The 57,671-nt window shown below is 74.0% G+C and carries 44 protein-coding genes, 2 pseudogenes and 1 riboswitch (1 of these 47 running past the window's edge); of the genes and pseudogenes, 20 read left to right on the top strand and 26 right to left on the bottom strand.

The features are described from left to right. From DVA86_RS32665 to DVA86_RS32645, 5 genes are all read right to left on the bottom strand, one after another. Nucleotides 1-511, bottom strand: the 5' portion of a protein-coding gene (locus tag DVA86_RS32665) for a hypothetical protein (protein ID WP_208883720.1). Its footprint begins 14 nt before the window's first position; the window shows 511 of its 525 coding nt (coding positions 1-511); it begins with the start codon at nt 509-511; its stop codon lies beyond the left edge, outside the window. Nucleotides 512-870: 359 nt separating this feature from the next. After that, on the bottom strand, nt 871-1,746 hold the full coding sequence (locus DVA86_RS32660; protein ID WP_245997812.1) for a LuxR C-terminal-related transcriptional regulator: 876 nt from the start codon (nt 1,744-1,746) through the stop codon (nt 871-873). 152 nt (nt 1,747-1,898) lie between these two features. Next, the gene (locus DVA86_RS32655) at nt 1,899-2,555 is read right to left on the bottom strand and encodes a DNA-binding response regulator (RefSeq protein WP_208883717.1); all 657 of its coding nucleotides are present in this window, start codon (nt 2,553-2,555) and stop codon (nt 1,899-1,901) included. Further along, on the bottom strand, nt 2,522-3,658 hold the full coding sequence (locus DVA86_RS32650) for a hypothetical protein (protein ID WP_208883715.1): 1,137 nt from the start codon (nt 3,656-3,658) through the stop codon (nt 2,522-2,524). Before DVA86_RS32650 ends, DVA86_RS32655 begins: the two co-directional genes overlap by 34 nt. After that, on the bottom strand, nt 3,645-4,817 hold the full coding sequence (locus tag DVA86_RS32645; protein ID WP_208883713.1) for a sensor histidine kinase: 1,173 nt from the start codon (nt 4,815-4,817) through the stop codon (nt 3,645-3,647). The genes DVA86_RS32650 and DVA86_RS32645 overlap by 14 nt, the downstream gene beginning before the upstream one ends. Before the next feature lie 294 nt (nt 4,818-5,111). Between DVA86_RS32645 and DVA86_RS32640 the strand changes: the two genes are divergently transcribed. Both DVA86_RS32640 and DVA86_RS32635 read left to right on the top strand, forming a co-directional pair. Next, complete coding sequence (locus DVA86_RS32640) at nt 5,112-7,073, top strand: AfsR/SARP family transcriptional regulator (protein ID WP_208883711.1); 1,962 nt, start codon at nt 5,112-5,114, stop codon at nt 7,071-7,073. A 163-nt stretch (nt 7,074-7,236) separates the two neighbouring features. Next, nucleotides 7,237-11,874: pseudogene (locus DVA86_RS32635) on the top strand (amino acid adenylation domain-containing protein); the annotation flags it as partial. Between the two features lie 215 nt (nt 11,875-12,089). Here DVA86_RS32635 and DVA86_RS35735 read toward each other — a convergent pair. After that, nucleotides 12,090-13,262: a hypothetical protein gene (locus tag DVA86_RS35735; RefSeq protein WP_245997436.1), complete on the bottom strand. Its 1,173-nt coding sequence runs from the start codon at nt 13,260-13,262 to the stop codon at nt 12,090-12,092. 271 nt (nt 13,263-13,533) lie between these two features. Then, a complete protein-coding gene (locus DVA86_RS32630; protein ID WP_245997811.1) occupies nt 13,534-15,669 on the bottom strand; it encodes a HelD family protein in 2,136 nt (711 codons plus the stop codon). Between the two features lie 187 nt (nt 15,670-15,856). Between DVA86_RS32630 and DVA86_RS32625 the strand changes: the two genes are divergently transcribed. Both DVA86_RS32625 and DVA86_RS32620 read left to right on the top strand, forming a co-directional pair. After that, a complete protein-coding gene (locus DVA86_RS32625) occupies nt 15,857-16,486 on the top strand; it encodes a TetR/AcrR family transcriptional regulator (RefSeq protein WP_208883705.1) in 630 nt (209 codons plus the stop codon). A gap of 211 nt (nt 16,487-16,697) precedes the next feature. Beyond that, nucleotides 16,698-17,012, top strand: coding sequence for a 4a-hydroxytetrahydrobiopterin dehydratase (locus DVA86_RS32620; RefSeq protein ID WP_245997434.1), 315 nt, complete (start codon nt 16,698-16,700; stop codon nt 17,010-17,012). Between the two features lie 257 nt (nt 17,013-17,269). Here the strand turns inward: DVA86_RS32620 and DVA86_RS32615 are convergent, their stop codons facing one another. From DVA86_RS32615 to DVA86_RS32595, 5 genes are all read right to left on the bottom strand, one after another. After that, complete coding sequence (locus tag DVA86_RS32615; protein ID WP_208883701.1) at nt 17,270-18,229, bottom strand: hypothetical protein; 960 nt, start codon at nt 18,227-18,229, stop codon at nt 17,270-17,272. Further along, nucleotides 18,226-19,488: a protein phosphatase 2C domain-containing protein gene (locus tag DVA86_RS32610; RefSeq protein ID WP_208883699.1), complete on the bottom strand. Its 1,263-nt coding sequence runs from the start codon at nt 19,486-19,488 to the stop codon at nt 18,226-18,228. The genes DVA86_RS32615 and DVA86_RS32610 overlap by 4 nt, the downstream gene beginning before the upstream one ends. A gap of 27 nt (nt 19,489-19,515) precedes the next feature. After that, the gene (locus DVA86_RS32605; protein ID WP_208883697.1) at nt 19,516-20,181 is read right to left on the bottom strand and encodes a vWA domain-containing protein; all 666 of its coding nucleotides are present in this window, start codon (nt 20,179-20,181) and stop codon (nt 19,516-19,518) included. Between the two features lie 139 nt (nt 20,182-20,320). Next, complete coding sequence (locus DVA86_RS32600) at nt 20,321-20,794, bottom strand: hypothetical protein (protein WP_425470952.1); 474 nt, start codon at nt 20,792-20,794, stop codon at nt 20,321-20,323. Further along, complete coding sequence (locus DVA86_RS32595) at nt 20,791-22,260, bottom strand: methyl-accepting chemotaxis protein (protein WP_208883695.1); 1,470 nt, start codon at nt 22,258-22,260, stop codon at nt 20,791-20,793. The genes DVA86_RS32600 and DVA86_RS32595 overlap by 4 nt, the downstream gene beginning before the upstream one ends. Before the next feature lie 240 nt (nt 22,261-22,500). On the opposite strand from DVA86_RS32595, the gene DVA86_RS32590 reads away from it, so the two are divergent. Genes DVA86_RS32590 through DVA86_RS32580 form a run of 3 tightly spaced genes read left to right on the top strand, consistent with a single transcriptional unit; the run spans nt 22,501 to nt 24,489 of the window. Then, a complete protein-coding gene (locus DVA86_RS32590; protein ID WP_208883693.1) occupies nt 22,501-23,160 on the top strand; it encodes a tellurium resistance protein in 660 nt (219 codons plus the stop codon). Nucleotides 23,161-23,181: 21 nt separating this feature from the next. Then, on the top strand, nt 23,182-23,607 hold the full coding sequence (locus DVA86_RS36050; RefSeq protein WP_281279368.1) for a hypothetical protein: 426 nt from the start codon (nt 23,182-23,184) through the stop codon (nt 23,605-23,607). An 18-nt stretch (nt 23,608-23,625) separates the two neighbouring features. After that, complete coding sequence (locus tag DVA86_RS32580; protein ID WP_208883691.1) at nt 23,626-24,489, top strand: VC0807 family protein; 864 nt, start codon at nt 23,626-23,628, stop codon at nt 24,487-24,489. An 83-nt stretch (nt 24,490-24,572) separates the two neighbouring features. Here DVA86_RS32580 and DVA86_RS32575 read toward each other — a convergent pair whose 3' ends face one another. Beyond that, nucleotides 24,573-25,508, bottom strand: coding sequence for an alpha/beta fold hydrolase (locus DVA86_RS32575; protein ID WP_208883689.1), 936 nt, complete (start codon nt 25,506-25,508; stop codon nt 24,573-24,575). Nucleotides 25,509-25,650: 142 nt separating this feature from the next. Here DVA86_RS32575 and DVA86_RS32570 point away from each other — a divergent pair, with 142 nt between their 5' ends. Further along, the gene (locus DVA86_RS32570) at nt 25,651-27,660 is read left to right on the top strand and encodes an AfsR/SARP family transcriptional regulator (RefSeq protein WP_208885474.1); all 2,010 of its coding nucleotides are present in this window, start codon (nt 25,651-25,653) and stop codon (nt 27,658-27,660) included. A 21-nt stretch (nt 27,661-27,681) separates the two neighbouring features. On the opposite strand, the gene DVA86_RS32565 is transcribed toward DVA86_RS32570, so the two are convergent. From DVA86_RS32565 to DVA86_RS32555, 3 genes are read right to left on the bottom strand one after another with little or no spacing between them, the layout of a single operon-like run. Next, nucleotides 27,682-28,464: an NAD-dependent epimerase/dehydratase family protein gene (locus DVA86_RS32565; RefSeq protein WP_208883688.1), complete on the bottom strand. Its 783-nt coding sequence runs from the start codon at nt 28,462-28,464 to the stop codon at nt 27,682-27,684. A 2-nt stretch (nt 28,465-28,466) separates the two neighbouring features. Beyond that, a complete protein-coding gene (locus tag DVA86_RS32560; RefSeq protein WP_245997433.1) occupies nt 28,467-29,531 on the bottom strand; it encodes a Gfo/Idh/MocA family protein in 1,065 nt (354 codons plus the stop codon). Further along, the gene (locus DVA86_RS32555; RefSeq protein WP_208883686.1) at nt 29,528-30,988 is read right to left on the bottom strand and encodes an NDP-hexose 2,3-dehydratase family protein; all 1,461 of its coding nucleotides are present in this window, start codon (nt 30,986-30,988) and stop codon (nt 29,528-29,530) included. Before DVA86_RS32555 ends, DVA86_RS32560 begins: the two co-directional genes overlap by 4 nt. 479 nt (nt 30,989-31,467) lie before the next feature. Here DVA86_RS32555 and DVA86_RS32550 point away from each other — a divergent pair, with 479 nt between their 5' ends. The 4 genes from DVA86_RS32550 (at nt 31,468) to cobN (ending at nt 39,263) form a co-directional block, all read left to right on the top strand. Then, nucleotides 31,468-32,688: a macrolide family glycosyltransferase gene (locus DVA86_RS32550; RefSeq protein WP_208883685.1), complete on the top strand. Its 1,221-nt coding sequence runs from the start codon at nt 31,468-31,470 to the stop codon at nt 32,686-32,688. A 14-nt stretch (nt 32,689-32,702) separates the two neighbouring features. After that, nucleotides 32,703-33,182, top strand: a complete 480-nt coding sequence (locus DVA86_RS32545) for a nucleotide disphospho-sugar-binding domain-containing protein (protein WP_208883684.1) — start codon at nt 32,703-32,705, stop codon at nt 33,180-33,182. Nucleotides 33,183-33,361: 179 nt separating this feature from the next. Beyond that, nucleotides 33,362-34,873 carry a beta-ketoacyl synthase N-terminal-like domain-containing protein gene (locus DVA86_RS32540; protein ID WP_208883682.1) on the top strand — a complete coding sequence of 504 codons (1,512 nt, stop codon included), beginning with the start codon at nt 33,362-33,364 and terminating at the stop codon, nt 34,871-34,873. A 524-nt stretch (nt 34,874-35,397) separates the two neighbouring features. Continuing rightward, nucleotides 35,398-35,473, top strand: a riboswitch (cobalamin riboswitch). Between the two features lie 91 nt (nt 35,474-35,564). Continuing rightward, nucleotides 35,565-39,263, top strand: coding sequence for a cobaltochelatase subunit CobN (cobN, locus tag DVA86_RS32535; RefSeq protein ID WP_208883680.1), 3,699 nt, complete (start codon nt 35,565-35,567; stop codon nt 39,261-39,263). Between the two features lie 111 nt (nt 39,264-39,374). Here the strand turns inward: cobN and DVA86_RS32530 are convergent, their stop codons facing one another. Beyond that, nucleotides 39,375-40,049, bottom strand: coding sequence for a TetR/AcrR family transcriptional regulator (locus DVA86_RS32530; protein ID WP_208883679.1), 675 nt, complete (start codon nt 40,047-40,049; stop codon nt 39,375-39,377). A 101-nt stretch (nt 40,050-40,150) separates the two neighbouring features. Here DVA86_RS32530 and DVA86_RS32525 point away from each other — a divergent pair, with 101 nt between their 5' ends. Both DVA86_RS32525 and DVA86_RS32520 read left to right on the top strand, forming a co-directional pair. Further along, nucleotides 40,151-41,218 carry an aldo/keto reductase gene (locus DVA86_RS32525; RefSeq protein ID WP_208885472.1) on the top strand — a complete coding sequence of 356 codons (1,068 nt, stop codon included), beginning with the start codon at nt 40,151-40,153 and terminating at the stop codon, nt 41,216-41,218. Between the two features lie 221 nt (nt 41,219-41,439). After that, nucleotides 41,440-42,696 carry a saccharopine dehydrogenase family protein gene (locus tag DVA86_RS32520; RefSeq protein ID WP_208885471.1) on the top strand — a complete coding sequence of 419 codons (1,257 nt, stop codon included), beginning with the start codon at nt 41,440-41,442 and terminating at the stop codon, nt 42,694-42,696. A gap of 106 nt (nt 42,697-42,802) precedes the next feature. Here DVA86_RS32520 and DVA86_RS32515 read toward each other — a convergent pair whose 3' ends face one another. From DVA86_RS32515 to DVA86_RS32495, 5 genes are all read right to left on the bottom strand, one after another. Then, entirely contained in the window at nt 42,803-43,243 is a 441-nt protein-coding gene (locus DVA86_RS32515) for a hypothetical protein (RefSeq protein WP_208883677.1), read from the bottom strand. Nucleotides 43,244-43,390: 147 nt separating this feature from the next. Beyond that, complete coding sequence (locus DVA86_RS32510) at nt 43,391-44,128, bottom strand: GAF and ANTAR domain-containing protein (RefSeq protein WP_208883675.1); 738 nt, start codon at nt 44,126-44,128, stop codon at nt 43,391-43,393. Between the two features lie 22 nt (nt 44,129-44,150). Beyond that, entirely contained in the window at nt 44,151-44,993 is an 843-nt protein-coding gene (locus tag DVA86_RS32505; RefSeq protein ID WP_208883674.1) for an ANTAR domain-containing protein, read from the bottom strand. Further along, a complete protein-coding gene (locus tag DVA86_RS32500; protein ID WP_245997432.1) occupies nt 44,990-46,054 on the bottom strand; it encodes a fatty acid desaturase family protein in 1,065 nt (354 codons plus the stop codon). Before DVA86_RS32500 ends, DVA86_RS32505 begins: the two co-directional genes overlap by 4 nt. A gap of 92 nt (nt 46,055-46,146) precedes the next feature. Next, nucleotides 46,147-46,467 (bottom strand): hypothetical protein, encoded by a 321-nt coding sequence (locus tag DVA86_RS32495; RefSeq protein WP_208885642.1) that lies wholly within the window; start codon nt 46,465-46,467, stop codon nt 46,147-46,149. Here DVA86_RS32495 and DVA86_RS32490 point away from each other — a divergent pair. Beyond that, nucleotides 46,437-47,231 (top strand): annotated as a pseudogene (locus DVA86_RS32490) (TerD family protein); the annotation flags it as partial. The gene DVA86_RS32495 and the pseudogene DVA86_RS32490 overlap by 31 nt on opposite strands. A gap of 39 nt (nt 47,232-47,270) precedes the next feature. Here DVA86_RS32490 and DVA86_RS32485 read toward each other — a convergent pair. After that, on the bottom strand, nt 47,271-48,455 hold the full coding sequence (locus tag DVA86_RS32485; protein ID WP_208885470.1) for a glycosyltransferase: 1,185 nt from the start codon (nt 48,453-48,455) through the stop codon (nt 47,271-47,273). A 161-nt stretch (nt 48,456-48,616) separates the two neighbouring features. On the opposite strand from DVA86_RS32485, the gene DVA86_RS32480 reads away from it, so the two are divergent. Both DVA86_RS32480 and DVA86_RS32475 read left to right on the top strand, forming a co-directional pair. Next, entirely contained in the window at nt 48,617-49,402 is a 786-nt protein-coding gene (locus DVA86_RS32480) for a glutamate racemase (protein WP_245997431.1), read from the top strand. Between the two features lie 92 nt (nt 49,403-49,494). After that, nucleotides 49,495-50,094 carry a DUF3093 family protein gene (locus DVA86_RS32475; RefSeq protein WP_208883670.1) on the top strand — a complete coding sequence of 200 codons (600 nt, stop codon included), beginning with the start codon at nt 49,495-49,497 and terminating at the stop codon, nt 50,092-50,094. Between the two features lie 42 nt (nt 50,095-50,136). Here the strand turns inward: DVA86_RS32475 and DVA86_RS32470 are convergent, their stop codons facing one another. Continuing rightward, the gene (locus tag DVA86_RS32470; protein WP_208883669.1) at nt 50,137-51,165 is read right to left on the bottom strand and encodes an O-antigen ligase family protein; all 1,029 of its coding nucleotides are present in this window, start codon (nt 51,163-51,165) and stop codon (nt 50,137-50,139) included. Nucleotides 51,166-51,346: 181 nt separating this feature from the next. On the opposite strand from DVA86_RS32470, the gene DVA86_RS32465 reads away from it, so the two are divergent. Further along, on the top strand, nt 51,347-51,832 hold the full coding sequence (locus DVA86_RS32465) for an NUDIX hydrolase (RefSeq protein ID WP_208883668.1): 486 nt from the start codon (nt 51,347-51,349) through the stop codon (nt 51,830-51,832). Between the two features lie 271 nt (nt 51,833-52,103). Here the strand turns inward: DVA86_RS32465 and DVA86_RS32460 are convergent, their stop codons facing one another. Then, nucleotides 52,104-52,535 carry a PTS-dependent dihydroxyacetone kinase phosphotransferase subunit DhaM gene (locus DVA86_RS32460; protein WP_208883667.1) on the bottom strand — a complete coding sequence of 144 codons (432 nt, stop codon included), beginning with the start codon at nt 52,533-52,535 and terminating at the stop codon, nt 52,104-52,106. A gap of 3 nt (nt 52,536-52,538) precedes the next feature. Further along, nucleotides 52,539-53,531, bottom strand: a complete 993-nt coding sequence (gene dhaK / locus DVA86_RS32455; protein WP_208883666.1) for a dihydroxyacetone kinase subunit DhaK — start codon at nt 53,529-53,531, stop codon at nt 52,539-52,541. A gap of 207 nt (nt 53,532-53,738) precedes the next feature. Here dhaK and DVA86_RS32450 point away from each other — a divergent pair, with 207 nt between their 5' ends. Both DVA86_RS32450 and DVA86_RS32445 read left to right on the top strand, forming a co-directional pair. After that, the gene (locus DVA86_RS32450; RefSeq protein ID WP_208883665.1) at nt 53,739-56,027 is read left to right on the top strand and encodes a serine/threonine-protein kinase; all 2,289 of its coding nucleotides are present in this window, start codon (nt 53,739-53,741) and stop codon (nt 56,025-56,027) included. 96 nt (nt 56,028-56,123) lie between these two features. Beyond that, nucleotides 56,124-57,671: phytoene desaturase family protein (locus tag DVA86_RS32445; RefSeq protein ID WP_208883663.1), on the top strand; the 1,548-nt coding region annotated here is incomplete at its 3' end.

Here is a 57,671-nt window from a genome sequence, read left to right as displayed (position 1 = left end):
GGGCGGGAGGCCCGCGGTCCGTGCACGGCCCGGCGTACGGGGCCGGTACGGGCGCGCCGCACGGGTACGCCTGCGTCCACGCGCCGTGCCCCGGGCGGGGCACGTGGTGGGCGGGGAGGGCGGCGCCGGGGCCGTTGGCCTGGCCGTGCCCGTGCGGGAAGTGCTGGCGTTCGGCGGCGGTGTCCCGTGCGGCGCCGTCGGGGGCGTGGCTGTCGGGCGCGGTGAGGGAGGCGGGCGTGCGGTCGCCGGCGGGTCCGCCGTCCCGGTGCGGGACCGTGGTGACGGTCGCGCCGGAGTGGTGCGGCGCGTGGGCGGCGGTGCTGGCGTGGCCGTGGCCGGCGAGTCCGCCGGGCCACTGGCCCTGGCCGAGTACGGTCGCGGCGCCGCCTGCCGCGCCGGGCTGGAGCAGCCCGCACAGGAGCACGGCCAGGATGGCGAGGAGCTGCCCCACCGCCGCGCCGGGCCCGCCGCGTACGGACGGGGCGGAGCCGCGGACGGTCCGCCGGACCATACGTCTCCCTCCCCGGCCGCCGAGTCCCGGCCGCCTGTCGGTCCCTGCGCCGAAGTGCCCGCTGCGCGCGTGCCGTTGCCGTGCCGCGCCGGGGGCGGTGCCTTCCGCCCGAGGGTACGCGGTCGCGCGCGCGGAGCCGTGCCGGTCCGGCGGGCGCGTCACGGGGCCCGGCCCCCGGGCCCGGGGGGTCGGGGGGCAGGGAGGGGCCCGCGGGGGGCCCGCCGCTGGCATTCGCTCGCCCGCCGCTGGCATTCGCTCCGGACGGGCTGCTGACCAGCCTGGCGTCCCTGCGGGCGGTCAACGTCTTCGCCGGGCACGCCAACGAGGCGCCCGCCCCCGGGCGGAGGGCGTGTGGCGGCTCAGACGGGGTAGCCCATGCCGCGGGCGGTGTTGACGGCCTCCATGCGGTTGCGGGTGCCGAGCTTGCGCATGACGCTGCTCAGATAGCACTTCACGGTGCCGGGCGAGAGGCCCATCAGCTCGGCGATCTCCGCGTTGGCCAGGCCCAGCGCCGCGCACCGCAGGGCCTCGCGCTCGCGCCGGGACAGGGCGACGGGCGGCTCCGGCGGCTCCGGCGCCTCGGCCTGTGGCCGGGCGTCGTCCGCGGTGCCCGTCATCCGGTGGCGGATGCGTTCCAGCTCGGCCCGTACACCCGGGTCGTGCACGCGTTCCAGCAGCGACCCCAGGTCGTCGTACGCGTCCCGCAGCCGCGGGTCCGCCGGCGCGGCGGGCGCTTGCCGCTCCCGTACGTCCTGCCGCTCCCGTACGTCCTGCGCTGCCCTCGCGTCGGCGGCCAGGCGCTCCTCGGCCCGCCGCGCGACGTTCGCGGCGACGCGCTGCAGCCGCTCGCCGATGTCGAGCCGCTGCCGCAGCGCGGCGTAGCACACGCCGCTGACCCGGCCCCCGGTCAGCAGCGGCACGGCCACGATCGAGTGGATGCCCTCGCGCATCACGGGCAGGTCGTACTCGTGGCTGATCCCGTCGGCCCCCACGTAGTCGCTGACGGTCACCGGCCGGCTCAGCGCCATCGCCTTGCCGCCCAGGCCCGTGCCCTTCAGTACGACGAGGTCCCGCAGCAGCGGCGTACGCGCCCCGCGCAGCCGGCTGATCACCAGCCGCCGCCCGTCCGGCTGCACGCGCGCCGCGAACGCGAGGTCCAGCCCCGCGCGGTCGACCAGCTGCGCGAGCGCGCCGTCGATGACGCCCGCCCACCCGTCCTGCCCGGCCGCGGCCATCGTCACCACCTCCTCCCGGGCCGCCCGGCCCGGGGTCGACTGCCGGACACCACCGTAAGCCTGGCCGGGCCCGTACGGGCCGGGTCGGGAAGGCCGGACAAGGGAGGCCGGACAGGGCAGGCCGGTCCGGGACGGGGCAGGTCGTACGGCCCCTAGAGGTCCTCCAGGCCGATGAGGCCGTCCTCGACGGCGCGTGCCACCAGGTTCGTCTTCGTGCGGGCCGCGCGGCCCGCGTTGGCGTACTTGATGCGTACGCGGTCCAGATACGTGCTGACCGTGCTGGTGCGTATCCCGAGGCGCTTCGCGACCAGTTCCTTCGACTCGGACTGGAACCACTCGATGAGCACGTCCAGTTCGCGCCGGGAGAGCTGCGGGCGGTCCGATCTGGTGTTGGTGCCGAAGGCGCCGGCGAGGCCGGGCGGGGTGTACGCGCGGTTCTCCGCCGCGGCGATGGTGGCAGGCACGAGGTGCTCGCCGCCCTTGGACTTGGTGAGGAACGTGAACGCGCCGATGTCGATGCAGGTGAGCGCGGTCTGCTGGTCCTCGCGCATGGTGTAGACGATGACCTGCCGGCCGGCGTCCACGAGGCGTCGCAGATCGGAGTACGCCGGTTCGCCGCCGGACAGCTGGAGGTCCAGCACCACGACGTCCGCGCTGTCGCCGGGCGGCACCCACGCGGCCTTGACGTCGGGCCCGGAGGCCACGACGTCGATCGGGGTGCCCGCGGTCGCGTACCAGTGCTCGACCGCGGCGACGATGGCCGGGTGGTCGTCGATCACTGTGACGGTGATGCGTCGTGCCGATTCCATACAGTCTGTACCCACCATTCCTTTTCCAGGGTGATCTCCTCGACCCGTACGTGCTCCGCACACGAGTCGATTGGTGGCGCGCCGGCCGCGTCGCTGACGATGCTGACCCGGACCTGCTCCGGTGTCCGCAGGAGCGTCACGCGCGCGGAGTCGCGGGTCGCCGACAGCACGGCCAGTACGGGGTCCACCAGTTCGCGCCGTACCACCTTGGGGACCTCCACCGGGTCGCCGGTGATCTCCAGCTGCGCGGTGACGCCGCGGCGGTCCGCCACTCCGAGGCCGGCCTCGAGTTCGTGTGCCAGCGGGTCCGGCACGTCGTCGTTCTCCGCCTGCAGGCGTCTGAGGCGGGCGGACTCCACGGCGCAGCGGCGCTGCGCGTCGGGGTCGGACGGGTCCAACTCGCCGTCGGCGATGGCGCGGAGCAGCGGAATCGTCGTGTCCAGCAGCCCCAGGAAGCGCTCCTCGCGGTAGCGGTGCGCACTCTCCGCGACCGCCTTCTGCGTACGGGACCGCTCCTCCTCGGCTGCTGCCTGCGCCGCCTTGTTGGCGATCTTCCGGACGGTGTACGCGAACATGCCGACGGTCAGCTGGAATCCGTACACGGAGACCGCGGAGATCGCCTTCGGCGCGACCATCTGGATGTCCGGCAAGCCGCTCAGCACCAGCGGCGCGGCGGCCAGCACGAAGTGCACGCCGAACACGGCGACCAGGATTCTCAGCGGCTCCCCGAACAGCAGGACCAGGCAGTACCAGCCGACGACTCCGAACGTCCAGTGCTCGGTGTTCATCACATCGGCGGGCGTCAGCGACGTGGTGGTCAGCAGGGACGCCGCGAAGGTGGCGCCGACTCCCAGGACCCGGCTCGTCCGCGAGGGCCGGCGGCCGACCAGCACGTGGTACGCGCCCACGCCCGCGACGGCCAGCAGCAGGCAGAAGACCACGGCGTGCGACCACAGCGGCTGGTACAGCTCGAGTTCGGTGAGGATCCGGGGGAGCGCGAACACGCACTGGACGTTGAGCGCGACACCGAGGAGAGCCGCCCGTACGCGGCGGACGAGACCCTCCTCGATCTGTGCGGCTGCCTCGGCGTCACGCGGGTTCATCGGGCCACACCCACCGTACGGTCGTGCCTTCGCCGATGCCGGACGTGACCGAGGCGGAGCCGCCGACGGCCGCCATCCGGCCCATGATGGAGGAGCTGAGGCCGCGGCGCTGCGCCGGTATCCGGCCGGTGTCGAAACCCCGTCCCGCGTCCCGCAGTTCGACGACGTACCGGCCCGGCTCGTCGCGGCGGGCGCTCAGCACGGCCTCGTACACGCCGGCGTGGCGCTCGATGTTGATCAGGCCCTCGCGTACGCCGCGGAAGATGGCCAGCCCCGCCTTGGCGGGCAGGACGAGCGGGCCGCCCAGGTCGAGGCCGAGGCGTACGGTGTGCTGGTCGGTCAGCGTGGCCAGCAGCGCGGCGAGGTCCACGTCGCGGCTGCCGCCCTCGCGGGCGTCGGTCAGCGCGGCCAGGTCGCGGCGCGCGCGCCGGGCGAGCTGGTCCCGGTCGTACCCGGGCGCGCCCATGGACACCGTGAGGAGCGTCGCGCTCGCGGTGTCGTGGAGCGTCGCGAAGTATTCCCGCTCCGCCTGTCTGCGGGATTCGCCGACGAGCGCCGCGCGGCGGGATTCGGCGGCTTTCCGCATCATTTCGTCGGCACTTCTCGCCTGCCGTCGTGTCAGCATGTAGATGGCGCGCCACATCAGGCACTCGCCGAAGATACGGCCGCTGAGCGTGAATGCCGTGGAAATCTCCTCGGACGGGGCCACGAGGGCCAGGCCGCCGATATACGAACTCAGGCTGACAATCGCCAGCAGCAGTGCCAGAAAGGGCCGTGTCGTCCATTCGACCTGATATGTCAGTGCGGTGATGGAGGCGATGGCGAGCACCCAGCTGTCCACCGTCTCGGTGCCCGTCCAGCCCTGGCTGAGGCCGAGCACGGGCAGCACGCCGAGTTCCAGCGCCAGGATATACCGTACGGGCGGGCGCAGATGCAGCCAGAACAGCCGAACGGCACACCACATAAACACCATCGCCATTGTGATGGACATTTGCAGAATGCGGTCCGGAGGTACGGTGAAGATCGCGAAGAGGCCCGTCGCGCCCACGACGCAGGTGCGTACGAGGACGGAATAGCGCTCGAAGGCGCTGTTCAGCGCCAGTTCGCTCTGGCCCGGCGCGTGCGGCGTACGGGTGGCCGCGGGGGTCCCGGCGGCCACGGAGGCCCGTCCTTGAGATCTCCTCAGTACCCTCACGTGCCCAGCCGTCCCGCCCCGGAGGTCGTTCTCGCCGGAAAGGCCCGCGACGGGCCTCGCCGCTGCATGGATATCACAGTACGGTGCCTGCCCGCAGACTCGGCGTATGCGCCTGAATACGTTACTACGCAACACTCCAGTAGATTTCGGACAGGTCCGGACGGCCGCGTCCGTCGACCGGAGGACACAGCTCCGCGCGGATCCCCTCTACGGTCTGGGCTGCACCCGGTCAAGACCAGCCGGGAGTGGGGGTATCCGGTGGACAGCCGATTTCACATACGCATGCTGGGGCCGTTCGAAGTGGAAAGGGACGGGGCTCCTGTCCGAATTCCGACGGGCAAGCAGCGTGCCCTGCTGGCCAGTCTGGCCGTACGGGCCGAAAGGGGCGCTTCGGCGGACGAATTGGTGGAGCGCCTGTGGGGAGAGGAGGCCCCGCACGGTGCCCGCACCACCATTCGCGGCTACGTGATGCGGCTGCGGCGGCTCCTGGACGAGGGGAGCGCCGGGGCGGGCTCGGCCATCGAATCGGGCGAGCTGGGATACCGCCTCACCATCGACCCGGAGAACGTCGACCTGTCCCGGTTCCACGCGCTCGTGGGCCGGGCCGGCACGGAGACCGACGAGACGCGCGAGGCCGGACTGCTCGGGGAAGCGCTGGCGCTGTGGCGCGGCCCGGCCCTGTGCGACGTGGCCTGCGACTCCCTCCAGCGCGAGGTCCTGCCCGTACTGAACGAGAAGCGGCTGCACGCCCTGCACAGACGCAACGAACTGGCCCTGTCGCGCGGCGAGTCCACCGCGCTCCTCCCCGAACTGGGCGAGCTGGTCGCCGAATACCCGATGGAGGAGCGGTTCTGGGCCCAGCTGCTGCTCGCGCTGCACAAGGCGGGCCGGCAGGCCGCCGTGCTGACGCGGTTCGCGGAGTGCCGCCAGGTGATGAACGAGCACCTGGGCGTCGAGCCCGGTACGCAGGTGCAGGAGATCTTCGAACGCATCCTGGCCGAGGACCGCGACGCCGGTGCCGGGGCCCGTACGGGTGCCGCTTCCCGTACGGGCGACGGCGCGGCCCGGCCCGGCGGTGAAGAGGCGCCGCACGCCGCCGCACCGGACCCCGCCGCGCCGCGCCCCGCCGCACCTGATCCCGCACCGCGGGACGCGGCGGGCGCGCCCGCGCCGCACCTGGCCGTGCCGCGGCAACTGCCGCCCGACGTCGTGCCGTTCACCGGCCGCGTCGACGAACTCGCCGAACTGGACCGGCTCGTCGGCGGGCGCCGGGACCGGGCCGGCTCCCGCTGCGTACTCGTCGACGGCCCGGCCGGCGTCGGCAAGACCGCGCTCGCCGTGCACTGGGCACACCGGGCCGCCCGGTGCTTCCCGGACGGCCAGCTCCACATCGACCTCAACGGATTCGGCCCCGGCGAGCCCGTCGAAGCGTCCCAGGCACTGCGCGTACTGCTGCTCGGCGCCGGGGTGCCCAGGGAGCAGGTGCCCGCCGAGACGAGCGCGCGGAGTGCCCTGCTCCGCACGCTGCTCGCGGGCCGGCGCGTGCTCGTCATCCTGGACAACGCGGTGAGCGCCGAGCAGGTGCGCGCGCTGCTGCCGGGCAGCACGGCGACCGTGCTGGTGACGAGCCGCAGCGGGCTGCGCGGGCTGGTGGCGCGGGACGGCGCCGCACGCGTGCGGCTCGGGCGGTTCACGAAGGACGAGGCGGCCCGGCTGCTGGCGGAACTGCTCGGCAAGGACCGCTGCGCCGGGCAACGCCTCACGCTGGCGGAGCTGGCCGTCCTGTGCGAACGGCTGCCGCTGACGCTGCGCATCGTCGCCGAACGCGCGAGCCGGCACCCGGACTGGCCGCTCGGCCACTTCGTGAACGAGGTACGCAACTCGCCGCCCGTCTCGGCCTTCGACACCGGCGAGGACCGTACGGGGCTGCACGCGATGCTCTCCCGCTCCTACCGCGTGCTCGAACCCGCTCCCGCCCGGCTGTTCCGGCTGCTCGGCAGCCACCGGCCGCGTGCCATCGAGCCGGACTCCGTCGCGCGCCTCCTCGGCATACAGGCCGGCGCCGCGGGCCGCCTGCTGGACGAGCTGGCGGACGTCAACCTGATCGAGCACACCGCGCCGGGGCACTTCGAGGTGGACTCGGTCTGCCGCAGCTTCGCCGCGTCACTGGCCGGCGAGACCCGCCGGTCCGCGGGCCGCGCCCGCATGGCCCGCCGCTGAGCCGGACTGCCGCTGAGCCGGACTGCCGCTGAGCCGGACCGCCGCCGGGCTCGTTGTCCCGGCACAACGCGGCGACCAACGCCCGTTCAACGGGCGGTCCGCAGGGTGGTCCACGTCGCAACAGCACGCACGCCACACACGCCACAGCAGGAAGGGCTGGACCGTGTCCGAGAGTCAGACGGTGCGCCGTACGGTCTCCGCCGCACAGCTCGGCGTATGGGTCGCGCAGCAACTCGACCCCGCCAGCCCGCTGTACAACGTGGCCGCCTACGTGGAACTGCGCGGCGACGTCGACGCCGCCGCCCTCCGGGAGGCCGTCGCCCGGGTCGTCGCGGAGACCGAGCCGCTCAGGACCGCGTACGCCGAGGACGACGACGGCGTCTGGGAGACCGTCCACGCCGAGGCGGGCGCCGGCCTCGAACACACCGACCTCACCGGCCACGCCGCCCCGGAGACGGCGGCGCGCGAGGCCATGGACGCGGACCTGCGCACCGCCGTGGACCTCACCGCGCCGGGGCACTTCCGCTTCGTGCTGTTCCGGCTGGCCGCCGGCCGGCACTTCCTGTACTTCCGCTTCCACCACATCGCGATGGACGGCCACAGCCAGGACCTGTGCCTGCGCCGCCTGGCCGAGGTCTACTCACGGCTCGCACGCGGCGAGGACGGCGGCCGGGTCAGCAACGAGGACGGCGGTCAGGCCGACGACCGGGCCCGCGACGTGACGCCCTTCCCGTCCGCTCGGCTGCTCGCCGAGGAGGACGCCGAGTACGCCCGTTCCCCCGAGCGCGAGGCCGACCGCGACTACTGGCTCGGCGAGTTCCCCGCCGTCCCGGAGACCACCGGCGTCACCGGCCGGACCGCTCCGCTCGCCCAGGGCGCGCTGCGCGGGAAGGTGCGGCTGTCCCCGGAGCGTACGGACGCGCTCGGCGCGGTGGCCGAGGCGGCCGGCACCCGCCCCTCGGCGGTCCTGCTCGCCGCGGCCGCGCTGTACGTGCACCGCCTCAGCGGACTCCGCGACGTCGTCCTCAACGTCCCCGTGCCCGGCCGTACGAGCGCCACCGCCCGCCGTACGCCCGGCATGCGCGTGAACGAGCTGCCCCTGCGCGTGACCGTCACCCCCGCGATGAGCTTCGCGGATCTGGCCGCGCAGGTGTCGGCGCGGCTGGGCGCGGCCCTGCGCCACCAGCGACGCCGGCTGGAGGACGTGCACCGCGATCTCGGACTGGCCCGGCACGGCGGCGCGTTGAGCGGCGTCATGGTCAACATCCGCTCCCACATGGGCAGCGGCCTCGACTTCGCGGGCTGCACGCCGGTCCTCCACGCGCTGTCGAACGGCCCGGTCAGGGAACTCCTCCTCGACGTGCACGGCACGCCCGGCGCGCCAAGCGGCCTCCGGCTCGAACTGACCGGGAACCCGGGGCTGTTCAGCCGCGCCGAACTCGTCGCCCACCAGGACCGCTTCCTGCACCTACTCGACCAGGTGACGGCCGCCGCCGACCGCCCCGCCGGGCGGGCCGACGTACTGGCGGAGGACGAACGCCACCACGTCCTGGAGGAGTGCAACGCCACGCGGCGGGACTTCCCCGGCGGCTCGGTGACGGAGCTGTTCGAGCAGCGTGCGGCGGACGAGCCGGATGCCGTCGCGGTCGTGTGCGACGGCCGCGGCGTGTCGTACGGCGAGCTGAACGCCCGCGCGAACCGGCTGGCGCACTGGCTGACCGGCCGCGGCATCGGCCCCGAGTCGCTGGTGGCGGTGGCGCTCCCGAGGACGGAGACGCTGCTCGCGGCGCTGCTCGGCGTGTGGAAGGCGGGCGCGGGCTACCTGCCCGTCGACCCGGGCTATCCGCCAGAGCGCGTGCGCTACCTCCTCGACGACGCCCGCCCCGCGCTCGTGCTGACCACGGTCGCCGTCGCGGAAGGGCTTCCGGCCGTGGACGTCGAACGGCTGCTGCTGGACGACGCGGACGTGGCGCGCGCTCTCGCCGCCTGCCCCGCGGGCGACCCGGCGGACGGCGAGCGCCGGCAGCCGCCGGCGGCGGAGCACCCGGCGTACGTCATCTACACCTCGGGTACGACGGGCCGCCCGAAGGGCGTCGTCGTACCGCACCGCGGCGTACGCAACCTGGCTCACTGGGCGGTGTCCGAGCTGGGGCGGGAACGGCTCGCCCGTACGGTCGCCTCGACCTCCCTCAACTTCGACGTGTCGGTGTTCGAGCTGTTCGCGCCCCTCGTCGCGGGCGGCACGCTGCGGCTGGTGGGCGACGTGCTGGAGCTGGCCGACGAACCGGACGCGTGCGCCGGCCACCTGGTCAGCGCGGTGCCGTCGGCGTTCGGCCACCTGCTGGCCTCGGCCGGGAACCGGCTGGACCTCGCCGCGGTCGTCCTGGCGGGCGAGGCGCTGCCCGCGCACCTCGTCAACGACGTGCTGGCCCGCGTCCCCGGCTGCACCGTCGCGAACTTCTACGGCCCGACCGAGGCCACCGTCTACGCCACCCACTGGACAGCGGACGGCCGTACGGACAGCGCGCCGCCGATCGGCAGGCCGGTCGCCAACACCCGTGCGTACGTGCTGGATTCCGGCCTGCGTCCGGTGCCCGCAGGCGTGCCCGGCGAGCTGTACCTCGCGGGCGCGGGCCTGGCACGGGGCTATCTGCGGCGGCCCGCGCTGACGGGCGAGCGCTTCGTCGCCGACCCGTACGGCCGCGCGGGGACGCGGATGTACCGCACGGGGGACATGGTGCGCCGGCGCCACGACGGCGGGCTGGAGTATCTGGGCCGCACCGATGACCAGGTGAAGATTCGCGGCTTCCGGATCGAGCTCGGCGAGATCGAGGCGGAGGTGGCGCGACAGCCCGGCGTCGCGCAGTGCGCCGTCGTGGTCCGCGAGGACCGCGCCGACGACAAGCGCGTCGTCGCGTACGTCGTCCCGGACGGCGCCCCGGACCACACCGCCCCGGACCGCACCGCCCCCGGCTCCGGCACAGGCGCCCTGCGGGACCGGCTCGCCCGCCGCCTCCCCGAGCACATGGTGCCGTCCGCGGTGGTCGAGCTGGACGCGCTGCCGCTCAACCCGAACGGCAAGCTCGACCGCGCCGCGCTGCCCGCGCCCGGGTACGCGGGCGAGCCGCGCGGCCGCTCGCCGCGCGGCCCGCTGGAGGAGCTGCTGTGCGAGCTGTTCGCCGACGTGCTCGGCCTGCCGCGGGTCGGCATCGACGACGACTTCTTCGCGCTGGGCGGCCACTCCCTGCTCGGTACGCGCCTGGTGAGCCGCATCCGTACGGTCCTGGGCGCGGAACTGCCCGTACGGGCCCTCTTCGAGCGGCCGACCGTCGCCGCGCTCGCGGCGGCCGGGTCGCTGACCGCGAAGGCCGGTACCGGACGGCCGCCCCTGCGCCCGGCGCCGCGCACCGCACGCGCGCAGCTGTCGTTCGCCCAGCAGCGGCTGTGGTTCCTGCACCGCATGGAGGGCCCGAGCCCCACGTACAACATCCCGGTCGCGCTGCGGATGACCGGACCCGTCGACCACGGGCTGCTGCACCGGGCGCTGGCGGACGTCGTACGGCGGCACGAGAGCCTGCGTACGGTGTTCGCGGAGGACGATGACGGGCCGTACCAGCGCGTGCTGGACGCGGACGCCGCCGAGCCGGTGCTGTCGGCCGAAGCCTGCGACGAGGACGGCCTGCCCGCGCGGATGCGGGCCGCGAGCCGCCACGCGTTCGACCTGACGCGCGAGATCCCCGTACGCGGCTCCCTCTTCGGACTCCCGTCCTCCGAGAGCGTGCTGCTGCTCGTCGTGCACCACATCGCGGGCGACGGCTGGTCCCTGTCCCTGCTCATCAGGGACCTGATGAGCGCATACGCGGACAGGTGCGCGGGCCGCGAGCCGTCGTGGGCGCCGCTGCCGGTGCAGTACGCCGACTACGCCGCCTGGCAACGCGAGCTGCTCGGCAGCGACACGGGTGACACGGGCGACACGGGCCGCTCGGACGGCAGCGGTGACGCGCGCGGCGCGCTGGCACCGCAACTCGGCTACTGGCGTACGAAGCTGGCGGACCTGCCCGGCGAACTCCCCCTGCCTGCCGACCGGCCGCGCCCCGCCGTGGCGTCGCACCACGGGGAGCGGGTGGTGTTCACCGTCCCGCCCGAGCTGCACGCGCGGCTGACCCGGCTCGCGCGCGAGAACCAGGCCAGCGTCTTCATGGTCGTCCACGCGGCGCTGTCCGCCCTGCTCTCACGGCTCGGAGCGGGCAGCGACATCCCGGTCGGCTCCCCGGTTGCCGGCCGTACGGATGACGCCGTCGAGGACCTCGTCGGCTTCTTCGTGAACACCCTCGTGCTGCGGACCGACCTGTCGGGCGACCCCACCGTACGGGAACTGATCGCCCGTGCGCGCGAGACCGACCTCGAGGCGTACGCGCACCAGGACGTGCCCTTCGAGCAGCTCGTCGAGGTGCTGAACCCCGAACGCACGCTCTCCCGGCACCCGCTGTTCCAGGTCATGCTCGCGTTCAACAACACCGACCACCGCGACGTGCTCTCGTCCGCGCTGGACGCCGCCGGGCCCGCCGCCGCGGAGGAACCCGTACACGCGGGCGTGGCCCGGTTCGACCTCCTCTTCAGCCTCACCGAACAGCGCTCCGCGCAGGGCGAGGTGAACGGCATGCGCGGCGAACTCGAGTTCGCCACCGAGCTGTTCCACCCGGAGACGGCCGGACTGCTCGCCGAACGCTTCGTCCGCGTCCTGGACGAGTTCGCCGCAGGCCCCGACCGGCACGTACGGGAACTCGACGTGCTCGGCGACACCGAACGGGACCGGGCGCTGACGGCCTGGCACGGCCCGGTGCACCCCGCCCCTGAGATGTCCGTCGCGGGGTTGTTTGAGGGGTGTGTGGTGGCGTCGCCGGGTGCGGTGGCGGTGGTGGGTGTTGATGGTGTGGCGGTGTCGTATGGGGAGTTGAACGCGCGGGCGAATCGGTTGGCGTGGTGGTTGAACGCCCTCCCGCCGCTGCTCCGCGGCTACCTGCGGCTCGGCGCGAAGGTGTGCGGACCGCCCGCGTACGACCCGGACTTCCACGTCGCCGACCTGTACGTGCTGCTCTCCCTGCGCGACACCAACCCTCGCTCTCTGCGGCACTTCCTCTCCCCCGTACCGGCTTGAGCCCCTTGTCCGCTGCCGTATCCGCCGGAGTCACCGCCGCTGTCTCCCCCGCCGCCGTCACCGCCGCCCCAGCCGTCGCCTCCGGCACCGGGCCCGGAGTCCTGACTTCCGGTGCCCACCCCGGTGAACCAGGGCTGCCCCCACAAGTCCGGGTCACCGAGCTGCACCAACTCGCCCTGGCCGCCGAAGCGGACGGTGCCGGTGCTCTCGCCCAGTCCGAACGACACCGCCAGTGCGTGCGCCACGACGTCGTCCACGAGGTCCGTGCTGCCGTACTCCACGTCTGCCAGCGGCAGCAGCGGCACATGCCCGGTCGGCCTGTCCGGGCGCTTGAGCACGGCAACCGGCTGTCCGTCGCGCACGAGCTGCGAACCGCGCCTGCCGTGCTTCCGCAGCTCCCACTGGCGGTTCGCGGCGGCGACCGTGACGGTGTTCTTCGACAGCAGCCGGGAGGTGTCGATCGTGAGGGCGGCGGGCTCGTCCCCGATCGTCATCTCCAGGTTCCTGGTCTGGTTCTTCCGGTCCAGGGACACACCCTGAGGCGCGCGGATACGCACCGTGGGCGCGCCCTCCGCCCATACGTCCACCCGCACCCCGCGCCGGTCCACCGCCACCGTGACCGGCCCGTGCGGACCGTGCGCGGAGCGCCGCGCGATCCACAGCGGGACGCCGACCGCCCGCGCCTGCGAGGCCAGCCGCCCGACCGCCTCGGGGCCGCCGCTGCGCAGCACGGCGAGCTCGCCCAGCGCCCGCGCGAAATCGGCGGCCCGGCGCGGCTTCACGATCATCGACGAGCCGGATATCCGGGTCACCGGCACGATGCCGCGGGCGTCGCCGAGGTGCGCCAGCGGACGTTCGGAGCCACCGCCGCCCAGCCAGCCGCCGCGAAGGTAAGCGTCCGCCATGGCCGGGAAGTTGAGCTCGTCCAACGGGATCCAGCGCAGGCCGATGCGCAGGTTTCTGTCGTCGAGCCGGACAAGCCACGCGAACGGGTTCCGCGACGTCTCTGTGTACAGGTACTCGTCGCTCATCCGCGCGCCCCCATCGTCCGTCTGGTCCCGTCTCAATTCGCCGAGTGGTGCTGCGCGGTTCGCCGCGCAGCTCTCGTCGTACGGGACGCCGGGGGCGCTCGGCCTGGTTGCGGATCAGCCGCGACCGGCCGTGACCTGCGCCTGCACCGGTCCTGCTCCGCCGTGGCCGACCGTGGTGGACGGGGCGGGAGTGGCACGTTTGGTGTGGTTTTGAGTCGTCTGCACCTCCTCAGGGGTCAGCCGGGCCGTGTGGCGGCGGGGACCCGGGTCATCAGGGCTGGTCGGGGCTGCCGGTCAACGCGGCCGGGAGCGGGCGGTGATGGAGGACGTCGAGGCGGGAGACGGCGCGGGTGAGAACCACGTACAGCCTGTTCAGGCCGCGCTCCTCCGCGTCGACGACCGCGGCCGGCTCGACCACGATCACGTGGTCGTACTCCAACCCCTTGGCGAGCGTGCCCGGAAGCACCGTGACCCGGGCGGCGGCGCCCATGTCGTCGGCCGTGCCGGTCTCGATCCCGGCCGCCCCGAGGACGTCGCGCAGCCGGGACGCCGACGGCTCGTCGGCGGCGATGACACCTGTCGAGCCCTCGCGGGTCAGGGCGGTCCGGACGGCCTGGACCGTCGCTGCCTCCAGGTCGGGCGCCGCCGGATCCGGCACTCTCCGCACTCTCAACTCGCCGTCGCGGCGCAGCGACCGTGCCCGCGGCACGGCGGCCCCTATCGGCTCGAGCAGCCGGTTGGCCAGCTCCAGGACCGCGGCCGGGACGCGGAAGCCCGTGGTCAGCGGCACCACGGCCGTCCGCGGCCTGCCGAGGTGCGCGAGGTGCTCCGGCCAGTCCCGGGCCGCCCAGGGTGTGGTGCCCTGGGCCAGGTCGCCGAGGACCGTCAGCGAACCGAAGCCGGACCGGCGGGCGATGGCGCGGCACTGCATCGGCGAGAGGTCCTGCGCCTCGTCGACCACCACGTGTCCGTACCCCTCCGGCCGGTCCATGAGCCCGGCCACCTCGTCCAGCAGCACGAGGTCGGCCGCCGACCAGCGGACGCTGCGCCAGGAGCGCGGCGCCTTCGGCCAGAGCAGCGCGCGCTGCTCGTCCTCCGTCAGCACGCCGGCGGCCGCGGCGGCCAGCTCACCGGCATCGCCGAGCAGGGCGGCGACCACCTCCTCGGGCTGCACGCCGGGCCACACGGCGTCCACGAACGCCGAGACCGGCCGGGACCGTTGGACCCGGCGCAGCCACTGGCCGCCCGGCGGCCCCGCGCGCCGCTCCGCCTGGCCGCGCAGCACCTCCGCGACCCTGACCCGTATCCGCTCGCGGCCGATGGCGTACGGCGGCTCCTCCTCGCGCGCCTCGGCGACGATGCGCTCCAACTCGTCGACCGGGACCCGCCAGCGGTACGAGCCGTCGGCCACCTCCACGGGGCGCATCGGCCGGTCCCGCTGCCCGCCCACCCGTGCGTACAGCGCGCGGCGGAGCACCTCGGCCATGCGGGCGTCGTGTTTCAGCGCAGCCGCCCGCTCGCTGTCCACCGCGCGCACCGGATGGCGGCCGATCTCCTCGTCGACGGTGGACTGCCGGACGTCGAACTCGCCGAGAGACGGCAGGACATCAGCGATGTACGACAGGAAGGCGGGGTTCGGGCCGAGGATCAGCAGCCCGGCGCGCTGGATGCGTTGCGGATAGGTATAGAGGAGATACGCCGCGCGGTGCAGGCCGACGGCGGTCTTGCCGGTGCCGGGGGCGCCCTGCACACACAGGGAGCTGTCGAGCGCGGCCCGCACCAGATCGTCCTGCTCCGGCTGGATGGTGGCGGCGATGTCCCGCATCGGGCCGACGCGGGGGCGCTCGATCTCACTCGCGAGGATGCCGCCGGGCGCGCCACCTGCTCCCCCGCGCCCTGCCTGGTCGGGCCGCCCGTCCGGGCCGGGCCGCACGTCGAGGTCGGTGCGGCCGTCGAGGTCGGTGCGGCCGTCGAGGTCGGTGCGGCCGTCGGGGGCGAAGGGCCGGGCGGCCGTGAGGAGTTCGTCCTCCAGGCTCGTCAGATCCTCCGGGGCGCCGCTGCTCCACGGTGCCCAGCCGAACCGGCGCCGGATCTCGACACCTCGGGGCTCGCGGGCACTCGCTTGGTAGAAGGCCTGCGACACCGGTGCGCGCCAGTCCACGACCAGCGGTGGAGCGGCGACCTCCTCCGTTATGCGGCGCCGCCCGATGTAGTACCGCTGGCCGCGGTGGTCAGCCGCCGCCTCTCCGTGCCCGAAGTCGAGGCGGCCGAAGAAGAGCGGCCGGTCGGCCTCCTCGCGCAGCCGCTTGGCGTGGCTGCGCAGCTCGAATCCGAGCACCTCGGCATCGGCACCGGACGCCGAGACGTCCTGGCCGGTGACGACGTGCTCCTGGGCGCCCTCCGCCATGGCCGCCTGGGCGGCACGGCACGCCTCGTGGTGGGCGCGCTCGCGCCGGAGCTCCTGCTCGAGCTCCTGATCCGGTGCTTCGTCGAGTGCTTGGTCGAGTGGTGTCACGAGGACACCGTAACAGAAAAATGTGACTCGGTTACAAATCTTCTTGAGTTTCATCTTCAGGGTGCGTAGGCTGCCTGTCATGAGCGGCGAGACGGGCTTGCGGGAGCGCAAGAAGCAGCGGATGTACCAGAACGTGTCCGAGACCGCGATCGAGCTCTTCCTGCGGCGGGGCTTCGACCAGGTGTCGGTGGCGGAGGTGGCGGAGGCGGCCGAGATCTCCAAGCCGACCCTGTTCCGGTACTTCCCGGCGAAGGAGGACCTTGCGCTGTACCGCTTCGCGGACCACGAGGACGAGGCGGCGCGGGTCGTCACGGGGCGCGAGGCCCACCAGTCCCCTCTCGGCGCACTGCACGAGCACTTCGTGACGGGGCTGCGGCGGCGCGACCCGGTCACGGGGCTGAACGACGACCACGACGTGCTCGGCTTCCACGACCTGCTGTACGGGACCCCGAGCCTGGTCGCCCGGCTGCACGGCTATCAGCACCGATCGGAGGAAGCGCTGGCGAGAGCGCTGGCCGAGGCGGGCCCTGGCGGGCTCGAGGCCCGGCTGGCCGCCGGGCAGATAATCACGGTCCAGCGCATCCTCGCCGAGGACAACTGGCACCGGATCCACGCCGGTTCGAACGCGACACGGCTGCTCGGAAGCGCGGTCCGCGCGGCCAACAGCGCGTACGGGCAGCTGCGCGACGGGCTCAGACCGTACGCCTGACGGGGCGCGCGGCGTGCGCGCGACGGGAGCGTGCGGGATGCGCGCGGTCCGGGCGGCCGGCGGGACCGCGGGCCCGTACGTGACCCCTGCTCGTACCAAATACCCAGGAAGCAAAGGGTCTTGGGTGCCCCTGGAGGCCGGAGCAAGATCCATGGCAGGATGCCCCGGCCGGGACGGCCTGCGATTCCGGATCATCGTGGAAGGAGACGACGTGGTCGAGACGCCTGTGCTGCTCCGGGACGACGAGATCGAGGCGCGGCTACGGGAACTGCCCGGCTGGACCCGCGTCGGTCACGAGATATCCCGGTCGTTCCGGATCAGGTACCACGGCGGGGTGGCGATGATCGTGCATGTCGCCGATGTGGTCCGGCAGATGGGGCACCACGCCGACATCGACCTGCGCTGGGATCTGGTGCGGTTCGGGATCACCACGCACGACGCGGGGAACCGGCTGACCGAGGCCGATTTCGACCTCGCCCGCCGAATAGACCGCATAGCAGCGGCACACGACGCGAGTGCGCTCTGACGCGACAGCGGACGCGCTGAGCGGGCCCAGCGGCGCGGGTCCAGCAGCGTGGGCCCAGCGGCGCGGGTCCAGCAGCGTGGGCTCAGCGGCGCTGGTCCGGACGAGGGCACGCCGTGGTCTGCGTGGTCGGATCACCGACGGTGAGTGGCCTCCCGGCCCGTCCTCGAACGCCGGACGGGCTGGCTGTGTCCAGCCGCGCACTCGGTGCCGAGGGCGCGACCGGGACTGAGCACGCGGCCGCGGCCGGGCATCCGCCCCTACGGCGGGTCCGGCTGGCGGAGGGGGATCGTGCCGCGGGTGCGGTGGCTGTCCAGGACCTCGCGGTTCACCGGGGGGCGCGGGGCCGGGGTGGCCGCGGTCAGCTTGATGACGTCGCGCGGCGACAGCGCCGTACGCCACTCCGCGAGCGTCGGCCGGGTGCCGTAAGCGCCCGCCGCCTCGTCGAACCGGCGGCGTACGGCGGCCTCCTGGCGGTCGTCCAGCTCCCCCGCCACCAGCGTGAGCGGCTTGCCGGGCGCGGCGTACGCGTCCTGCGCGAGGATGCGCCCGACAGCGAGCGCAGCCTTGTACCGGTCGCTGTCCACCGTCGCCGTGCCGGGCGGTGCCGCCGCGTCGTTCCAGTCCACGGTGTCGGCCTGGGCCAGTACGGGTGATTCGCCGGCGGCCCGGAAGCCGTCGCAGTCCAGCAGGAAGACGCCCGTCTGCGGCCGTACGGTCCACAGCACGTTGGCCTGCGAGACATCGCCGAGCACCAGCCGCCAGCTGTGCAGCCGGTCGATCAACTCGACGAGGGCCAGGGCCAGTTCGCGGCGCTGGCCCGGCCCCGGCTGGACGATGTCCTGCCACTGCGGGCGCGGAGAATGGAGGAGGAACTGCAGTTCGGTCAGCTTGCTGCCGCCGTTCGCGGTCTGCCAGGTCATCGATGCGGGCGCGCGCCGCATCAGGAACCCGGCCGTGCGCGGGCCGTCCATCACCCGGCACAGCGGCCACGCCGCCTGCGCGTCCAGCTGGTCGCGTTCCGGTTCCGGCAGGGACCGCCGTACGGAGACGAGGGTGGCGAGCGCCTGCCCGTTGACCTTCTCCGGGGAGCGGTAGCTCTTGTACAGCATCCCGTCCTGCCCGTGCACCGTACGGACCTCGCCCTGCCCGCCGTCGCCGATCTTGTCGCCGGGCGCCAGGTCCTGGAGACGTACGTCGGCGCCGTCGGCGGCGGTCAACGGACGCCTTCCCAGAGGCAGATGACCGTGCGGTCGTCGTCGTACGTCTTCGCCCTGGTCTGCACCTGCCAGAGGAAGTCGGAGAGGTGGGGGACGTCTGCGCCGCCGCCCCAGTCGTCGGCGAGGAGGGCGCGCAGCTCGCGTTCGCCCTCCAGCGGTCCGGAGAAACCGTCGGTGCAGAGCACGAGGACGTCGCCCGGTGTGGAGGGCGCGAGGAGGGAGGTCGCGACGCGGTCGTAGTTGTCGGGCAGTGCGGGCGTGCTGGTGTTGATGACGCCGCGGCCCTCGCCGTCCGGGTCGGTGGCGCCGTCGAGCAGCTGCCAGCCGCCGGTGGTGATCCGGAACAGCCCGCCGTCCCCGACGGAAAGGAACCCGCGGGTCTGCACGGCCGGGTCGAGCGGCACGAGCAGGGCCCGCAGCGTGGTGCTGTACTCCTGGGCGGGCGCCTTCATGTTGGCGCGGAGCATATCGGCGGCGTCCGCGACCGCTTCGTCGGCGAGGTTCTGGAACGTGTCGGCGTCGCCGCCCGCGATGGCCTCGAGGAGCGGTTCCGCCATGCGGTCCAGCAGTTGGGCGAGGCCGTGGACGATTCCGTTGGACCCGGAGTGCGAACGGGAGGCGCCGCCGACACCGTCCGCGACCGCGAGCAGCAGCAGCCCCGACTCGGCGCTGCCGAGCCGGGTCAGCGCGAGGGCGTCCTGGCGGCACTCGCCGAGGTGGCGGTGCGAGTCGCCGCGTACGGAGACGGCCCGTACGGTCAGCGGGCCGTAACGGGCGCCGTCCAGCACGGTGTCCGGGAGTATGGCGGCGTGCGCGTCGCCGTCGCGGGGCGCGGGCAGGCCGAGCGGTGTGGGCGCGTAGCGCGGCGGGCGCGCCCCGACGTGCCGCGGCGCGCCGCGGGGCTTCTCCGGCGGCGAGGTGTCCTCGCGTGCCCAGCGCGGGACGTGGCGGCCGGGCGCGGAGGCGCCACCGTACGGGTCGCGGCCCGCGCCGGTGCCCGCGTCGCCGTACGGGGCGGGGTCAGGATCGGCGCTCCCGTACGGATCGGCATCCGCATGCGGGCCGGTGCTCCCGTCGCCGTACGGGGCGGGGTCGGGGGCGGCGTACGGGCCGGTGCTCCCGTACGGCTCGGCGCTCCCGTACGAGTCGGCATCCGCGTACGGGTCGGCGGCGTCCGCACCGCCGTCCGCGTACGGGTCCCGTCCCCCGCGCGGCGCGTACGGTGCTCCGTACGCGCCCGTGTCCGTGTTCTGGTCCATGGCGAGTCCCCTGGGCGGTCAGAGCTTTCAGAGCTTGTCGAGGGAGACAGTGCTGAAGCCGGGCACCGTGTCGTCCACCGCAAGTGTGAACCCGGAGCCGCCGTCGGCGGGGATGCTTCCCGCGGAACGCACGATGGAACGCGTGAGGCTCGCCGCGAACTCCCGCAGCGCCTGCGCCGGCGACACCGACGCGTCCTGCTGCATGAACGCGCGGAAGTTGGCCACCTGGCTGATGGTCGCCGTGTCCGCCTCGCCGATGCCGAACGCGATGATCTTCGGCCCGTAGCGGGACGACGTCAGGTCCTTGAGCGACTGCTCCCAGCCGGAGTCGGTCGGCACGCCGTCGGAGAGGAAGAACACCACGGGCCGGTACACCTCGTGGCCCTCGCCCTTGAGCGCGGCCACATCCGCTTCGATGCACTGCTGGAGGGTGCGGAACGCGTGTCCGTACGAGGTGACACCACCCGCCGTCAGCGCGGGCAGCTCCGCCAGTTCACCCAGATCCACCAGCGGCTGCAGCACCTTGGCGTCGTCGGAGAAGCCGATCAGCGCGAAGCGGGTCTTGTCGGCCACCGTCGGGTTGGTGCTGATCTCGTGGTGGAGCTCGGGCAGTGCGGAGTTGATCGCGTCGATTGGCGGGCCGCTCATGGAGCCGGACTCGTCGCACACCATGTAGAAGGGCAGGATCTGCACGGAAGGTCTCCTCCGGTAAGGAGTTCGTCGTTCGGCGTTCGTTCTTCGTCTTGCGCGTGGTGCTCAGCAGGTGCGGTGCGTTCGGTTCGTTCGGTCTGTTCGGTGCAGTCGGTTCGTTCGGTCGTTCAGGGGCCGCGGGTCAGTGTGTGTAGAAGTAGATCTCCAGGTCGGCGTGGCCGACGGCGCCGCCCAGGTCCATGAAGTCGCGTGTGGTCGTTCCCTTGAACATGTCCGGCCGGGCCTCGTCCAGCAGCGAGTTGACCCGGTGCGCGTACGCGATGCCCGGTCCCGGGCTCGGGCTGCGGCCGAAGGTGAGCACGATGGCGGCCTCGCGCCCCTCGTACTTCTCCGTGACGTCCTTCAGCCGGTCGACGATCCCCTTGCGGTCCGAGGACTTCGCGCTCAGCGACACCTTCACCGGCTTGCGCTCCACCGCGCGCGGCCCGGTCTCCTTGGGGCTGGGGGTGGGCGTCGCCGACTTCTTGGGCTTCGCCTCCTCGGCCTTCACCGGGTCGCCCTGGTCCCCCATCGCGACGAGGGCGAGGACGAGCAGCATGTCCGCGAACAGCCAGCCCGCCAGATGCAGCGGGTTGAGCCGCAGGCGGGGCCTCACCGGGGCTCCGACATGCTGTCCGCACCGGCTCCGCTCTGGCCGCCGCTCTGGCCGCCGCTCTGGCCGCCGTTCTGGGCGCTCCGGCCGCTCTCGCCCTGGCCCCCGTTCCGGCCCGCGTCACCGCCCTGACCGCCGCCCTGCCCGCTGTTCTGACCGGGGACCTGCCCGCCGTACTGACCGCCGCCCTGGCCGCCGTTCTGGCCGGGGGCCTGCCCCCCGCTGCCGCCCCACCAGCGCGTACGCCACCAGCGGCCCGACGTCCGTTCACCGTACGGCGACTGGTCTCCCTGCCACTGCGCGTACGGATCGCCCGCGCCCGGTACCCCGCCCCGTTCGTGCAGCAGAGTGGCCAGCTCCGCGAACCGCTCCGCGCTGCCCCGCAGCGCCTCCGTCTGCTCGGCGAGCAGCCGGGCCGAGTCCTGGGACGCGGTGACCGCGTCCGCCGTCTGTGCCGCTATGCCCGCGATGCTGGTGAGCGCCTGCGTGTGGACGTCGGTGGCCACTTCGGTGCTGGTGGTGAAGGCGCGCTGGGAGGCGCCGAGGGTGCTCAGCGCGTCCTCGACGCGGTCGCCGGTCCGGTCGAGCTGCGTCTTGATCTCGCCGTTCGTCGAACGGACGTCGCCCAGCGTCCTGTTGAGTGACGTGCCGCTGTCCCGTACGGCCGCCTCGATGCGGCTGGCCGCCTCCTCCAGCGGCTTCACGGCGGAGGCGACGCTGGCCACCAGCCCCTGGACGCTGGCGAGCGCGGTGCTGACCTGTTCGGCGGCCTTGTCCATGCCCTCCTGTGCGGAGACGGATTTGGTGGTGAGCTTGTTCAGTGCGGAGGCGCCCTTGTTGAGGTCCGCGGCGAAGCGGGCCGGCGTCCCCATACGGTGCTCGTTGAGCTTGAGCTGCGCCCAGGTCAGGACCGGCACCATCTCGGCGAGGACGGCGTCCCGTTCGCGTTGGGCGTTCTCCTCGGCGCGCTCCGTACGGGCGCGGCGCGCTCCGTGCAGAAGCGCGCAGCCGAGCAGCAGGAGGATCGCGAACGACGCGGCTCCGGCCACGTGCCCGAAGGTGAACCAGCCCGACAGGTGCCCCTCGAAGCCGGTCTGCCAGAGCTGCAGAAAGGGCCGTGCGGCGTGCTTGGGCTCCTCGTCCGTCAGCGACTCGTACGCGGTGGAGGCCCGCGTCAGTCCGTACCAGGTGAAGAGGAGCGGCACGAACACGAGGCCGCCGAGGGCGGCTTCGAGGCCCTTCCAGTACGGCGGCTCGGCCGGTACGGGGGTGTGGACGCTCTCCGGACGTACGAAGGTGCTGTGCAGGTCGACCTCGGTCCACCGCTCCAGGTCCCCGTCCTTGTCTCCGGTCAGTGCGTCGGACAGTGCGGAGAGCTCCGCGCGGCGGGACTTCAGCGCGGGTTTGAGAGCGAGTTTCCGGACCTCGTTCCCGACGTCCTGACGCTTCGACTGGGCCCCGACGGGCATGCTGTGACCCCCTGTGAGATGCCTGGAGGCGATGAGCCTCGCACAGCCGGGCGGGGACCGCTCCCGAACTCGTGGGTATACCACCGCAGTTGGCGCCCAGGTGCGCGTTACCGATCGTAGCCCACGGGTCACAGAACCGGCATAGACTTCGCGGCGGGCGTGGGCTGCGCCGTTGTCGCCGCGCGCGCCGCAAACCGAAGGTGGCCTGCGCTGCGGCGGCGGGCGGAGCAGGGGGCAGCGGTGGTTCCTGACGACCGTACGCGCGGCGTGATTCGGCTCGGCGGGACGGGCAGCCCGTCCGGTGACCGTATGGAGGCACCGGGGGCGCCCCCCGGCGCACAAACGGGGCGCGGAGCGCTGCAGGCTCACCTCAACTGGCCCCCCGACGCGGGTGTGGACCTGGACCTCGGCTGCCTGGCGGAGTACGCGGACGGGAGCGTCACGGCGGTGCAGCCGCTCGGGGAGACGTTCGGTTCGCTCACGTCGTGGCCGTACGTCGTGCTGGACCAGGACGACCGTACCGGCGAGGAGCCGGACGGGCAGACGCTGCGGGTGAACCTCGCCCACCTGCGGGAGTTCCGGCGGCTGTTGTTCTACGTGACCATCTACGAGGGCGCCCCGGACTTCCGCCGGCTGCGTGCCGCGCTGACCGTCTCCGCGCCGTCCTCCGGCAGCCGGACGATCGCGCTCGACGACTCACCGGGCGGCGCGACGGCGTGCGCGGTGGCGATGGCGCGCGTGGAAGCGGGCGAGCTGTCGGTGGAGCGCGAGATGCGCTGGTTCACGCCCTCCCCGATGGTGTCGGACCAGGAACAGCTGGACCGCGCGTACGAGTTCGGCATCGAGTGGGTGCCCGCGACGAAGCGCCCGCGGCCGGGGCGCGAGGCGCCGCGCGGCTGAGGCGGGGCGTGCGGGGTGGGGGTGGGGCTGGGGAGGCTCGGGCCGGGCCTCGGGTGGATCAACGGCTGGCGGCCGGACTCCGACCGGGGGCTGCGTGAGCAGACGGACGGGTGGGACGAGTTCGGCGGCGTGGCGCGCGTGCCGGAGGGCCTCGCGTGCCCCGGCCGTGGCGTGCCGCCCCGGCCGGAGGGCCGGGGTGCGGCGTCGGCAGGCCCGTCAGAACGTGGTGAGCAGGCCCGCGAGGAACGCCACCGTCTTGGCGGGCGCGTCGGCCGTGGCGCACAGCCGGTCCATCAGCGCACCGCCGAAGCACTGCCCATCGACCCCTACGCCGACTCCCGCCGCACCGGCTCCTTCCTCCTCATCGACCCCGCCGACGGCACCACCCTCACCGCCGGCATGGCCGGCAACGCCTTCGCCGAACCCCTCACCCGGCCCCACTCCTGACCTAAGGAACAGATCTCGATGCCTGTTGCCCCACGAAGCACGCACGAGCCCGAGCACGCGCCGCCACCGCCCGCCGAGCCCGAAGGCCGGACAGAGGACCAGCCGGAGACCGAGGGCGGGCCCGGGGCGAAGAACGCCTCCCGGGGCGAGTTCGCCGTCACCCTGCTCTGCGACCTCGTCCTGCCCATGGGCCTGTTCTACGTGTTCCGCGCCGCCGGCCTGGGCCAGCTGCCCTCCCTGCTGCTGAGCGCCGCGCCGCCCGCGCTGCACACGCTCTACTCGATGACCAAGCACCGCAGGGTCGACACGCTGGGCGTGTTCGTCCTCGGCATCGTCGTGCTCAGCGCCTCCGTCTCGGCGATATCCGGCGACCCGCGCGCCGTCCTCGTACGCGGCGCGGTGCTCACCGGTCTGATATCCCTGTGGATCCTCTCCACGATCTGGCTCGCCCGGCCGTTCGTCTTCCGCGCCCTGGAGGCGCTCCTTCCCGGCAAGCGCGCCAAGCTGGACCAACTGTGGCGTGAGGACGCCGCGTTCCGTCGCATCTGGCAGCGCCTGACGGTGCTGTGGGGCTGCGGCCTGCTGGCGGACGCGGTGATCCGCCTGGTGATGGCGTACACCCTGCCCGTCGACACCGTGCCCGCGCTGGAGGGCATCCTGTACGCCGTGACCTGGTGCCTGCTGCAGCTCATCACGCAGCTGTCGCTGAGCCGCAGCGGCACGTTCCGCAAGATCTTCGGCGACAAGCACAGCCCGTTCGCCCGCTTCCGCAAGAAGGACGGCAAGGACGGCGCGGACGGCGAGACCCAGCCCGCCGCACCGGACGCCGAGCCGCGTACGGAGGAGCACGTGGGCGCTGCGTCCTCGGGCGGCTCGCGGTAGGCCCGTACGAGTCGGCCGTACGAGTCGGCCGTACGACCGGTCCGTACGGCTCGGCCGTACGGACCCCCCGTACGAGTCGGCGGTCAGCGGCCGAGGAGGACGCGGAGCGCCGCGCTGATCTGCCGCGGTGACTCCTCCGCCATGAAGTGGCCGCAGGTGACCGTCGAGTGGTGCAGGTCCGGGGCCCAGGCCCGCCACAGGGCCGCCGCGTCGAAGCCGAGGGCCGCGCCCCAGTCCTGCTGGAGTACGGCGACGGGCATGCGCAGTAGGCGGCCGGCCTCCCGGTCGGCGCGGTCGTGGTCGGCGTCGATGCCGGCCGAGGCGCGGTAGTCGGCCACGATGGAGGGCACGGCCGCGCGGCAGGCGGCCAGGTAGGCGGCGCGTACGTCGGCGGGGACGGCCTTCGGGCCGCCGGCCCAGAGGTCGAGGAAGTGGCCGAAGAACGCGTCCGGTTCGGCGCCGATCAGCCGCTCCGGCAGTCCGGGCGGCTGGGCCATCAGATACAGGTGGAAGCCGACGGCCGCGGTGACGCCGTGCAGCGCGTCCCACATGTCGAGGGTTGGGAGTACGTCCAGGCAGGCCAGGTGCGTGATGGCGTCCGGGTGGTCGAGCCCGGCGCGGAACGCGACGAGGGCGCCGCGGTCGTGCCCGGCCAGCGCGAAGCGCTCGTGGCCCAGGGCGCGCGCCAGGGCGACGGTGTCGGCGGCCATGGTGCGCTTGGAGTACGCGTACGTGCCGTCGGCACCGCCGTGCTCCGCGGGCTTGTCGCTGGCGCCGTAGCCGCGCAGGTCGGGGCAGATCACGGTGTGGTCCGCCGCGAGGTCCGCGGCGACGTGCCGCCACATCAGGTGCGTCTGCGGGAAGCCGTGCAGCAGGACGACGGGGCTTCCCGTGCCGGCGACGGCCGCGTTGAGCGACACTCCGTCGGCGACCGGGACGCGGTGGTACGTGAAGCCGGCGGTGTCCGGAGCGGCGTCCGAGCAGTCGGCGAACCGGGGGCCGGCGAGGGCAGGCGGCATCTTCCGCCCCTTTCCGTTGGTGGTGGCGGGCAACGTGCAGCCAGCCTCCCCGGCGCGGATGAGCAGCGGATGAGCAGCGCGCGCGTGCACGCTACCGTGGCCCGTGACCAGGGGCGCCGTCCCCGGGAAGGCGGTCGAGGGCATGGTCACGTTCGGCGTGCTGGGGCCGGTCGCGGCCTGGGACGCCGCCGCGGACGCGATCGCGCTGAAGGGCCCGCGGCACCGCGCGGTGCTGGCCCGGCTGATCGCCGCCCGCCGCCGCGTCGTCCCGGTCGGACTCCTGGTCGAGGACCTGTGGGCGGGTGATCCGCCGCCGGGCGCGGTGAACGCCGTACGTACCTTCGTGGCCGCGCTGCGGCGCGCGCTCGAACCGGAGCGCGCGCCCCGTACGCCGGCCCGGCTGCTCGTGACCGAGGGCCCCGGGTACGCGCTGCGCGCCGGGCGGGACGCGGTGGACGCCTGGCGCTTCGAGGACGCGGTGGCCGAGGCCGCGGCGCTGCCGCCCGTACGCGCGCTCGCGCGGCTGGAGGAGGCGCTGGGGTGGTGGCGGGGGCCCGCGTACGCCGAGTTCGCGGAGGAGGCGTGGGCGCGCGCGGAACGGTCCCGGCTGGGCGAGCTGCGGCTCCAGGCCGTGGAGCGGCTGGCCGGGGCGCGGCTCGCGCTCGGCCGTACCGCCGAGGCGGTGCCGGACCTCGACGCACACGTGGCCGAGCACCCGTGGCGCGAGGACGCCTGGCGGCTGCTGGCCCTCGCGCTGTACCGCACGGGCCGCCAGGGCGACGCGCTCGCGGTGCTGCGCCGGGCCCGTACACTCCTGGCCGAGCAGCTGGGCCTGGACCCGGGCCCGGAACTGCGCCGCCTGGAGAACGACATCCTGCGCCGCGCGGACCACCTGGACGCCCGGCAGCCGGGCGCCGCCACGGAGCCCGAGCGCGTGTGGTCCGCGGCGGCCTCCGCGTACGACCGGACCGTGGCCTCCGGCGCACGTGCCCGCCTCGAATCGACCGTCGGGCTGCTCCGCAGCCTCGCCGTGACCGGGGGCGGCGGCGGGCTGCTGGAGTCGCGGCGGCAGCGCGTGGCGGCGGTCGGGGCGGCAGAGGAGTTGGGCGACGCCGAGCTGACGGCGCGGGTGATCGGCGCGTACGACGTACCGGCGGTGTGGACCCGCGCGGACGACCCGGAGCAGGCGGCGCGGATCGTCGCGGCGGCCCGGCGCACACTGGCCGACCTCCCGCCCGGTACGCACGAGGCGGCGCGGGCGCGGCTGCTGGCGACGGTCGCGGTGGAGTCACGGGGCATGCCCGCATACGAGGACGAGGACGAGGACCAGGCCGGGTCCGCGGACGGGCCGGGGGCCGCCGCCCGCGAGTCCGAGCGGATCGCGCGCCGCCTGGACGACCCGGCGCTGCTGGCGTTCGCGCTGAACGGCACGTTCATGCAGACGTTCCACCGCGCGGGCCTTGCGCCCGAACGGGACGCGATCGGCGCCGAACTCGTCGCCCTCTCCGCCCGGAACGGCCTCACCACGTACGAGGTGCTCGGCCACCTCGTACGGCTACAGGCCCGCTCCGCCCTCGCGGACTTCGCCTCGGCCGACCGGCACGCGGCGGACGCGGACCGGCTCGCCGAACGCCACGAGCTGCCGCTGGTGGGCGTGTTCACCCGGTGGTACGGGGCGCTGCGGCTGGCCGCCGCCGAGGACACGCCGCTGCCCGCGGCGGAGGCCGCCTACCGGGACGCCGCCGCACTGCTGGACGGCGCCGGCATGCCCGGACTGGAACGCGGCCTGCTGCCGCTCGCCCTGCTGTGCCTCCGCTTGCGGCACGGGCTGCCCGCGCAGACCGGGCATCGGACCGGTGAAGAGACCGACTGGGGACCGTACGAGCCCTGGGCCCGCCCCCACGTCCTGCTCGCCCGTGACCGCCGCACCGAGGCCGCGGCGGCGCTGCGTACGCTGCCGGAGCCGCCGCGCGACCTGCTGTACGAGGCGATGTGGTGCCTCGCCGTACGGGCGGCGCGCGAGGTCGGGGACGAGGCGACGCTGCGCCGCGCGCACGCCGAACTCGCCCCGGCGGCCGGTGAGCTGGCCGGAGCGGGCAGCGGTCTGCTCACCCTGGGCCCGGTCGCGGACCACCTGCCGCCCGGCCCCTGATCCGGTGGCCGGGCGCGGCCGTCACCCCGGCGCCGCGTACTGCTGCCCCGTCGCGTACAGCGGGACGTACGCGTCCAGCACGCGGTCCAGATACGCGCCGGGCGGCCCCGACCCGGCGGTGAAGTCCGGGACCAGCTTGCGCAGTCGCGCGGTGGAGACCGGCGTACGGGAGGGCGCGCCGTGGCCGGGCACGCGGGTGCGTTCCACCGACGTGCCGAGCCGCTTCTCGATGCCGTCGATGATGTCCTCGACCGACTCGGGCCGTCCGGAGACCACGTTCAGCGTCTCGCCGGTGACCCCGTCCGTCAGCAGCCGGTCCAGGGCGTGCAGCAGGTCGTACACGTCGACCAGGTCGCGGTACACGCCGTCGTAGACGGTCACTTCACCGGACTCGATCTGCCGCACGAGCGCGGGCAGCAGCTGGTGCGCCCGCTGGCGCGGCCCGATCAGATGGCTGAGCCGCAGGATCAGATGGTCCGCGCCCGAGGAGCGTACGCACGACTCCAGGGCCAGCTTGTGGCGGCCGTACACGCTGGGCGGGAACACCGGGTCGGTCTCCGCCGCCGGGGCCTCCGGCGCGCCGTACATCGCGAACGACGCCGTGGAGAAGAACACCACCGTGCGCCGCTCGCGGCAGCTCTCCCGCAGCACCTCGTACAGCAGGTGCGCCTCGCGGTCGAACTCCTCGGCCACGGCGACCGAGGTGCTGGACACCCCTGCCGCGATCGCCGTGACCCGGGGGAAGCGCCCGTCGAAAGCCTCGCGCAGATGGCTCGCGACGAAGCCGTTTCCCACGATCCGCATCGTCACCCCTCGCCCGTCACGCGCGCGTCGCCCGTCACGCGTACGGCCAGCTTGCGCACCTGGTCGACCAGCTCCATCGTCTCGAGCGCCGCCGCACGCCAGGCGGTCTCCGCCGGGTCGGCGGCGGCGCCGCCCTCCGTACGCGCGGCACGGGCGACGGCCGCCGCGAACCCGGCGAGCCCGTGGGCGAGTTGGTCCGACGGCGGCAGCGTGAACCGCTCGCCGTGGTCCTGCTCCTCCAGCACCAGCACCGGCTGGTACGTGGGCGGCGCGGTGAACGCGCGGTCGACGGACAGCCGCGCCTGGCTGCCCCACAGGGTGTACGACTGGCCGTAGGTGTGCTCGAAGCCGAAGTCGACCGTGACCAGCACCCCGCTCTCCGAGGCCAGCGTCGCCTGCCCGGACAGGTCCAGCCCGTCGGACTCCCGTACGCGCAGGGTCGCGCCCGCCACCGTGAGGCGCTCCCCGAGGATGAGCTGCGCGGCCCGCAGCGGGTACACGCCCACGTCCAGCAGTGCGCCGCCGCCCAGCGCCTCGTCGTACCGGATGTCGCCCTCGCGCAGCGGCGGGATGCAGAACGAGCCGTGGAACGAGCGCAGCGTGCCCAGCCTGCCGTCCGCGACCATGCCGCGTACGTGCTCGTGCTGCGGGTGGTGCAGGAACATGAAGTTCTCGCGGAGCACCAGGCCGCGCTCCTCGGCGAGCCGTACGAGGTCGCCGACCTCCACCGCCGAGATGCCCGCGGGCTTCTCGACCAGGACGTGCTTGCCGGCGCGCAGGGCGCGTTCGGCCCAGGGCACGTGCAGCGAGGTGGGGACGGAGACGTACACGGCGTCGATGTCGTCGCGCTGCAGCAGCCCGTCGTACGTGTCCGCCGCGCAGCCGAAGCGGTCCGCGAACTCGCGCGTGCGCTGCGCGTCGCGTCCGGCGACCGCCGTCAGCTCCACCGCGTCGCTCGCCGCCATCGCGGGCAGCGCGCGGCGCATGGCGATGGCGGACGTGCCCAGCGCGCCGAAGCGGACGGGGGCCTCCGCTGCGGGCGCCGCGCCCGCGCCCGCGGGGCTCACCGTACGCTCCGCAGCGCCGCGACCAGCGTCCTGGCCTGGACGTTCAGCTGGCTGCTGTACTTGAGGAGCTCTCCCAGCTGCGTCACGCTCATCCAACGGAACTCCTCGTGGCCCGGGCGGAGTCCGTCCTCTGTCTCCAGGACGTCGTCCGCGACCTCAGTGATCACATAACGGCACTCGGCGTGGTGGAACCGGCCGCCCTCCTCCGACAGCACGGAGTCGAACAGCGCCTGCTCCGTGCTGCGTTCCAGCAGCTCCTCCTGGAACGGCGGGCGGTCCTCCGCCGGGAGATGAGCGTAGTTGCCCGGAGTGCCCTGCACCGTCGGGGCCAGCTCCGCGATGTCCAGCAGGCCAGGCTCGACGCGCGCCCGCATCAGCGCGTGCAGCACCCCGTCGATGTGCCGCACCAGCAGACCGGCCAGCCCGACGCCGCTCGGGTGCAGCAGCGGCTGCGACCAGGCCGGGACCTCGCGGCGGCCGGAGCTGACGTCGACCGCGATGATGCTGAAGTACCGGCCGCGCTCGTGCTCGATCCGGTCGTCCCAGCGCTCCCAGCCGGTCACGTCGTTCAGCGGCAGCGCGGTCGTGATGATCTCGTGCTCGATGCGGCGCTGCGTGAGCCAGCTGCGTACCTCGGTGTCGCTGTGCAGGGACATCGCGCTGTGCAGGGACGTCGCGGGGGCACCGTCGGACACCTCGCCGGTGACGGCGGGCTGCCAGTCGGGAAGGCAGGACAGGACGGTACGGGCGTCCATGTTCACCAGGTTGTCGAAGCCGAGGAGGGCGTTCACCTGGCCGAGGGTCAGCCAGCAGAAGTCCTCGCCCGCCTCCACCTCCGGGCCCACCTCGACCACCATGTTCCGGTTCCGCTTGCGGTAGAACCAGGTGCCCTGCTCCGACTGCAGCGAGTCCGCGAGCACGCTGCCCGGCGCCGGCCGGTGGAACGACTCCAGATACTTCACGGCGGAACCGCCGTGCACCCGCGAGTAGTTGCTCTTGGTGGCCTGGATCGTGGGGGACAGCTGCACGCCGTTGATGTTGCCCGGCTCGGACTTCGCCTGCATCAGCAGGTGCAGCACGCCGTCGATCTCCCGTACGGCGATGCCGAGGATGCCGAACTCCGGCTGGTTGATGATCGGCTGCTCCCACTCCGGGACCGGCCCGAAGTCCGACCGTACGCGGAGGCCGTGCACCGTGAAAAACCGTCCGCTGCGGTGCTGGAGGTTGCCCGTGGCCTGGTCGAAGCCCCAGCCGGACAGCTCGCTGAATGGAATGCGCCGGACCTGCTGCGGCTGCTCGCGCCGCCGCTCGTCGAACCACTCGAAGAACGCGGCGTTGCTCATGGCCACGCCGTCCGTGGCCGCCGCGGAGACGGCTAGCCGGGCCGCGGGCTCGCCGCCGGTGCCGCTCCCGGTGCCGGAACCGCGTGACGTCAGCGCCGCGCTGGCCTTGTGCATGTTTCGCCTCTCCCGTACTGATCCCTGATGCCGTACCGATCCCACTGCGACTCCCACTGCGACCGGGTCGCTCACTGCCCTTGCAGCCTGCCCGGCGGGCTTCCGGGATCTGCCTAGACTTTTGCCTCAGGGGCCAGCCTTACGAAAACCCAGCCCGTCCGGCGATTGAGGACGGACAGGAGCGGCCACGGCGTCACACTTGGCCACTTCCGTGTGGTCTCTAAGAGATACGTAGGGCCAACGGCCTGGTGGCGCACCTCGCGATCGTCGTGGCTGAGGGCCGTCCTCAAACGCCGGACGGGCTGGATTGTGGCCGCTCCGGGCCGTGGTGAGGCGCGGGAGCGACAGGGGTCGTTTCGGGAATCACCTAGATCCCGCCGGACACCCACCGGCCCCGCCCGCTTCCCCTTTTACCGTGAGGGCCCCGGCCCGTGCGGACACCCCGTACGGACACGGGGCGAACGCGGGAGGCGCACAGCATGAGTCACTTGGCAATCTTCGTGGTTCCGGGCTACGGCCACGTCGGCCCCACGATCGAACTCACCAGGGAGCTCGTCGGACGCGGGCACCGGGTCACGTACGTCATCGACGAGGGGTACGCCGGGCTCGTGGCCGAAGCCGGGGCCCACACCGTCACGTACCGGTCGAGCCGCGGCCGGCTCGCCGGGCAGAAGAGCTTCGAGGGCGCCGACATGGCCGCGCTCTTCGCCGACTTCTTCACCGACGGCGCCGAGACCGTGCTGCCGCTGGCCGAGTCCGCGCTCGCCGACGACAAGCCGGACCTCATCCTCTACGACTTCGGCGCCTTCCCCGCCGCCCGCATGCTCGCCCGGAACTGGTCCGTGCCGACCGTGCAGCTGTTCCCGCAGATCGCGTCCAACGACGAGTTCTCCCTGTTCGGCAGCCCGGACGCGGCGATCCAGGTCGACGAGGCCGCCATGGCGGAGTTCGGCCGCGGCTACGCCGCGCTGCTCGGCATGGCGAACGCCAACGGTCTGACCGAGGCGGACATGCCGTCTTTCGCCGCCGCGTACGACGACCGGAACCTCGTCTTCCTGACGCGTTCGTTCCAGCCGAAGGGCGAGACGTTCGACGAGCGCTTCGTGTTCGTCGGCCCCTGCTTCGCGGCCGGTGCCGACGACGGCACCGTGCCCGGCGCCTGGCAGCCGCCGCAGAACGACAGCAAGGTGCTGCTGGCGTCCATGGGCACGGAGTCCAACGAACAGGCCGAGTTCTTCCGCTCGTTCGGCGAGGCGTTCAAGGACGACGAGTGGCACGTCGTCCTCACCCTCGGCAAGGGCGCCGACGCGGCCGAACTGGGCCTCGCCGACCACCTGGAGGCGCACAGCTTCCTGCCGCACCCGCAGGTGCTGCCGCACGCGGAGGTGCTCGTCACGCACGGCGGGCCGGGCAGCGTCACCGAGGCGCTGCACTACGGCACGCCGATGGTGATCGTCCCGCAGACCCCCGAGACCCGGTTCAACGCGCAGCACGTCACCGAACTCGGCCTCGGCACCGCCATCCTGCCGGAGGACCTGACCGCGCACGGGCTGCGCGCGGCCGTGGACGAGCTGGCCAAGGACACCCGGGTGCGGGACAACGTCGCCCGCGTGAGCCAGGAGTCCCGTGACTCGGGCGGTGCCATACGGGCCGCCGAGGTGCTGGAAGGGTGGTTGGCGGCCCTGCCCGACGCGCGGTGAGCCACCCGGCGGTCTTGCCGCTCACCGATTTCGGCCATGCGAAGCCGGCGGTCGAGGTCGCCGCCGAACTCGTACGGCGCGGGCACCGCGTCACCCAGGTCGTGGACGAGCGGTACGCCGGCCTCGCCGCCGAGGCCGGCGCCCGCGTCGTCACGTACCGGTCGCGGCGCCGCAGGCTCGGCGGCCACGAGCTGTCCGCCGCCGACATGGGCAGCATGATGCAGGCGCTGGCCCACCGGACGCCCCTGGTGGCGGTCCCGCAGGCCCCCGAAAACCGCTTCAACGCGCGCCGCGTGACCGAGCTCGGCCTCGGCCGCACCCTGCCGCGCGGCGAGCTGATGGCGCACGCGCTGCGCGCGGTGGTCGACGAGGTGGCGAACGACGCAGGTGTACGCGACAACGCGGTCCGTATGTCCGGTCCTGTCCGGGCGGCGGGCGGCGCCGACCGCGCCGCCGACGTGCTGGAGGGGTGGTTCGGGCAGCGGCCCAACTGACCGCTGCGGGCGGCGTATTCCCAGTTCATCGGGGCTGGACTGGCCGGGGGCCAGCCACTGGAAATTCCCCTAGTGCTGGGCGCTCGGGACAGGTTACCCGCAGTCCGCTGTGGAACTCTGGGCGCGGTTGTGAGGCTCCACTACGGGTGACTTGGTTGTTTGGAGTGCGATAGATGAACATGTCGGAAACTGCAGGCACCGGAACCCCCCTCACGCAGCACGACATCCCGCAGGACGGCCCCGACCAGCAGCAGAGCCCCGACCACCAGGCCCATGACCACGGCCCGCAGCACCGCGAGCCCATCGCGATCATCGGGCTCGCCTGCCGCCTCCCCGGCGCCGACAGCCCCGAAGCACTCTGGGACCTGCTGACCGACGGCCGCAGCGCCATCACCGACGTGCCCGAGGACCGTTGGGACGCCGACTTCTACCGGGACGCGGCAGTGGCGCCCGACGGGCGGCCCGTACCCGCGCGCGGCGGCTTCATCGATCACGTCACCGACTTCGACCCCGCCTTCTTCGGCCTCTCGCCCCGCGAGGCCGTCGCCATGGACCCGCAGCAGCGCCTCGCACTCGAACTCGGCTGGGAGGCCGTCGAGAACGCCCGCCTCAACCCCGACGCGCTGCGCGGCGAACGCGGCGGCGTCTTCGTCGGCGCGACCGTCGAGGACTACGCCGCCCTGGTGCACCAGTACGGCGAGACCGCGATCGGGCACCACACCATGACCGGCCTCAACCGCGGCCTCATCGCCAACCGCGTCTCGTACGCCCTCGGGCTGCGCGGCCCCAGCATGACCGTCGACACCGCGCAGTCCTCGTCCCTCGTCGCCGTGCAGAACGCCTGCGACAGCCTCCGCGCGGGCGACTGCGACGTGGCGCTCGCCGGCGGCGTGCACCTCAACCTCGTACCCGAGAGCACCGTCGCCGCCGCCCGGTTCGGCGCCCTCAGCCCCGACGGGCTCTGCTACACGTTCGACGAGCGCGCCAACGGCTTCGTACGCGGCGAGGGCGGCGGCGTCCTCGTCCTCAAGCCGCTCTCGCGCGCGCGAGCCGACGGCGACCGCATCCGCGGCGTGATCCGCGGAGGTGCCGTCAACAACGACGGCACCGGCGACAGCCTCGTCAGCCCCGACGCCGGCGCGCAGGAGGACGTCCTGCGACGCGCCTGCGCACGCGCGGGCGTGGACCCGGCCGACATCGACTACGTCGAGCTGCACGGCCCCGGCACCCCCGCCGGCGACCCCGTGGAGGCCGCCGCGCTCGGCGCGGCCCTCGGCACGGCGGCCGGGCGGCGCGCGCCGCTGCGGGTCGGCTCGGTCAAGACCAACGTCGGCCACCTGGAGGGCGCCTCCGGAATCGCCGGCCTGCTCAAGACGGTGCTGTGCGTCGAGCACGGCACGCTCGTGCCCAGCCTGAACTACTCCCGCCCGAACCCCCGTATCTCCCTGGACGAGCTCAACCTGCGCGTACAGCAGGACGCCGCACCGTGGGAGCGGGACGGCGAACGGCCGCGCACGGCGGGCGTCTCGTCCTTCGGCATGGGCGGTACGAATGCGCATTTGATTGTTGAGGAGCCGCCGGTGGTGGGGGTGGAGGCTGTTGGGGTCTCTGCTTCTGGTGGGGTGGTTCCGTGGGTGTTGTCGGCGCGTTCGGGGGAGGCGTTGCGGGCCTTTTCAGCACCGATCCTCTAGCTTGTCTATCGTGCGTTCGTGTTTCCGACAGGGACAGAGGCCAGGGGGCTTGCGACGTAGGCCTTGGTGGGCAGCGGCGAATGCGTAGAAGAGACAGGGGGGGGGGGCGGGACGGCGGCGGACATGGCGGCGAGCATACCGACCACGTCCGGAACCGTACGCTCCGCATCTTCCCCGCGAAGCGGGCCCTGCTCCCCACCAAGCGCGGGCACCCCCTCAAGCCCGTCCGGCGTTTGAGGACGGCCCTCGGCCGACGAGTGGCGGTGGATGGCCATGGGCGGTGAGTCGCTGTGGGGGTGGGGGTGGCCACTGGGAGATGGGTCACGTTCTGGGCTGTCTGCGGTCCGGCGTTGGCGGGGGTCCGTCCTCAATCGCCGGACGGGCTTGAGCGGGTGGCCGAGCGCCGTGGATGGGCGAGGGCCGGGCACCTGGGTGGCACGGCCGCGGACGGAAGGGCCGGGGCGGCCGCTACTATGCTCACGGCGGGCCGATCGGCCCGTCATCGCCAGAGACGGCGACAAGGGGAGGAAGCCCGGTGAGAATCCGGCGCGGTCCCGCCACTGTGAGCCCGGCGCAGTCAGCCGGGTGAGCCAGGAACTCCCTTCCCCACGCTCTCGGCTTCGCCGGAGCTGGGGAGACCCCACTCGTTACCGCCCGGGGCGCGGACACCCCGAGGAAGGCCAGACGCCGCATGCTGCTGCTCCTGTCGACGTCCGACACCGACCTGCTGAGCGCGCGAGCCGCGCAGGGCCCGGTTTCGTACCGTTTCGCGAACCCCTCCCGCCTCGAACTCGACGAGCTGCCCGGCCTGCTGGACGGCGCCGAGCTGGTCGTCGTACGGCTCCTCGGCGGCGTACGTGCCTGGCAGGACGGGCTGGACCGGCTGCTGGCGACCGGGCTCCCCGTCGTCGTGCTCACCGGTGAACAGGCCCCCGACGCGCAGCTGATGGAGTCGTCCACCGTTCCGGTCGGCATCGCGGCCGAGGCGCACGCGTACCTGGCGCACGGCGGGCCGGGGAATCTGGAGCAGTTGGCCCGGTTCCTGTCCGACACGGTGCTGCTCACCGGCCACGGCTTCGACCCCCCGGCGCCCGCGCCCACCTGGGGCCCGCTGGAACGTACGGCACGCGAACCGCGCGAACCGCGCGAACCGCGCGAACCGTACGGAGAGTCCGACGCCGCGCCCCCCACCGTCGCCGTCCTCTACTACCGCGCCCACCACATGAGCGGCAACACCGCCTTCGTCGAGGCCCTGTGCGCCGCCGTCGAGGACGCCGGCGGTCGGCCGCTGCCGCTGTACGTGGCGTCGTTGCGGGCGCCCGAGCCCGAGTTGATCGAGGCGCTGCGTCCGGCCGACGCGATCGTGACGACCGTGCTGGCGGCGGGCGGTACCCGCCCGGCGGCGGCGTCGGCGGGCGGTGACGACGAGTCCTGGGACGCGGGCGCGCTGGCCGCGCTCGACGTGCCGGTGCTGCAGGCGCTCTGCCTGACCAGCCCCCGCAGCGCCTGGGAGGAGAACGACGAGGGCGTGTCGCCGCTCGACGCGGCGAGCCAGATCGCGGTGCCTGAGTTCGACGGGCGGCTGATCACGGTGCCGTTCTCGTTCAAGGAGATCGACGAGGACGGGCTTCCGGCGTACGCCGCCGACCCCGAACGGGCCGCGCGCGTCGCCGGGCTGGCCGTACGGCACGGGCGGCTGCGGCACGTACCGGCCGCGGAGAAGCGGCTGGCGCTGGTGCTGTCGGCGTACCCGACGAAGCACTCGCGGATCGGCAACGCCGTCGGCCTCGACACCCCCGCCAGCGCCGTCGCCCTGCTGCGCCGCCTCCGCGACGAGGGCTACGACTTCGGCCCGCAGGCATCGGGAGAGGGAGAGTCGGACACCGACACCGACACCGATACCGTCCCCGGCCTCGCCTCCGGCGACGGCGACGAGCTGATCCGCGCCCTCATCGACGTCGGCGGCCACGACCGGGACTGGCTCACCGAGGAGCAGTTGGCGCGTAACCCCGTACGCATCCCCGCCGCCGACTACAAGCGCTGGTACGCGACGCTCCCCGCCGCCCTCCGCAAGGACGTCGAGGAGCACTGGGGGCCGCCGCCCGGCGAGATGTTCGTCGACCGGAGCCGCGACCCGCAGGGCGAGGGCGACATCGTGCTCGCGGCCCTCCGCCGCGGCAACCTGCTGATCCTCATCCAGCCCCCGCGCGGCTTCGGCGAGAACCCGATCGCGATCTACCACGACCCCGATCTGCCGCCCTCGCACCACTACCTCGCCGCCTACCGCTGGATCGCCGCCCCCGAGGCCGACGGCGGCTTCGGCGCCGACGCGATGATCCACCTCGGCAAGCACGGCAACCTGGAGTGGCTGCCCGGCAAGAACGCCGGCCTGTCCGCCGCCTGCGGCCCCGACGCCGCGCTGGGCGACCTGCCGCTGGTGTACCCGTTCCTGGTGAACGACCCCGGCGAGGGCACCCAGGCCAAACGGCGCGCGCACGCCACCCTCGTGGACCACCTGGTGCCGCCGATGGCGCGGGCGGACAGTTACGGCGACATCGCCCGGCTCGAGCAACTCCTCGACGAGCACGCCCAGATCGCCGCCATGGACCCGGCGAAGCTGCCCGCCGTACGGGCGCAGATCTGGACGCTCATCCAGGCCGCGAAGCTCGATCACGACCTGGGCCTGGAGGACCGGCCCGACGACGACGGCTTCGACGACTTCCTGCTGCACGTCGACGGCTGGCTGTGCGAGATCAAGGACGCGCAGATCCGCGACGGCCTGCACGTGCTGGGCGCTGCCCCGTCCGGCCCCGAACGCGTCAACCTGGTGCTGGCGATCCTCCGCGCCCGCCAGATCTGGGGCGGTACGGCGGCACTCCCCGGTCTGCGCGAAGCCCTCGGCCTCGACGAGTCCGCGGCGACCCGTACCACCGCCGACGAGGCGGAGGAGCGGGCGCGGGGCCTCGTGCAGGCGATGGAGGATGCCGGCTGGGACCCGGCGGCGGCCGCGACGGTGGCGGCGGGCCAGCCCCAACAGGTCGCCGATATCCTGGAGTTCGCCGCCCGCGAGGTCGTCCCGCGGCTCGCCGCGACCACGGACGAGCTCGACCACGCCGTACGCGCCCTGAACGGCGGCGCCGTCCCCGCCGGACCCTCCGGCTCCCCGCTCCGCGGTCTCGTCAACGTGCTGCCGACCGGCCGCAACTTCTACTCCGTCGACCCCAAGGCCGTACCCTCCCGGCTCGCCTGGGAGACCGGCCAGGCCCTCGCCGACTCGCTCCTCGCGCGCTACCGCACCGACAACGGCGACTGGCCCACCTCCGTCGGCCTCTCCCTCTGGGGCACCAGCGCGATGCGTACGGCGGGCGACGACATCGCGGAGGCGCTCGCGCTGCTCGGCGTACGTCCCGTATGGGACGACGCGTCGCGCCGGGTGACCGGCGTGGAGCCGGTGCCGTACGAGGAGCTGGGGCGGCCGCGTATCGACGTCACGCTGCGCATCTCCGGCTTCTTCCGCGACGCGTTCCCGCACACGGTGGGGCTGCTGGACGACGCCGTACGCCTCGCCGCCTCCCTGGACGAGCCCCCGGAGCGGAACTTCGTACGCGCCCACACCCAGGCCGACCTCGCCGCACACGGCGACGAACGGCGCGCCACCACCCGCATCTTCGGCTCCCGCCCCGGCACGTACGGCGCGGGCCTCCTCCAGCTCATCGACAGCCGCGACTGGCGTACGGACGCGGACCTCGCCGAGGTGTACACGGTGTGGGGCGGTTACGCGTACGGCCGCGGCCTCGAAGGCAGCCCCGCGCGCGCGGAGATGGAAAGCGCGTACGCGCGGATCGCGGTCGCCGCGAAGAACACGGACACGCGCGAGCACGACATCGCGGACTCGGACGACTACTTCCAGTACCACGGCGGCATGGTCGCGGCGGTGCGCGCGCTGAAGGGCACGGCCCCGGAGGCGTACATCGGCGACTCGACCCGCCCCGAGACGGTCCGCACCCGGAGCCTCGTGGAGGAGACCTCGCGGGTCTTCCGCGCGCGGGTCGTCAACCCGCGCTGGATCGAGGCGATGCGGCGCCACGGGTACAAGGGGGCGTTCGAGCTGGCGGCGACGGTGGACTACCTGTTCGGCTACGACGCCACGACGGGTGTCGTCGCCGACTGGATGTACGACAAGCTCACCGAGACGTACGTCCTGGACCCGGTGAACCGCGACTTCCTGCAGCAGGCCAACCCCTGGGCCCTGCACGGCATCGCGGAACGCCTGCTGGAGGCGGAGTCCCGCGGCATGTGGGCGGAACCGGACCCGGCGATGGTGCAGGCGCTGCGGGACGTGATGCTGGAGGCGGAGGGCGACCTGGAGGGCGACGAGGGCAGCGCGTAGCGCGCTTTCCAGCCCGTCCGGCGCTTGAGGACGGCCCTTGGGTGCCATGGTCTGTCGGTGGGCCGATTGCGTGCTGGTACGGCGCGGGTTGGTCGTGGCCGACGGCCGTCCTCAATCGCCGGACGGGCTTGAGAACGCCCCCGCCCGCGCGGCGGCGAAGGCTGCGCGGGCCGCCGCCTCCGCCGTCGCGGCGTCCAGTGGGCCGCCGGCCGCCAGCAGCCGGTAGTACAGCGGCGCCGAGACCGCGCGGATGACTTCCTCCGCCGACGTCCCCTCCGGGACCTCGCCCCGTTCGACGGCCTGTTCCACACACGGCGCCCACTCCCGAATCCGCGTCTCGTAGAAGCGGTGCAGGGCCTCGGCCGTCTTGGCATCCGTCGTCGCCGCCGCGATCAGCGCCTTGAACAGGCGGGACTGGCGCGGGTCGGTGAGGGTGCGGCGTACGAGTTCGGCGTTGGCGCGCAGGTCGCCGAGGAGTGAGCCGGTCTCCGTACGGGGCAGGGACTGTTCCGCCATGTCGGTCAGCATGTCGGCCATCAGGCCTGCGAGCGTTCCCCAGCGCCGGTAGACGGTGGTCTTGCCGACCTCCGCGCGGCGGGCGATCTCCGTGAGGTCCAGTCCGGCGTGGCCCTCCTCGGCGAGTGCGTCCTGGGCGGCGCGGAGCACCGCGTCCCGTACGCGCGCCGTACGCCCTCCGGGCCGCACGGTGCCCGGCCCCGGCCCGGCCCCTGGCGCCGTATCCGCGACAGCCCCCGCCCCCGTATCCGCACCATCCGCTTCCGCCATAACGGGCCTCCAGTTCCATTAGAGCGCTGCCTCTGCTAGCTTGACGGCACCAGGCTAACGGAACGACATTCCCGTTAACGAGAGGACCAGTCATGGAGACCATGGAGTACAGGCGACTCGGCGCATCCGGCCTCCACGTCCCGGCGCTCAGCCTCGGCACCGGCACCTTCGGTGGCCGTGGGCCGCTGTTCGGCGCGTGGGGGGACACCGACGCGCAGGCGGCGCGGCGGCTCGTGGACATCGCCCTGGAGGCGGGGATCACGATGTTCGACAGCGCGGACGTGTACTCGGACGGCGCCTCCGAGGAGGTGCTCGGGCAGGCCGTGAAGGGCCGCCGGGACGAGGTGATCCTGTCGACCAAGGCCGGTCTCCCGACGGGCGACGGCCCGGGCGACGCGGGCACCTCCCGCGCGCGGCTGATCACCGCGACCGAGGACGCGCTGCGCCGGCTCGGTACGGATTACATCGACCTGTTCCAGCTGCACGCCTTCGACGCCGCTACGCCCGTGGAGGAGGTGCTGGCCGCGCTGGACCAGCTCGTGCGGGCGGGCAAGATCCGCTACGTCGGCGTGTCCAACTTCGCGGGCTGGCAGCTGATGAAGTCCCTCGCCGTCGCCGACGCCCGCGGTTTCCCCCGTTACGTGGCGCACCAGGTCTACTACTCCCTCGTCGGCCGCGACTACGAGTGGGAGCTGCTGCCTCTCGCCGCCGACCAGGGTGTCGGCGCGATCGCGTGGAGCCCGCTGGGCTGGGGGCGGCTGACCGGGAAGGTACGGAGGGGGCAGCCGCTGCCCGCCCACAGCAGGCTGCACCGTACGGCGGACTTCGGTCCGCCCGTCGAGGACGAGCACCTGTTCCAAGTCGTGGACGCGCTCGACGAGGTGGCGGAGGAGACGGGCCGTACGGTGCCGCAGGTCGCCATCAACTGGCTGCTGCGGCGGCCCACGGTCGCCTCCGTCCTCATCGGCGCCCGCGACGAGGCACAGCTGCGCCAGAACATCGGCGCCGTCGGCTGGACGCTCACGCCCGCGCAGGTGGCGAAGCTGGACGCGGCGAGCGGCAAGCCGGCGCCGTACCCGTACTTCCCGTACGAGCGCCAGGAGGGCTTCGCCCGCGTCAACCCGCCGCTGGTGGGCCGGACTTCGCCCGCGGGCGCGGGGCGCGGCTGACGGGCGGGCCGCCCCGGCAGGCCCGCCAGGGCGGGCCCGCCCCGGCGGAGACCGGCAGGCCCGTGCCGGGGCCGTGTTCCGGTGGATCACCGCGCGCGGGGTCCGTATCGTCGCACCGGCAGGGGCGAGGGAGCCTCGCCCCGACCCCGTACGTGCCCACGGGCGAAGGAGCTCGAGTGCCCTCCAACGACGTGCCCTCCAACGACGTACCACCCAACGACGTGCCCGCCGCCGATCCGGCCGCGGGCGAGACCCCCGCGGCTCCCACCCATCCCCCCTTCGACCTCGTCCTGTTCGGCGCCACAGGTTTCACCGGCCGGCTGGTCGCCCGCTACCTCGACCGGTACGTGCCGCCCGGCTGCCAGTGGGCGCTCGCGGGGCGCGACCGGGAGAAGCTGGCCGCCGTACGGGCCGAACTGGCCGCCCATCGCCCGCCCGACAACGCCGAACCCGAACTCCCGCTGCTGGAGGCCGACGTGGCCGACCCGGCGTCGCTGCACCGGCTCGCGTCCCGCGCCAAGGTCGTCATCAGCACCGTCGGCCCGTACCTCCGCTACGGCGAACCCCTCGTCGCCGCCTGCGCCGAGAACGGCACGGACTACCTCGACCTGGCGGGCGAACCGGAGTTCGTCGACTCCATGTACGTCCGGCACCACGACACCGCCCGCCGTACGGGTGCCCGGCTGGTGCACGCGTGCGGCTTCGACTCGGTGCCGTACGACCTGGGCGTGCTGTTCACGGTGGGCCATCTGCCGGAGGGCGTACCGCTGCGGGTGGACGGCTACGTCCACACCGACGCCGCCTTCTCCGGCGGTACGTTCGCCTCCGCGCTGGGCGCCGTGTCGCGCGGCCCGCAGATGCTGAAGGCCGCACGCGAGCGCCGCCAGGCCGAGCCGCCGCCCTCCGGCGACCGCCGCGTCTCCACGCCCCCGGGCGGGCTGCGGCACTCCGCGCTGCTGGACACGTGGGGCGTGCAGATGCCGACGATCGACCCGCAGATCGTGGCGCGTTCGGCCGCCGCACTGGACCGTTACGGGCCGGACTTCCGGTACCGGCAGTACGCCGCCGTACGCCGCCTCCCTCTCGCGCTGGGCGGCGTGGCGGGCGCCGCGGGGCTGATCGCGCTGGCGCAAGTGCCGCCCGTACGGCGCTGGTTGTCGGACCGTACGCCGCCGGGCGAGGGGCCGAGCGTGGAACGGCGGGCGCGCAGCACGTTCTCCCTGCGCTTCCTCGGCGAGGGCGGCGGGCACCGCGTCGCCACGGAGGTGGCGGGTGGTGATCCGGGCTACGACGAGACGGCCAAGATCATCTCCGAGGCGGCCCTCTGCCTGGCCTTCGACCCGGGCCTGCCGTCGACCGCCGGGCAGGTCACCACGGCGGCGGCGATGGGCGACGCCCTGACGCGCAGGCTGATGCGGGCGGGGCTGACGTTCCGCGTGACGCACACGGGGCGGGAGCGGCCCGCGGGAGGCGCGTGACACGGAAGGCGCGTGACGGCGGCGGTGCGTGGCGAGGGCGGTGCGTAACGAGGGCAGTGCGTGGCGAGGGCTGTGTGGCACCGGCCGGGCGGCGCGCCCGTACGGCTCAGGGCTCGCCGCCCTCGTACGCCGCGAGCGCCGTCTGCCGGGCGTCGAACAGGGCGCGGAGCGCGTCGCAGTCGACGTGCTCCCGCGCCAGCACCGTACTGGCCTCGGCTTCGACGGCGGCCCACGCCTGCCGGGCCCGCTTGTTGGCGACGCGCCTGCGGTCGCTCCGCAGGAAGCCCGCCCCCGCGGAGAACCCGGCGGAGAGCAGCGCGAGCACGGCGGCGGGTACGCGCGCGTCGGCCGTCGCCAGCGCCGCCGTACCGGACACCGCGGCGAGCAGCGCGGCGGGGAAGCCCAGGCAGATGTCGACGACGGCCCAGAAGTGGGCGCGGCGGTCGGCGGTGTTCAGCTGCCGCGCCGCCTCCTCGCGTAACCGCTCCGCCTCCGCGCGCAGACGGTCCTGACCGGTGGCACCAGAGAGACCAGTGAGAGCAGCCATGCCTCAGCTTCCAGCGCCGGCCCGCCCGTACGCACCGGCGCCCGGCGACAAACCGGCCCGCCGGGCCGTTGTGGACTCCCGACGGGAACGCGGAACCCCGAACACCCGGGCACCCGCCGCGGCCAAGACTGTTGAGCCGCCAGGTGACTACGCGGGCGGCGGCTGCGCCCCGGAACGCAGGTCCGCCAGCGCCTCCGTACCCTCGACGAACGCCGCCGCCAGCTCGCTCAGCCTGCGGTTGTGGGAGCGCGCGTAAGCCCGCAGCAGCGTGAACGCCTCCTCCATGCCCACGTCCAGGCGTTCCGCCAGCTTGCCCTTGGCCTGCTCGATCACGACGCGCGTCTGGAGGGCGTTCTCCAGCTGCTCGTTGAGCAGCTCGCGCCGGGCTGCGCCGCGCTGCTGGAGCACGCTGATGGTGGCGACGTCCGCCAGCGCCTGCGCGAGCGGGGTGATGTCGGGGGCGAAGGGCTTCGCCGCGGTGTGGAAGAGGTTGAGGGCGCCGATCACCTCGTCCCGCAGCCGCATGGGCACGGCCTGTACGCCGGTGTAGCCCCGCCGTCGTGCCTCCTCCGCGAACCGCGGCCAGCGGTGCGCCTCCATCGCGAGGTCGGGCACCACCACGGGCGCCGCGGTGCGGTAGCAGGTCAGGCACGGCCCGCTGTCGTGCTGCAACTGGAGCAGCTCCATCAGCCGTGCCTCGTCGCTGGAGGCGGCCATCACGCGCAACTGCCCGTCCGTATCGGCCAGCAGGAGGCCGGCCGCGGCGATGTCGAGGGTGCGTACGCTGCGGTCGGTCAGCAGCCACAGGAAGTCGATGAGGTCGAAGTCGGCCACCAGGTTGTCGGCCAGTTCGACGAAGACCGTGGCGAGTCGTCGTTCGTGCATGGTGGTCACCTTGGCGTACGCCTCAGTCCTTCCGCTTCTGCTCTCCCTCGGCATTTCCTCCGGCGGACCCTCCGATGCTCCCCCCGGCCGCCCCGTCCCGCACGGAAGCGGAACCGTCCGCCCGGAACCGCAGCCGCCGCGACACCACGTCGAGGGCCACGTCGGAGAGGCGGCGGGAGTGCGCGTACGCGTACCCGCGCAGCCGTACGGACGCGTCCTCGACGCCCGTGCCGAGCTGCACCGTGAGCATGCCGACGGCCTGGTCGATCTCCGCGCGGTACGCGTCGAAGCCCAGCACCTCCTCCATCGTGCCCGGCCCGGTGCCCTGCACGGTGACCACGCCGGGCGAACCGAGCAGCATCAGCAGCGCCGCGGTCTCCGCGAACGCCTGCGCGTCCGCGAGCGCGTCGCCACAGAGCGTTCCGGGGTTCGGCGCGTACAGGTCCAGCACCCCCGGCCGCTGCCACCGCCCGTACGGCGCCCGGCCCCGCAGCGGGAGCGCGAACAGCGCGGCGGCCCCCGCCGCACGGGCCGCCGGGGCGAACGCGGGCCACCTGCCGCGCGCGGCGGCCGCGGACAGGTCGGCGGACAGTACGGGGGCGCCGCCGGCGAGCGCGTCCGTACACGGCCCTTCGCCCAGCGTGAGCTGGAGCTCCGCCAGCTCCCCGCTCACCCGGTCCGTCGTGTGCAGCACATGCCGTACAGCGGGACCGGACGACGCGGACAGCGCCGCGCCCGCCACCGGCAGCGCGGCGACGGCGGCGGCGCAGACGTCCCGTATGTCAGCCGTACGGCCACGGCGCTCGGCCTCCCGCGTGACCAGCCCGAGTACGCGTACGGCACGGGCGTCAGCCAGGGGGGTCATCCGGCGGGCCGCGGCTCCCGGCGGATGGGCCGGCCGGCGTCGTGCAGGCTCTTGAGCGCCTGCCGGTACGACGTGATCAGCCCGGTCTCGAGATACTCCACACCCCGCTCCGCACAGAACTGCCGTACGAGCGGCTGCGCCTCGCGCAGCTGCGGGCTCGGCATGCTGGGGAAGAGGTGGTGCTCGATCTGGTAGTTGAGACCGCCGAGGGCGATGTCCGTGAAGCGGCCGCCTCGTACGTTGCGGGAGGTCAGCACCTGACGGCGCAGGAAGTCCGGGCGGTCGTCGCCCTTCAGCGTCGGCATGCCCTTGTGGTTGGGCGCGAAGATCGAGCCCAGATAGACGCCGAACAGGCACTGGTGGACGACCAGGAACGCCACCGCCATGCCGGGCGGCAGCACCAGGAACAGCGCCCCGAGATAGAGGGCGAAGTGCGCGAACAGCAGCGCCCCCTCCGTGCCGCGCCGCTTCAGCGACCGGCTCCACAGCGCCCTGATCCCCGCGACGTGCAGGTTGAAGCCCTCCAGCGTGAGCAGCGGGAAGAACAGGAACGCCTGCGAACGGCCCAGCAGCCGCGGCAGCCCTTTCGCCGCGCGCGCCTGGTCCTCGGACCAGACGAGCAGGTCGGGGTTGACGTCCGGGTCCAGCTCCTCGTGGTTGGGGTTGGCGTGGTGGCGCGAGTGCTTGTCCTGCCACCAGCCGTAGCCCATGCCGATGCCGAGGTTCCCGGCGAGCCGCCCGCAGCGCTCGCTCGCGCGGCGAAGCCGGAACACCTGACGGTGCCCCACGTCGTGCGCCACCAGCGCCACTTGGCCGAAGACGGCGGCCAGATACGCGGCGACGGCGAGGTTCCACCAGCTGTCGCCGACGAGGACGAAGGCGGTCCAGCCCGCGGCGTAGAGGACGCTCACCAGGGCGATGCGGGCGATGTAGTAGCCCGTACGGCGGCGCATCAGGCCCGCCGCGGTGACCTGCTTGGTGAGCGCGGCGTGTCGGGCGGCCTGCGCGGGAACGTCGGGCGCGGCCGGGGCGGGGAGAGTGGTTTCCTGTGCCTCGTGCACCAAGTGCCTCCTCGGGGCGGAGCTGATCATTTCGCAGCCGAGGTCTGGGGCGCTCTGTGCGAGTGTAAGGGGTGTGCGATGCGGCGAATGGGTCATTCCGGGCGTATGGCTCCGTGGCTCCGACGGCTTGGGGTGCCCCGGTCTCCTATACACATCTCGCTTGAAAAAAAAAAAAAGCACCGCGCCAACGATTCCGTGCGTGCCCCCGCTTCCGTGCGTGCCCCTGCGCGCGTACGCGCGCCCGCTTCCGTACGCACGCCCGCTTCCGTACGGGAACCCGCCCCCGTACGTGCCGCCTCCTCCGCGCGGGCCGCGGCGCGGGCGCCGCGCAGGCCGCGCACCATGCCCTGGCCGTGATCGCCGTCGCCGCCCACCGCGTCGAGCCGGCCCAGCCCCTCCTCGGGCTCCGTCACGGTCGCAAGCGCCGCGGCCAGCGCACACGCGGCGCACGCGTCCCGCGCCGTACCGGCCGCCGCCCGCACCCGCCCCGCAGGCGCCCCAGGCACCCGCACCCGCCCCGCAGACCGGCGGCGGACCCGTACAGCTGAGCAAGGTCACGCTGACGAAGTCGGCGCCGTCCGTGTCGCTCAGCAAGCAGGGCGGCACCTCGGGCATGCTGCGCGTCAACCTCAACTGGCAGGTGCACAAGCAGTTCTCGGGCTGGGGCCGCAAGCTGGGCCGCGCCATGGCCATGCACTCCGACCTCGACCTCGACCTGTGCGCGCTGTACGAACTCGCCGACGGCCGCAAGGGAGTCGTCCAGGCGCTCGGCAACGCCTTCGGCGCGCTGCACCAGCCGCCGTACATCCACCTCGACGGAGACGACCGCACCGGCGCCGTCGAGTCCGGCGAGAACCTCACCGTCAACCTCGACCACGTGAAGGACCTGCGGCGCATCCTGCTGTTCGTCACCGTGTACGAGGGCGCGCGCAGCTTCGCCAACCTCAACGCCACCGTCACGCTGCAGCCGCAGCACGGCGCGCCCGTCGACTTCCACCTCGACGAGTGCACCGTCCCCTCGACGGTCTGCGCGCTCGCCCTGCTCACCAACCAGGGCGGCGAGCTTCACGTCCAGCGCGAGGCCCGCTACCTGGTGCCGGACCGGGGCGTCAGCCCGCAGCGGACCGTCGACTACGCGTACGGCTGGGGCATGCAGTGGACGCCCGGCCGCAAGTGACCGCGCAGGCCGGCTGATTCGGGCAGGCCGGCAGGAGGATCAGGGGTAGGTGCGGCCCTTCCAGGCCGCACCGCGCCCCCGGTGGTGCTGCACGGCGGAGTCGACCGTCATCAGCAGGTAGAGCGCGGCCGTCAGCGGCAGTGTGAGCGCGAGCCACGGCGGCTGCCGGTAGTAGCGCAGCATCGGCACGTACGTCGCCGTCATCACCGCCCACGCCGCGCCGCCGGCGGCCGCCGCGGCCCAGTTCCCCGTCGCGGCCCCGGCCAGCGCGGTGGCCGGCGGCACGAGATAGACCAGCACCAGGCCCGCGACCGTACCGATCAGGACCGCCGGGCTGTGCCGCAGCTGGGCGTACGCGCTGCGCGCCACCATCCGCCACAGCTCGCGCAGCCCGTCGTACGGGCGCACGCTGGCCACGCCGTCGGCGAGCCCCAGCCAGATCCGGCCGCTGCCGCCGCGCTTCACCGCGCGCGCCAGCGTCACGTCGTCGATCACCGCCTGCCGGATGCTGTCCGGCAGCCGCTCGCGTACGGCCGCGTCCGTACGCAGCAGCATGCAGCCGCCCGCGGCGGCGGCCGTACGGGCGGACGGCCGGTTGACCCGGCGGAACGGAAAGAGCTGCCCGAAGAAGTACACGAACGCGGGCACGAGCAGCCGCTCCCAGCCGCTCGCCACGCGCAGCCGCGCCATCTGCGACACGAGTTCCAGGCCGCCCGTACGCGCGGCGGACACGAGGTCGCGCAGCGAGTCCGGGTCGTGCGCGATGTCCGCGTCCGTCAGCAGCAGGTACTCGGCGTCCGTACGGTCGCGGGCCAGCGCCATCCCGTGCCGTACGGCCCACAGCTTGCCGGTCCAGCCCGGTTCCGGTTCGCCGGGGGAGTCCACCGTCAGGGGCAGCCCTCCGGGGTGTCCGTCGGCGAGCGCGCGGGCGAGGGCGCCGGTGCCGTCGGTGCTGCCGTCGTCGACGAGGAACACCTCGGCGCGGCCCGGGTACTTCTGCGCCAGCAGCGACGGCAGGCTCCGCGGCAGCACCCCGGCCTCGTCCCGCGCGGGGACCACGACGGCGACCGGCGGCCACCGCTCCGGCTCCGCACGTCCCGGCCGCCCGCCGCGGGACGCCGCGCGGTCCGGCGCCGTACGGTGCGGCAGGCGGACGTCCGTACGCCAGAAGAACCCCTGGCACAGCAGCAGCCAGGCCCATGTGCCGAGTGCGGCCACGGCCATCCAGGTCAGCACGCTCACCCGGCGCAGTCTGCCGGAGAACCCGCGCCCCGCGCGGCAGCCGTGCGGTGCACGGCTCCGTTCCGGCGCGCCGTACGCCCGCGCGGCGCGGTCGGCGCGGGACCGGCGGGCCGCGCCAGGCGGCCGCACCGTACGCTGTGCCCGTGAGAATCGCGCTCCTGGACTCCGGCCTCGGGCTGCTCGCCGCGGCCGCCGCCGTACGCCGGCTGCGGCCGGACGCCGACCTCGTACTCTCCTCCGACCCCGGCAGCATGCCCTGGGGGCCGCGTACGTCCGCGGACATCGCCGAACGCGCGCTGGCCTGCGCGCGCGCCGCCGCCGCGTACGAGCCGGACGCGCTGATCGTCGCCTGCAACACCGCCTCGGTGCACGCGCTGCCGGCGCTCCGCGCCGAGCTGGAGCCGGGCCTGCCGGTGGTCGGTACGGTGCCCGCGGTGAAGCCAGCCGCGGCCGAGGGCGGACCGGTCGCCGTCTGGGCGACCCCGGCCACGACCGGCAGCCCGTACCAGCGCCGCCTCATCGAGGAGTTCGGGAACGGCGCCCGGATCACCGAGGTGCCCTGCCACGGCCTCGCCGACGCCGTCGAGACCGGCGACGAACCCGCCATCGACGCCGCCATCAGCGCCGCCGCGCTCCTCACACCGAGGGACGTACAGACCGTCGTGCTCGGCTGCACACACTACGAGCTGGTCGCCACCCGCATCCGCGCCGCCACCGCCCCGTCCGCGGCGCCACCCGCCGACCTGCGCGGCTCGGCCGCGGCCGTCGCCGCCCAGGCGCTGCGCCGCGCGGGCGTACGGCCCGCCCCCGACGCCGAGGCCGCCGGCGGCCTCACCGTGCTGCTCGGCGGCGCCCCCGCCGAGCTGCCCCCGGCCGCGCTCGGCTACGCCGAGGGCCGGCTGCTCGCCGGCGTCCCCGCAACGCCCTGACCAGGCACCACGCCACGCGGCGCGGTGTGATGCGTCACCCGGACGGGCGACACCCTGGGTGGCGGCACACGTTCGGGCGTAGGCTGCGGCACATGAGCGACCACCCCCGTCCCCAGGGGGCGTGTGCGGAGACCGCCCCCGCCGGCACACGGCAGCCCGCCCTCTGGACGGGCCACGCGCGCAACCGCCTCCAGTGGCCCCTGGCCACCCTCGGCGCCGGCTGCCTGGCACTGGGCATAGTCCTCGCCGTGACCACCGCCTGGACCCACAACGTCGTACCACTGCTGATGTCCGTCATCGGCTGCGTGGCGGCAGGACTGCTGATGCTGTTCGGCACCCTGGCGTTCGTCACCGTGCGCGTCCGCGTCGACCACGAGGCGCTCGAGGTGCGCTGCGGGCACGCCGGACTGCCCCGGCGGCGCATCCGGCTGGCGGACGTGGTCGAGGCCGATCACGCGCCCGAGGTCACGCCGCGGAAGTGGGGCGGCTGGGGCTACCGCTGGCGGCCGGAGCAGGGCACGGCCGTGGTCGTACGGCGCGGCGAGGGCCTTGTGCTCACGCTGGGCGACGGCCGCGTGTTCACCGTGACGGTGGACGACGCGGAGGCGGCCGTCGACGTGATCCGGCAGCGGCTGCACCGCTCCGGACGCAACGGTCCGCCGCTCGGCGGCGGGCACACCGCGGAAGCCTGACGCGGCCCCGCCACCGCCCGCGGCACACGGGAACGCTCAGCCCTACGACAGCCTGCGCGCCGTCGCGATCCCCGCGAGCGCACCGGCACCAGTCGTCACCGCCGTGAAGCTCAGCGCGTTGGACACGCACGCCAGCACGGCCACCGCGGTCAGCGCCGCGCCCGCGGTGAGCACCACCGGCGTGCCGCACGGCGACGCCCACAGGGCCAGCAGCAGCCAGCCGAACGCCGCCGCCAGCAGCACACCGCCCGGCACCCCCTGCTCCGAGGTGACCTGCAGCAGCGCCGAGTGCGGCTTCCCGTCCGACACGGCCGTCCGCTGCGCCGGATCGCCCAGATCGCCGAACGTGTCCGGGCCGTAGCCCATCAGCGGACGCTCCCGCACGGCGTCCACCGCGTCCGCCCACAGCGCCTTACGCTGCTCGGTCACCTGCCCCTCGACGGCCGCCGTCAGCCCGTCCGGCGCACGGTCGCCGGCCACCGCCCAGACGCCGCCCGTCACCGAAGCGGTCAGCAGGGCCAGCCCGGCCAGACCGAGCAGGCGGCGCCGCATGCGTTCCGCGCCGAGCGACGCCAGCAGCACGCCGAGCGCCGCCGCGAACGCCGCCGGCGGCCCGTACGCCAGCGCCACCGCCACCACGCACACCGCGAGCAGCCGCAGCGCCGGCCGTACGCGCCGGGAGCGCGCCGCCGCCGCGGCGCAGCAGGCCGCGCCGGCCGCGAGGATGAGCAGCGCGGCGGTGGCGCCGTTCCGCCCGGCGGGCTCCGCGCCGGTCGCGGCGGCCATCGCCCCCGGCACCACGCGGGGCGACGCCAGCGCCAGCGCGACGCAGCCCAGCGCGGCCAGCGCGGGCGCGGCCACGGGCAGCAGGGCGCCGGTGACGCGCCCGCACGCGTAGCCCGCGGCGACCGCGAGCACCGCGAGCAGCACCCCTTCGGGACGGGAGTCGCGGCCCGCGGCGGTGATCAGCGCCCAGGCGGCGCAGCTGCCCAGGACGAGGGTGCCGGCGATGTCGGACGCGTTCCCGCCGCGTGCGGCGGCTGCGGGCTGCTCCAGTACGGGTGACGCCATAAGCCGTACGACCCCCCCCGGGCCTGTGGGCGCCGCGCCACCGTGTGGGGTTGCGGGAAGCGGCCGTGACTCAGGCTGCCCACCGTAACGGCTGAACGTACGGAGTGTGCAGGTCTCGGGCGGGACCGGAGCGCCCGGAGTGGCCACGGAACGTCCGCCCGCAGCACGTAGAGTCGAGCGCATGGCTACTCCCGACTTCATCCGCGAACTGCGCGTCACCGCGGGACGGCAGCTGCTCTTCCTCCCCGGCGTCAGCGCGGTCGTACTGGACGACGAGGACCGCGTGCTGCTGGCCCGCCGGGCCGACACCGGAGGCTGGTCGATCATCGGAGGCATCGCCGAGCCGGGCGAGCAGCCCGCCGCCACGGCGGTGCGCGAGGTGTACGAGGAGACGGCGGTGCGGTGCGTGCCGGAGCGGGTGATCCTCGTCCAGGGCATGGAACCGGTGGAGTACCCGAACGGCGACCGGTGCCAGTTCATGGACATCGCGTTCCGCTGCCGGGCCGTCGGCGGCGAGGCGCAGGTGAACGACGACGAGTCGCTGGAGGTCGGCTGGTTCGAGCGGGACGCGCTGCCGCCGCTGGAGGAGTTCGCGCTGATGCGGATCAAGCAGGCGGCGGGGGACGGACCGGCGTGGTTCGAACACCCCGCCCCGCCCGCTGCCTGACGGCGCCCCTCGCCGGCCCAATCCAGCCCGTCCGGCACCCCCAATGGGGGTCGGCCGCAGGTGAGAGCGGCCTTTGCCCAGTACAGCCCGTCCGGCGATTGAGGACGAACCTGGGCCCCTTCCGGGCCGCGTCCGGGTACGAGGCGGTGAGCGCCCGTCGGTGGGTGCCGCCCGGTAGTGGGCTGAGGGCCGTCCTCAAGCGCCGGACGGGCTTGGGGTGGTGGCGGTTGTGGACCGGGCGCCGGACGGGCCAGGGGCGGCCGGGGCGGAGTTACGTCTTGCGGTAGTCGTACGCCTCGCGGGCCGCCGCCGCGACCGCCGCCCGGTCGGCTCCCGCCGACGCGGTCACCAGCGCGGCCACCGCGCCCTCCACGAACGGTGCGTCCAACAGCTCCGAGCCGGGCGGCAGTTCGTCCTCGGCCAGCAGCGTCTTGACCGTCAGCACCGCGCTGCCCAGGTCGGCCAGCAGCACCACGCCCGCGCCCTCGTCGGCGGCACGCGCCGCCTCGGTGATGCCGTCCGCGTTCGTGCCGATGCCCCCGTCCGGGGTGCCGCCTGCCGCCCTGACGGGCGCCACCTCGCCACCGCCCGCGAGGGCCGTGGCGAGGTGCGCGACCGAGGCGGCGACGTCGGCGCTGTGCGATACCAGCACGATGCCCACACGAGCGTCCGCACGGGGCGCGAGCGCCTCACGTTCCGGCACGCGTCACGCCCCCCAGCGCAGTCCGGGCGTACGGACCGGCGCGTCCCACAGCCGCAGCAGTTCCTCGTCCGCGCGGCACAGCGTCACCGAGGCGCCGGCCATGTCGAGTGAGGTGACGTAGTTGCCGACGAGGGTGCGCGTGGCGGCCACGCCGCGCTCGGCGAGCACCCGGTGCACCTCGGCGGCGAAGCCGTAGAGCTCCAGCAGCGGTGTCCCGCCCATCCCGTTGACGAGGGCGAGGACCGGCCCGTCCGGTGCGAGGTCGTCGAGGACGGCGTCGACGGCGAAGTCGGCGATCTCGCCGGAGGTCATCATGGCGCGGCGTTCCCGGCCGGGTTCGCCGTGGATGCCGATGCCCAGCTCGAGTTCGCCGGGCGGCAGATCGAAGGTGGGGCTGCCCTTGGCCGGTGTCGTGCACGCGCTGAGCGCCACCCCGAAACTGCGCGCCGATCCGGCGACTTTGCGGGCGACCGCCTCCACGCGTTCCAGCGGCGCGCCCTCCTGCGCGGCGGCGCCCGCCATCTTCTCCACGAACAGGGTGGCGCCCGTGCCGCGCCGGCCCGCGGTGAACGTGCTGTCCGTGACGGCGACGTCGTCCTCCACGAGGACCTTCGCGACGGCCACGCCCTCGTCCTCGGCCATGTCGGCCGCCATGTCGAAGTTCAGCACGTCACCGGTGTAGTTCTTCACGATGAACAGCACGCCCGCGCCGCTGTCCACGGCCGCCGCGGCGCGCACCATCTGGTCCGGCACGGGCGAGGTGAACACCTCGCCGGGGCAGGCCGCGTCCAGCATCCCGTAGCCCACGAAGCCGCCGTGCAGCGGCTCGTGGCCGGAGCCGCCGCCGGAGATCAGCGCCACCTTGTCCTGTACGGGCGCGTCGCCCCGTACGACCACGCGGTTCTCCACGTCGACCGTCAGCTCCGGATGCGCGGCGGCCATTCCGCGCAACGCATCGGCCACCACGGTCTCCGGAACGTTGATCAGCTGCTTCATCACGGGCCTCCCAGTACAGCGCCGTCACGGACGGCACCACTCAAGCAGTTCACGGGCGTCCGGCGGAACGACCCGCCGCGTGCACTTCCAGCTTGCGGCCGACTCCGGTACGCCGCCCGCTCGGCATACATCGGCATACACAGGCCGCAGCCCGGACGCCATACTGGGCGGGGGAGGACCGGGGCGACGACGGGGGCGACTGCGGCGATGGCGGATACCGCGCTGATCCAGGGCCGTTACCAGCTGCTGGAGCTCATCGGGCGCGGTGGCATGGGCGAAGTGTGGCGGGCCCGCGACGAGTCGCTCGGCAGGGCCGTGGCCGTGAAGTGCCTCAAGCCCGCGGGCCAGGCCGGCGACCGGTCCTTCATGCCGGTGCTGCGCGAGCGCTTCCGCCGCGAGGCCCGCGTCGCCGCCTCGCTCCAGCACCGCGGCGTCACCGTCGTACACGACTTCGGCGAACACGACGGCGTGCTGTACCTCGTGATGGAGCTCCTCGACGGGCACAACCTCAGCCAGCTGCTCAACGCCAACGGCCACCAGCCGCTGCCCGTCCCCGAGGTCACCGACATCGCGGGACAGGTCGCCGCCGCGCTCGCCTACACCCACGACCAGGGCATCGTGCACCGGGACCTCAAGCCCGCCAACGTGATGCGCACCGCCGACGGCTCCGTCAAGATCTGCGACTTCGGCATCGCCCGGCTGGGCCACGACATCGGCTTCACCTCCCGGCTCACGGGCGGCGGCATCGCCATGGGCACCCCGCACTACATGTCCCCGGAGCAGATCGCCGGCGCGTACGTCGACCACCGCAGCGACCTGTACTCGCTGGGCTGCGTCCTGTACGAACTCGCCACCGGCGCGCCGCCGTTCGACAACGGCGACGCCTGGGCCGTCCTCGTGAGCCACCGCGACACCCCGCCCGCGCCGCCCCGCAGCCGCCGCGCCGACCTCCCCGAGCCGCTGGACCGGGCCATCCTCGCGCTGCTCGCGAAGCAGCCGGAGGAGCGGCCCGACGACGCCGCGGCGCTCGTACGGCAGCTCACCGGCGTCACGCGGCCCGGCCTCCCGCCGGAGGCGACGCCGACGCAGCCGGACCACGCGTTCCGCATGCCGCACTGGACGCAGGGGATCGGCACGGGCTCGAAGGCCACCGGCTCCGGGCAGGTACGCAGCGAGCCGCACCCGGGCGGCGCGGTCGCCGGGCTGACCGGGCAGTGGACCGGGCCGACGCAGCCGCCGCTCGTCGTCGCCCCCGGCCCGGCGGCCGTCGCCGCAGCAGGCCGTACGGGGGCGCCCGCCGCGCCGGCCGGCGCGGCGCACCGTACGGGCGCCGCCGCGCCCCCGCCGGAGCAGCTCGCGCTGCTCGCCGACCGGCACAGCGCCGGCCTGAGCCTCGGCCGGCTGGGCCGCTGGGCGGAGGCGGAGGAGACGCACCGGGCGGTCGCCGCCGAACGCGAGCGCGCGCTCGGCCCCGACCACCCGGACACCCTGGTGAGCCGGTACGAGATCGGGTTCGCGCTGTGCCGCCTCGGCCGGCACGCCGACGCGGTACGCGCGTACGAGCAGGTGGTCGCCGGACGGGAACGCGCGCTCGGGCACGACCACCCCGAGACGCTCGCCGCGCGGCAGGAGTCGGCGTACGTGCTGGGCAGGCTCGGCCGCCACACGGAGGCGCACGCGGTGTACACGGAGGTGCTCGCCGCACGGGAGCGCACCATGGGCGCCGACCACCCGGACACGCTGCTGTGCCGGCACAACCTCGCGTTCAACCTGAGCCGGCTCGGGCGGCTGGAGGACTCGTACCGCATGGCGAGCGACGTCGCCGGGGCGCGCGCCAGGGTGCTGGGCCCGGTCCACAAGGACACGCTCGTCACCCGGTACGAGGTGGCGTACGCGCTGGGGCGGCTCGACCGGTGGGAGGAGGCGCTGCGCACGTACCTCGACGTCGCCGACGCCCGCGCCCGCACCCTCGGGCCGGACCACCCCGACACGCTCGCCGCCCGCTACGAGGCCGGCATCAGCCTGGGCCGGCTCGGCCGCTCCGAGGAGGCCCTGGAGCTCTACCGCGAGCTGGCCGACGCCCGTACCCGCGCGCACGGCCCCGTCCACCCGGAGACGCTCCGCGCCCGGCACGGGGTCGGCGTCAACCTGGGCCGCCTCGGGCGCTGGGACGAGGCGCTCGCCCAGGCACGGGACGTGAGCGCGCTCCGCGAACGGGCGCTCGGCGCCGACCACCCCGACACCCTCGTGAGCCGCCGCGAACTGGCCGTCGCCCTGGGCCGCCTGGACCGCTGGGCCGAGGCCCTGGCGGTGTACCGCCAGGTGGCCGACGCCCGCCAGCGCGTGCTCGGCGCCGACCACCCGGACGCCCTCAGCAGCCGCAACGACGAGGCGCACTGCCTGGACCGGCTGGGCCGCGGCGCCGAGGCCGCCGAGCTGTACCGGCAGGTGGAGGCCCTGCGCCGCCGGCAGGGCGGCGGTACGGCGGGATGCTGACGGCCCGGTGCGCACGCGCCCGAGGTGCGCGCCGAGGGTCGCGCCGCCGCCGTACGTGCGCTGGCGGGGGTCCCGCGGAGCGTGTTACCAAGAGCCATGCCTGCCCAGCCCTCGTATGACGCCGTGATCGTCGGCGGCGGTCACAACGGCCTGGTCGCCGCGGCCTATCTCGCCCGAGCCGGGCTCAGCGTGCTGGTGCTCGAACGCCGGCCGCACACGGGCGGCGCCGCCGTCTCGACCCGCCCGTTCCGCGGTGTGGACGCCCGGCTGTCGGCGTACTCGTACCTCGTCAGCCTGCTCCCGCAGCGGATCCTCGACGACCTGGGGCTGCGCTTCACCGTACGGAAGCGCGCCGTGTCGTCGTACACCCCGGCCGTGCGCGGCGGGCAGCCGACGGGGCTGCTGGCGGGCGGCGGCACGGCGCGTACGCGGGAGGCGTTCGACCGGTTCACCGGCTCCGAGCGGGAGTTCGCGGCGTGGCAGCGGTTCTACGCCATGACGCAGGAGGTGGCCGTACGCGTCTTCCCGACCCTCACCGAGCCCCTGCCGACCCGCTCGCAGCTCCGCGCGCGCGTCGGTGACGACGCGGCCTGGGAGGCGCTGTTCGAGCGGCCCCTCGGGGAGACGATCGAGGAGCACTTCGAGGACGACACCGTCCGCGGCATCGTCCTCACCGACGCGCTGATCGGCACGTTCTCGCAGGCGCACGACCCGTCGCTGCGGCAGAACCGCTGCCTCCTCTACCACGTCATCGGCGGCGGCACCGGCGACTGGGACGTGCCCGTCGGCGGCATGGGCGCGCTCACCGACGCGCTCGCGGACGCCGCGCGCCGCGCCGGCGCCGAGATCCTCACCGGCCACCAGGCGCACGCGATCGAGACGGACGGGAGCGCGTCCGCGGCCGTCCACTACAGCGGCGCCACGGCCGAGGGCACCGTCGCCGCGCGCGACGTGCTCGTGGGCGCCTCGCCCGAGACGCTCGCCGGGCTCCTCGGCGAGCCCGGACCGGAGCCCGCCGCCGGCTCGCAGCTGAAGGTCAACATGGTGCTGCGCCGGCTGCCCCGGCTCCGCGACCGCGCCGTGGACCCGAGGGAGGCGTTCGCGGGCACGTTCCACGTCGCCGAGGGGTACGAGCAGCTGGCCACCGCGTACCGGCAGGCGCGCGCCGGTGAACTCCCCGCCGCCCCGCCCTCGGAGATCTACTGCCACTCGCTGACCGACCCGACCATCCTCGGCTCCGACCTCGCCGGGCGCGGCTGGCAGACGATGACCCTCTTCGGGCTGCTCACCCCCGCCGGTCTCTTCGCGGACGACGAGCACGCACGCCGCGACGAGCTGCTGGCGGCCACGCTCGCGCAGCTCGACGCGCACCTCGAGGAGCCCATCGCCGACTGCCTCGCACACGACGCCGACGGCAGGCCGTGCATCGAGGCCAAGACGCCGGGCGATCTGGAGCGCGAACTCCGCCTGCCCGGCGGCCACATCTTCCACGGCGACCTGTCCTTCCCGTACGCCGACGACCCCGCCGCCGGACGCTGGGGCGTGGCCACGCGGCACGCGAACGTGCTGCTGTGCGGCGCGGGCGCGGTACGCGGCGGCGGCGTCAGCGGAGTGGCGGGGCACAACCTGTCTCTTATACACATT

It is taken from the genome of Streptomyces armeniacus (genome assembly GCF_003355155.1).
GTDB classification, from domain to species: Bacteria; Actinomycetota; Actinomycetes; order Streptomycetales; family Streptomycetaceae; genus Streptomyces; species Streptomyces armeniacus.
Note: the sequence above shows the minus strand (reverse complement) of the source record. Positions and strands in the feature narration are given on the sequence as shown.

What these genes read in the sequence shown, in the direction of transcription:
- DVA86_RS32655 (WP_208883717.1), bottom strand. Translation starts at nt 2,555, where the DNA reads ATGGAATCGGCACGACGCATCACCGTCACAGTGATCGACGACCACCCG.
- DVA86_RS32565 (WP_208883688.1), bottom strand. Translation starts at nt 28,464, where the DNA reads ATGCGGATCGTGGGAAACGGCTTCGTCGCGAGCCATCTGCGCGAGGCT.
- DVA86_RS32465 (WP_208883668.1), top strand. Translation starts at nt 51,347, where the DNA reads ATGGCTACTCCCGACTTCATCCGCGAACTGCGCGTCACCGCGGGACGG.
- cobN (WP_208883680.1), top strand. Translation starts at nt 35,565, where the DNA reads ATGCTGCTGCTCCTGTCGACGTCCGACACCGACCTGCTGAGCGCGCGA.
- DVA86_RS32650 (WP_208883715.1), bottom strand. Translation starts at nt 3,658, where the DNA reads ATGAACCCGCGTGACGCCGAGGCAGCCGCACAGATCGAGGAGGGTCTC.
- DVA86_RS32485 (WP_208885470.1), bottom strand. Translation starts at nt 48,455, where the DNA reads ATGGCCGTGGCCGCACTCGGCACATGGGCCTGGCTGCTGCTGTGCCAG.
- dhaK (WP_208883666.1), bottom strand. Translation starts at nt 53,531, where the DNA reads ATGAAGCAGCTGATCAACGTTCCGGAGACCGTGGTGGCCGATGCGTTG.
- DVA86_RS32610 (WP_208883699.1), bottom strand. Translation starts at nt 19,488, where the DNA reads ATGGACCAGAACACGGACACGGGCGCGTACGGAGCACCGTACGCGCCG.
- DVA86_RS32530 (WP_208883679.1), bottom strand. Translation starts at nt 40,049, where the DNA reads ATGGCGGAAGCGGATGGTGCGGATACGGGGGCGGGGGCTGTCGCGGAT.
- DVA86_RS32525 (WP_208885472.1), top strand. Translation starts at nt 40,151, where the DNA reads ATGGAGTACAGGCGACTCGGCGCATCCGGCCTCCACGTCCCGGCGCTC.
- DVA86_RS32555 (WP_208883686.1), bottom strand. Translation starts at nt 30,988, where the DNA reads ATGCACAAGGCCAGCGCGGCGCTGACGTCACGCGGTTCCGGCACCGGG.
- DVA86_RS32510 (WP_208883675.1), bottom strand. Translation starts at nt 44,128, where the DNA reads ATGCACGAACGACGACTCGCCACGGTCTTCGTCGAACTGGCCGACAAC.
- DVA86_RS32660 (WP_245997812.1), bottom strand. Translation starts at nt 1,746, where the DNA reads ATGGCCGCGGCCGGGCAGGACGGGTGGGCGGGCGTCATCGACGGCGCG.
- DVA86_RS35735 (WP_245997436.1), bottom strand. Translation starts at nt 13,262, where the DNA reads ATGAGCGACGAGTACCTGTACACAGAGACGTCGCGGAACCCGTTCGCG.
- DVA86_RS32575 (WP_208883689.1), bottom strand. Translation starts at nt 25,508, where the DNA reads ATGCCGCCTGCCCTCGCCGGCCCCCGGTTCGCCGACTGCTCGGACGCC.
- DVA86_RS32475 (WP_208883670.1), top strand. Translation starts at nt 49,495, where the DNA reads ATGAGCGACCACCCCCGTCCCCAGGGGGCGTGTGCGGAGACCGCCCCC.
- DVA86_RS32570 (WP_208885474.1), top strand. Translation starts at nt 25,651, where the DNA reads ATGGTCACGTTCGGCGTGCTGGGGCCGGTCGCGGCCTGGGACGCCGCC.
- DVA86_RS32450 (WP_208883665.1), top strand. Translation starts at nt 53,739, where the DNA reads ATGGCGGATACCGCGCTGATCCAGGGCCGTTACCAGCTGCTGGAGCTC.
- DVA86_RS32515 (WP_208883677.1), bottom strand. Translation starts at nt 43,243, where the DNA reads ATGGCTGCTCTCACTGGTCTCTCTGGTGCCACCGGTCAGGACCGTCTG.
- DVA86_RS32580 (WP_208883691.1), top strand. Translation starts at nt 23,626, where the DNA reads ATGCCTGTTGCCCCACGAAGCACGCACGAGCCCGAGCACGCGCCGCCA.
- DVA86_RS32595 (WP_208883695.1), bottom strand. Translation starts at nt 22,260, where the DNA reads ATGCCCGTCGGGGCCCAGTCGAAGCGTCAGGACGTCGGGAACGAGGTC.
- DVA86_RS32630 (WP_245997811.1), bottom strand. Translation starts at nt 15,669, where the DNA reads ATGGCGGAGGGCGCCCAGGAGCACGTCGTCACCGGCCAGGACGTCTCG.
- DVA86_RS32470 (WP_208883669.1), bottom strand. Translation starts at nt 51,165, where the DNA reads ATGGCGTCACCCGTACTGGAGCAGCCCGCAGCCGCCGCACGCGGCGGG.
- DVA86_RS32540 (WP_208883682.1), top strand. Translation starts at nt 33,362, where the DNA reads ATGTCGGAAACTGCAGGCACCGGAACCCCCCTCACGCAGCACGACATC.
- DVA86_RS32550 (WP_208883685.1), top strand. Translation starts at nt 31,468, where the DNA reads ATGAGTCACTTGGCAATCTTCGTGGTTCCGGGCTACGGCCACGTCGGC.
- DVA86_RS32505 (WP_208883674.1), bottom strand. Translation starts at nt 44,993, where the DNA reads ATGACCCCCCTGGCTGACGCCCGTGCCGTACGCGTACTCGGGCTGGTC.
- DVA86_RS32625 (WP_208883705.1), top strand. Translation starts at nt 15,857, where the DNA reads ATGAGCGGCGAGACGGGCTTGCGGGAGCGCAAGAAGCAGCGGATGTAC.